The 57671-nt window shown below is 29.5% G+C and carries 57 protein-coding genes and 1 pseudogene (2 of these 58 only partly in view); 10 read left to right on the forward strand and 48 right to left on the reverse strand.

What is annotated here, in order from left to right:
• From H0I29_RS14620 to H0I29_RS14690, 15 genes are all read right to left on the reverse strand, one after another.
• Positions 1–200, reverse strand: partial view of a DUF1572 family protein gene (locus H0I29_RS14620; protein WP_218733598.1) — the start only. The gene continues 361 nt to the left of window position 1, outside the view; only the first 200 of its 561 coding nucleotides appear in the window; it begins with the start codon at positions 198–200; the stop codon falls past the left edge of the window.
• A gap of 93 nt (positions 201–293) precedes the next feature.
• Positions 294–1469, reverse strand: coding sequence for a hypothetical protein (locus tag H0I29_RS14625; RefSeq protein ID WP_218752991.1), 1176 nt, complete (start codon positions 1467–1469; stop codon positions 294–296).
• A 150-nt stretch (positions 1470–1619) separates the two neighbouring features.
• Positions 1620–2807 (reverse strand): WG repeat-containing protein, encoded by a 1188-nt coding sequence (locus tag H0I29_RS14630; RefSeq protein ID WP_218752992.1) that lies wholly within the window; start codon positions 2805–2807, stop codon positions 1620–1622.
• Between the two features lie 153 nt (positions 2808–2960).
• Entirely contained in the window at positions 2961–3575 is a 615-nt protein-coding gene (locus tag H0I29_RS14635) for a hypothetical protein (RefSeq protein ID WP_218752994.1), read from the reverse strand.
• Positions 3576–3737: 162 nt separating this feature from the next.
• Positions 3738–4283 carry a hypothetical protein gene (locus H0I29_RS14640; RefSeq protein WP_218752996.1) on the reverse strand — a complete coding sequence of 182 codons (546 nt, stop codon included), beginning with the start codon at positions 4281–4283 and terminating at the stop codon, positions 3738–3740.
• A gap of 95 nt (positions 4284–4378) precedes the next feature.
• Complete coding sequence (locus H0I29_RS14645) at positions 4379–4909, reverse strand: hypothetical protein (protein WP_218752997.1); 531 nt, start codon at positions 4907–4909, stop codon at positions 4379–4381.
• 169 nt (positions 4910–5078) lie between these two features.
• Positions 5079–5603, reverse strand: a complete 525-nt coding sequence (locus H0I29_RS14650) for a hypothetical protein (RefSeq protein ID WP_218752998.1) — start codon at positions 5601–5603, stop codon at positions 5079–5081.
• Between the two features lie 22 nt (positions 5604–5625).
• Positions 5626–6033 carry a hypothetical protein gene (locus H0I29_RS14655; RefSeq protein WP_218752999.1) on the reverse strand — a complete coding sequence of 136 codons (408 nt, stop codon included), beginning with the start codon at positions 6031–6033 and terminating at the stop codon, positions 5626–5628.
• Between the two features lie 136 nt (positions 6034–6169).
• The gene (locus H0I29_RS14660) at positions 6170–7018 is read right to left on the reverse strand and encodes an IS3 family transposase (RefSeq protein ID WP_254712738.1); all 849 of its coding nucleotides are present in this window, start codon (positions 7016–7018) and stop codon (positions 6170–6172) included.
• Complete coding sequence (locus H0I29_RS14665; protein WP_025566198.1) at positions 6964–7422, reverse strand: helix-turn-helix domain-containing protein; 459 nt, start codon at positions 7420–7422, stop codon at positions 6964–6966. The genes H0I29_RS14660 and H0I29_RS14665 overlap by 55 nt, the downstream gene beginning before the upstream one ends.
• A 209-nt stretch (positions 7423–7631) precedes the next feature.
• Positions 7632–7934, reverse strand: a complete 303-nt coding sequence (locus H0I29_RS14670) for a hypothetical protein (protein ID WP_218753000.1) — start codon at positions 7932–7934, stop codon at positions 7632–7634.
• 36 nt (positions 7935–7970) lie between these two features.
• Positions 7971–8360 (reverse strand): hypothetical protein, encoded by a 390-nt coding sequence (locus tag H0I29_RS14675; RefSeq protein ID WP_218753001.1) that lies wholly within the window; start codon positions 8358–8360, stop codon positions 7971–7973.
• A 668-nt stretch (positions 8361–9028) separates the two neighbouring features.
• Positions 9029–9550 (reverse strand): OmpH family outer membrane protein, encoded by a 522-nt coding sequence (locus H0I29_RS14680; RefSeq protein WP_218753002.1) that lies wholly within the window; start codon positions 9548–9550, stop codon positions 9029–9031.
• A gap of 56 nt (positions 9551–9606) precedes the next feature.
• Complete coding sequence (miaA, locus tag H0I29_RS14685) at positions 9607–10530, reverse strand: tRNA (adenosine(37)-N6)-dimethylallyltransferase MiaA (protein WP_218753003.1); 924 nt, start codon at positions 10528–10530, stop codon at positions 9607–9609.
• Positions 10531–11358 (reverse strand): ion transporter, encoded by an 828-nt coding sequence (locus tag H0I29_RS14690; RefSeq protein WP_218753004.1) that lies wholly within the window; start codon positions 11356–11358, stop codon positions 10531–10533.
• A 421-nt stretch (positions 11359–11779) separates the two neighbouring features.
• Between H0I29_RS14690 and H0I29_RS14695 the strand changes: the two genes are divergently transcribed.
• A complete protein-coding gene (locus H0I29_RS14695; protein ID WP_218753005.1) occupies positions 11780–14011 on the forward strand; it encodes a TonB-dependent receptor in 2232 nt (743 codons plus the stop codon).
• A gap of 164 nt (positions 14012–14175) precedes the next feature.
• Here H0I29_RS14695 and H0I29_RS14700 read toward each other — a convergent pair whose 3' ends face one another.
• Positions 14176–14982 (reverse strand): alpha/beta hydrolase, encoded by an 807-nt coding sequence (locus H0I29_RS14700; RefSeq protein WP_218753007.1) that lies wholly within the window; start codon positions 14980–14982, stop codon positions 14176–14178.
• A gap of 333 nt (positions 14983–15315) precedes the next feature.
• On the opposite strand from H0I29_RS14700, the gene H0I29_RS14705 reads away from it, so the two are divergent.
• Positions 15316–15675, forward strand: a complete 360-nt coding sequence (locus H0I29_RS14705; protein WP_218753008.1) for a dihydroorotase — start codon at positions 15316–15318, stop codon at positions 15673–15675.
• 307 nt (positions 15676–15982) lie between these two features.
• On the opposite strand, the gene H0I29_RS14710 is transcribed toward H0I29_RS14705, so the two are convergent.
• From H0I29_RS14710 to H0I29_RS14750, 9 genes are all read right to left on the reverse strand, one after another.
• Complete coding sequence (locus tag H0I29_RS14710) at positions 15983–16723, reverse strand: YoaK family protein (protein WP_218753009.1); 741 nt, start codon at positions 16721–16723, stop codon at positions 15983–15985.
• A 308-nt stretch (positions 16724–17031) separates the two neighbouring features.
• On the reverse strand, positions 17032–17814 hold the full coding sequence (locus tag H0I29_RS14715) for an anti-sigma factor (protein WP_218753010.1): 783 nt from the start codon (positions 17812–17814) through the stop codon (positions 17032–17034).
• 3 nt (positions 17815–17817) lie between these two features.
• Entirely contained in the window at positions 17818–18348 is a 531-nt protein-coding gene (locus tag H0I29_RS14720) for an RNA polymerase sigma factor (RefSeq protein WP_218733627.1), read from the reverse strand.
• 140 nt (positions 18349–18488) lie between these two features.
• Entirely contained in the window at positions 18489–20363 is a 1875-nt protein-coding gene (locus H0I29_RS14725) for a transglutaminase domain-containing protein (protein WP_254712637.1), read from the reverse strand.
• A 72-nt stretch (positions 20364–20435) separates the two neighbouring features.
• Complete coding sequence (locus tag H0I29_RS14730) at positions 20436–21515, reverse strand: exonuclease domain-containing protein (protein ID WP_218753012.1); 1080 nt, start codon at positions 21513–21515, stop codon at positions 20436–20438.
• 23 nt (positions 21516–21538) lie between these two features.
• Positions 21539–22198: a YggS family pyridoxal phosphate-dependent enzyme gene (locus H0I29_RS14735; protein ID WP_218753013.1), complete on the reverse strand. Its 660-nt coding sequence runs from the start codon at positions 22196–22198 to the stop codon at positions 21539–21541.
• A 161-nt stretch (positions 22199–22359) separates the two neighbouring features.
• Positions 22360–23313: a D-2-hydroxyacid dehydrogenase gene (locus tag H0I29_RS14740; protein ID WP_218755245.1), complete on the reverse strand. Its 954-nt coding sequence runs from the start codon at positions 23311–23313 to the stop codon at positions 22360–22362.
• Positions 23314–23400: 87 nt separating this feature from the next.
• Complete coding sequence (serC, locus tag H0I29_RS14745; protein WP_218733637.1) at positions 23401–24468, reverse strand: 3-phosphoserine/phosphohydroxythreonine transaminase; 1068 nt, start codon at positions 24466–24468, stop codon at positions 23401–23403.
• 108 nt (positions 24469–24576) lie between these two features.
• The gene (locus H0I29_RS14750; protein ID WP_218753014.1) at positions 24577–25638 is read right to left on the reverse strand and encodes an acyl-CoA reductase; all 1062 of its coding nucleotides are present in this window, start codon (positions 25636–25638) and stop codon (positions 24577–24579) included.
• A 70-nt stretch (positions 25639–25708) separates the two neighbouring features.
• Here H0I29_RS14750 and H0I29_RS14755 point away from each other — a divergent pair, with 70 nt between their 5' ends.
• The gene (locus tag H0I29_RS14755) at positions 25709–26059 is read left to right on the forward strand and encodes a 4Fe-4S dicluster domain-containing protein (protein WP_068448123.1); all 351 of its coding nucleotides are present in this window, start codon (positions 25709–25711) and stop codon (positions 26057–26059) included.
• A gap of 96 nt (positions 26060–26155) precedes the next feature.
• Here the strand turns inward: H0I29_RS14755 and H0I29_RS14760 are convergent, their stop codons facing one another.
• From H0I29_RS14760 to H0I29_RS14770, 3 genes are all read right to left on the reverse strand, one after another.
• Entirely contained in the window at positions 26156–27250 is a 1095-nt protein-coding gene (locus tag H0I29_RS14760) for a hypothetical protein (RefSeq protein ID WP_218753015.1), read from the reverse strand.
• A 139-nt stretch (positions 27251–27389) separates the two neighbouring features.
• The gene (locus H0I29_RS14765) at positions 27390–28286 is read right to left on the reverse strand and encodes a glycerophosphodiester phosphodiesterase family protein (protein WP_218753016.1); all 897 of its coding nucleotides are present in this window, start codon (positions 28284–28286) and stop codon (positions 27390–27392) included.
• A gap of 35 nt (positions 28287–28321) precedes the next feature.
• Entirely contained in the window at positions 28322–29713 is a 1392-nt protein-coding gene (locus H0I29_RS14770) for a metallophosphoesterase family protein (protein WP_218753017.1), read from the reverse strand.
• A gap of 166 nt (positions 29714–29879) precedes the next feature.
• On the opposite strand from H0I29_RS14770, the gene H0I29_RS14775 reads away from it, so the two are divergent.
• A complete protein-coding gene (locus H0I29_RS14775) occupies positions 29880–30767 on the forward strand; it encodes an AraC family transcriptional regulator (protein WP_218733647.1) in 888 nt (295 codons plus the stop codon).
• A gap of 94 nt (positions 30768–30861) precedes the next feature.
• Here H0I29_RS14775 and H0I29_RS14780 read toward each other — a convergent pair whose 3' ends face one another.
• Both H0I29_RS14780 and H0I29_RS14785 read right to left on the reverse strand, forming a co-directional pair.
• On the reverse strand, positions 30862–32550 hold the full coding sequence (locus tag H0I29_RS14780) for a SusD/RagB family nutrient-binding outer membrane lipoprotein (RefSeq protein WP_218753018.1): 1689 nt from the start codon (positions 32548–32550) through the stop codon (positions 30862–30864).
• A gap of 22 nt (positions 32551–32572) precedes the next feature.
• Positions 32573–35932, reverse strand: a complete 3360-nt coding sequence (locus H0I29_RS14785) for a SusC/RagA family TonB-linked outer membrane protein (RefSeq protein WP_218753019.1) — start codon at positions 35930–35932, stop codon at positions 32573–32575.
• A gap of 343 nt (positions 35933–36275) precedes the next feature.
• Between H0I29_RS14785 and H0I29_RS14790 the strand changes: the two genes are divergently transcribed.
• Positions 36276–37091: a glycerophosphodiester phosphodiesterase family protein gene (locus H0I29_RS14790; RefSeq protein WP_218753020.1), complete on the forward strand. Its 816-nt coding sequence runs from the start codon at positions 36276–36278 to the stop codon at positions 37089–37091.
• 279 nt (positions 37092–37370) lie between these two features.
• On the opposite strand, the gene H0I29_RS14795 is transcribed toward H0I29_RS14790, so the two are convergent.
• The gene (locus tag H0I29_RS14795; RefSeq protein ID WP_218753021.1) at positions 37371–38834 is read right to left on the reverse strand and encodes a carboxypeptidase-like regulatory domain-containing protein; all 1464 of its coding nucleotides are present in this window, start codon (positions 38832–38834) and stop codon (positions 37371–37373) included.
• A 207-nt stretch (positions 38835–39041) separates the two neighbouring features.
• On the opposite strand from H0I29_RS14795, the gene ychF reads away from it, so the two are divergent.
• Entirely contained in the window at positions 39042–40133 is a 1092-nt protein-coding gene (ychF, locus tag H0I29_RS14800) for a redox-regulated ATPase YchF (protein ID WP_218733657.1), read from the forward strand.
• A gap of 399 nt (positions 40134–40532) precedes the next feature.
• Positions 40533–41321 (forward strand): transglutaminase family protein, encoded by a 789-nt coding sequence (locus H0I29_RS14805; RefSeq protein WP_218753022.1) that lies wholly within the window; start codon positions 40533–40535, stop codon positions 41319–41321.
• 55 nt (positions 41322–41376) lie between these two features.
• Here the strand turns inward: H0I29_RS14805 and H0I29_RS14810 are convergent, their stop codons facing one another.
• From H0I29_RS14810 to H0I29_RS14835, 6 genes are all read right to left on the reverse strand, one after another.
• Positions 41377–42087: an aromatic aminobenezylarsenical efflux permease ArsG family transporter gene (locus H0I29_RS14810; protein ID WP_218753023.1), complete on the reverse strand. Its 711-nt coding sequence runs from the start codon at positions 42085–42087 to the stop codon at positions 41377–41379.
• Positions 42088–42525, reverse strand: coding sequence for a nitrophenyl compound nitroreductase subunit ArsF family protein (locus H0I29_RS14815; RefSeq protein ID WP_218753024.1), 438 nt, complete (start codon positions 42523–42525; stop codon positions 42088–42090).
• Between the two features lie 236 nt (positions 42526–42761).
• Positions 42762–43739 carry a permease gene (locus H0I29_RS14820; protein WP_218753025.1) on the reverse strand — a complete coding sequence of 326 codons (978 nt, stop codon included), beginning with the start codon at positions 43737–43739 and terminating at the stop codon, positions 42762–42764.
• Positions 43732–44139: an OsmC family protein gene (locus H0I29_RS14825; protein WP_218753026.1), complete on the reverse strand. Its 408-nt coding sequence runs from the start codon at positions 44137–44139 to the stop codon at positions 43732–43734. Before H0I29_RS14825 ends, H0I29_RS14820 begins: the two co-directional genes overlap by 8 nt.
• Before the next feature lie 179 nt (positions 44140–44318).
• Positions 44319–44555 carry a thioredoxin family protein gene (locus tag H0I29_RS14830; protein WP_218753027.1) on the reverse strand — a complete coding sequence of 79 codons (237 nt, stop codon included), beginning with the start codon at positions 44553–44555 and terminating at the stop codon, positions 44319–44321.
• Positions 44556–44606: 51 nt separating this feature from the next.
• Positions 44607–44912, reverse strand: a complete 306-nt coding sequence (locus H0I29_RS14835) for a helix-turn-helix transcriptional regulator (protein ID WP_218733669.1) — start codon at positions 44910–44912, stop codon at positions 44607–44609.
• 195 nt (positions 44913–45107) lie between these two features.
• On the opposite strand from H0I29_RS14835, the gene H0I29_RS14840 reads away from it, so the two are divergent.
• Positions 45108–46295 carry a hypothetical protein gene (locus H0I29_RS14840; RefSeq protein ID WP_218753028.1) on the forward strand — a complete coding sequence of 396 codons (1188 nt, stop codon included), beginning with the start codon at positions 45108–45110 and terminating at the stop codon, positions 46293–46295.
• A 48-nt stretch (positions 46296–46343) separates the two neighbouring features.
• Here H0I29_RS14840 and H0I29_RS14845 read toward each other — a convergent pair whose 3' ends face one another.
• From H0I29_RS14845 to gcvT, 10 genes and pseudogenes are all read right to left on the reverse strand, one after another.
• A complete protein-coding gene (locus tag H0I29_RS14845; RefSeq protein ID WP_218753030.1) occupies positions 46344–47138 on the reverse strand; it encodes a hypothetical protein in 795 nt (264 codons plus the stop codon).
• A gap of 132 nt (positions 47139–47270) precedes the next feature.
• On the reverse strand, positions 47271–48053 hold the full coding sequence (locus tag H0I29_RS14850) for a YkgJ family cysteine cluster protein (RefSeq protein WP_254712638.1): 783 nt from the start codon (positions 48051–48053) through the stop codon (positions 47271–47273).
• Positions 48054–48255: 202 nt separating this feature from the next.
• On the reverse strand, positions 48256–49272 hold the full coding sequence (locus H0I29_RS14855) for a Gfo/Idh/MocA family oxidoreductase (RefSeq protein WP_218753034.1): 1017 nt from the start codon (positions 49270–49272) through the stop codon (positions 48256–48258).
• 27 nt (positions 49273–49299) lie between these two features.
• Positions 49300–50493 carry a hypothetical protein gene (locus tag H0I29_RS14860; RefSeq protein ID WP_218733679.1) on the reverse strand — a complete coding sequence of 398 codons (1194 nt, stop codon included), beginning with the start codon at positions 50491–50493 and terminating at the stop codon, positions 49300–49302.
• A gap of 131 nt (positions 50494–50624) precedes the next feature.
• Positions 50625–51023 (reverse strand): YoaP domain-containing protein, encoded by a 399-nt coding sequence (locus H0I29_RS18385; RefSeq protein ID WP_254712639.1) that lies wholly within the window; start codon positions 51021–51023, stop codon positions 50625–50627.
• Positions 51024–51116: 93 nt separating this feature from the next.
• Positions 51117–51185, reverse strand: a pseudogene (locus H0I29_RS18505) (hypothetical protein); the annotation flags it as partial.
• Positions 51186–51216: 31 nt separating this feature from the next.
• Positions 51217–51393, reverse strand: a complete 177-nt coding sequence (locus tag H0I29_RS18390) for a hypothetical protein (protein ID WP_254712640.1) — start codon at positions 51391–51393, stop codon at positions 51217–51219.
• 225 nt (positions 51394–51618) lie between these two features.
• Complete coding sequence (locus H0I29_RS14870; protein WP_218753036.1) at positions 51619–52617, reverse strand: metal-dependent hydrolase; 999 nt, start codon at positions 52615–52617, stop codon at positions 51619–51621.
• Positions 52618–52639: 22 nt separating this feature from the next.
• Complete coding sequence (locus H0I29_RS14875; protein ID WP_218753037.1) at positions 52640–53755, reverse strand: SDR family oxidoreductase; 1116 nt, start codon at positions 53753–53755, stop codon at positions 52640–52642.
• A gap of 137 nt (positions 53756–53892) precedes the next feature.
• The gene (gene gcvT, locus H0I29_RS14880) at positions 53893–54978 is read right to left on the reverse strand and encodes a glycine cleavage system aminomethyltransferase GcvT (protein WP_218753038.1); all 1086 of its coding nucleotides are present in this window, start codon (positions 54976–54978) and stop codon (positions 53893–53895) included.
• A gap of 131 nt (positions 54979–55109) precedes the next feature.
• On the opposite strand from gcvT, the gene H0I29_RS14885 reads away from it, so the two are divergent.
• Together H0I29_RS14885 and H0I29_RS14890 are read left to right on the forward strand one after the other, a co-directional pair.
• Complete coding sequence (locus tag H0I29_RS14885) at positions 55110–56741, forward strand: aminopeptidase P family protein (protein WP_218753039.1); 1632 nt, start codon at positions 55110–55112, stop codon at positions 56739–56741.
• Positions 56742–56746: 5 nt separating this feature from the next.
• The gene (locus H0I29_RS14890; RefSeq protein ID WP_218733689.1) at positions 56747–56968 is read left to right on the forward strand and encodes a VF530 family DNA-binding protein; all 222 of its coding nucleotides are present in this window, start codon (positions 56747–56749) and stop codon (positions 56966–56968) included.
• Positions 56969–57307: 339 nt separating this feature from the next.
• Here the strand turns inward: H0I29_RS14890 and H0I29_RS14895 are convergent, their stop codons facing one another.
• A protein-coding gene (locus H0I29_RS14895) for an NAD-dependent deacylase (protein WP_218753040.1) crosses the window boundary here: on the reverse strand, positions 57308–57671 show its 3' portion. The gene runs 320 nt beyond the window's last position; only the last 364 of its 684 coding nucleotides appear in the window; its start codon lies off the right edge, out of view; its stop codon occupies positions 57308–57310.

Below are 57671 nucleotides of genomic sequence, written 5' to 3' on the forward strand. Positions count from 1 at the left end.
TCTCCGTCAGAGGTCAAAAAATCGTTCCAGCGAGATTTCATATTTCCCCAAAGGTGGTTTACGATTATTGCAATTGAGTTTGAGTCTTCGTTAAACTGCCAAAAAAGGTATTTTTCCTCTAATTGGTCAAATGTTTTTTCTCCGACAGATTTGTAATATTCAAATTGCTTTTTTACACTATTTATATATTCGGTTTTCATTCAGCGTTTCGTTTTTTCAAATTGGCTACGTTGATGTATAAGAATAGTAGCGGATTTTCATTCACTAACTTTCCGGATTAACAAATACCTTTTTTATATTTTCAATACTTTGGTTTTAGCGACTAAATCGCTATTATTTTTATCCATTGTTGGCAATAGTATTTTATAATCAAATGTCAAAGACAATAACAAGAAGGGCAATACCATATTAAAATAACTAATATCAAAACTTGAATCAAATAGAGTTGCCTTAAATCCACTATAATAAATTGATGTAAAGAATGCTATTGATACAGGTAGTAATAGAAAAATAACGATCAAATATATTATTGATTTTATGTTTTTTGCTCGAAAAGAATATATCATTGGCGCTATAATTAAAATAAGACTTAATATGCTAGGTAATTGTCTGTTTTGAAGTTCAAAAGGATTATGTTTATAAAAGTGTTCCAAACTGCTAACTTTGTTAAAACAGATATATGAAAATAATATAATGGTAGCTAAAGATACTGCTATAAAAGTTATCTTTTTTTGTACGGAAAATCTGTAAAAGTGCTTGAAAAATAATATTGAAATTGGGATAATAGCAGTAATTCTGGTCATTACCAAGGATGTCAATAAAAATGATTCTAATAGTGTGTTGTTTTTTATGTTTCTAAAAATTCTATCTTGCATAACAACAACAACAGCTAAAATTATAATAAAATTAGACATCAAATCACTTTTAACATATATTTCCCAAAGGTATGAAGGTGAACCTATTAAAAGTAATAAACATAATAGCCTTTCCTTATAAGTGTTAAATACTTTCGATATAATATAAATAAATAATAAAAATGCAAAGGATTGTAAAAATCCAATATTACCTAAAAAATAGAATGGAATTCCAATGAAAAGAAGGGTAGGTAAATTTGAAGTTCTTCCATTCAAATGGTCTACTGCAGAATAAGGATACTCTCCATTTAAAAGAGCTTTTACACCAACTTCCATTGCTGACCATCTGTCCACCATAAGCGAATTACCATCTACATTAATGTTTATATAAATTGTAAAAACAAAGAAGAGTATAGAAGTAATATAAAACAAAGGTTTATAATAATTCTTTAAATTTAATCGAATGTATACAATACTAATTATTGATATCAATAATGTATAAATAAAGGCTACTACGTAGCCATTTAAAACATCTATTCTGCTAACATATTTAACTACAAAAAGAGTATTTATAAAAATAAAAATTAAATATGTAAATGATAATCTTTGTTTCATATTATTGACAACGTTGTTGTGTATGATTTCGTTGCGTTGGTTTAGCAGTAAAGTTACTAAATAATTACAGACCAAGAAAGTCTGCGAGGAATTTCGCAAGTAAGCAAATAGCCAGCAATAAAGTTTATACGGTGTTTGGTAAAGTAATTTTTAGAATTCAGATTTTATTATTTTAACTATAAATTCTCCTTTTGTGTTTATTAACCCTTTTTCACTAATTCCTTTAGAATCATAGTTTATTGCAAAAGCTTTTCCATTTATTAAGTTTATTATTTTGGCAAACTGTTTACTTACAATTTCCTTTTTAGAATTTATAATTACTGTTTTTCTATTAGACCTTAATACTGCAATCGTTTTTTGTTCATTAACTAAAGAAATTAAATTTGATTTAGTAGCTTTTACTTCAATTTCTTTATCAAATGAATTGATAATTTTACCATTTATGTCAATTAATTTGACATCTGAAGAATAATAACTGTCTTTCACTAAAGCAAAGCCTTTATAAAAATCAGTTACATCATCATATTTTGCAGGAATAATTAATTCTCCATTACTATCAATATAACCTTTTTTCCTTTCTTTATTTGTAACAATAGCTCTGTTAGAATGAAAATCACCAGGTTTTTGGGTATATTTAAAAGAGATTTTTTCATTATTTTTTGAGTCAATAAATCCCCATAAATAATAGTTTCCTGATAATTTACAAACTGCAACTAATCCATTAGAAAAATTTGAAGATTTGTCATATTCTGGTGTAATTACAATTTTATTAGATTTATTCAAAAAGCCTATTTTTTTAGTTTTTCGATTCTTAATTTGTTTTAATCCATCATAAAACATTTCAACTTTCTTACTGCTCATTGCTTCAAAGACTTTCATACTTGAAGACAATTCATTTAAACCTAATTGTTTATTTATTTCCTTTTGGTTGTAATCACATATTATGTTTCCTTTTAAGTCAATAAATACTTCTTTATCGTCATTCGTAATTGCCCAAGTATTATCAGTAATGAAAGGTTTTATTTCTTTAAATTTATACTCGGTAATTGGATTTTTGTTAAAATCAATTAATCTATATAGTTTCGTATTATTGTCAAAATCATAAGTAACACCTTCATAAAAACTGAAGGTTGTTAAATTCTTATCGTATTTTTTAAATGTGATCTTTTCAGCTGTAACGTTTCCAAGAGTATCAACTAATGCAACCCCATTATTTTTTAATATTCCAAAAGATACTCCATTATAGTTTTTCCCAAAATCATTTGCTACAACTTCTTTTTGAGAATAAACAGAATTGACTAATAATAAAAAAGTAATTGTAATAGTTCCTATTTTCATTTTTTTTATTTTACCTAACGTTGTTGTTTAAGAAAAGTTGCGTGGTTTAAGCACTAAAGTTAGTAAATAAAACACGAACCAAGAAAATCCGCGAGGACTTTCCCAAGTGAGCTATAACTAGCAATAAAGTTTATACGGTGTTAGGCAAAGTATTTATATGTTTTCTAATATATCTCCTATGAATATTCTAATTCCTTTTGAACTCTGAATCATATAATAGGTTCCTGCAATTTTTTCATCTATTGATACAAATTCATCTGTTTTTCGTATTCCTCCTTCAATTTGTTCAGAGTCTTTTATTCTTACTGAGGAATAAAAATGTTGATTACTTAGGTGTACATATCCACTTCCCGCATCATAGATTTTTTTCACCCATTTGAAACCTTTAATTTCTTTAATTAACTTCACTAATTTTGTGTCAGTTAAATTTTGTTTTTGATTTTTGTGATAAGTCATATCACGAATTTTAACGCCTTGACGAACTTTCTTTGCAAAAACTTCAACATTAAATTCTGATTGAATCGACGCAAATATTCGTAATAAACTATCTAAGTTAAGTCTAACTAGAGGTGCAGCAGCAATATAATTGCTGTCTTCTACTAGTGTAATGTAGCCTCTATTTAAGTTAACTGTTCTATTCAAAACAGAAACACAGAATAAAGTAAATTCAGTATGTCCTATTTTTTTAATTAGAGTTTTTCCAATATTAATTAGTTTCTCATCTTCATTTTGTAATTCTTTTAATTTATTGGAAAGTTCTTTATTCATCTTGTATATTTTGCCTAACGTTGTTGTATAAGCTTTGTTGCGTTGTTTAAGCAGTGAATTTAGTAAATAAAACACGAACGGCGAAATTCCGAAGGAATTTCCCAAGTGAGCTATAAACAGCAATAAAGTTTATACGGTGTTGTAAATAGTGTTTTTTTAGTTTCAATATGTTTCATTTATTTTTCTAATTCTAACCCACTTAAAAATTACCCAAATATAATTCACTTTATAATTCAACATTTGTTCGTTATAAAACATAGCGTGAAAATCTTTATGTGTTGAAAAACTCTCAACTAACTCAACTTTTGTATAAAAAAATGGAATTTCATTGATTTTACAAGCTCCAAAACGTATGATATTATAAACATTTTCTTCTTTAATTTTTTCGTAATAAAACTCAAGATGATTTCTGTAAAATTCCGATTTTTGAACTGAAGCTGAATTTCCTTTTTTATATCTTTTAGGGTTAGTTTCGTTTACAATTTTTTCAACTTTTTCAATATCTCTAAAGAATTCATCTCCACAAGAAGCAAAGTAAAACCTTTCCCAAATAGAATCATTTTCAACATTATACTTATTTGAAAGTCTTCTTTCACTAAATTCCTTAAATTCATTAAACATCTGCTTTTCCAACATAAAATCTCCAATAAGTAAATTCAAACCTATTTGTAGAGTCAAAATGGCAAAGATTAATCTCTTAATAGTCAATTTTTTCAATTTCAGATTTTTACAGTTTGAGTGGTTTCACGCATTATTTACAACGGTGTTAGGCGTAGTGTTTTTACTTTTCAATACTTCTTTTTTCAACTTGGTTTTTTAAATGTTCTGTCGTGTTTCCCGCTCCACGAAGTTATATAATATGTAATACAATCATAATTAAAATGTTCAAGATTTTTCCCACTTTCAAGAATTTCTATTTCTTTATTTGTCAAAAGTGTTGATGCTCCACCACCAGCAGAAACAACAAACAATTCGTCTTTTAATAATTTATAAAAATTTTCAAATGCTTTTTTCAGTTCCTTTTTGAAGTTCAGTTCTGCAAAATTATCATAATGGCTATGAAAATTACCAAACCCAACAGTTAATTCGTTATTTTCAGTTTCAAAGTATAAATTAGCAACAGTATTTTCATTTTTTGGTTTTAGTTCAATTGAAATATACTTTTTTCCAAAATTCGATTTTTCTAATGATATATTTTTTAAGAACTCTTTGTTATGTCTTTTTAAATATTTATAAACTTTAAAAGAATAATCATTTAACTCTTCACGTTTAAGTTCGTCTTTCTGTAATTTTAAAAAACTATAAAAATTATCTTTTATATTACTTAATATCATTTTATTACGTTCGTTTTTTTTGACATTACGCCTAACGTTGTTGTATAAGCTTTGTTGGGTGGTTTAAGCAATGAAATTACTAAATAAAACACGAACGGCGAAATTCCGAAGGAATTTCCCAAGTGAGCTAAAAACAGCAATAAAGTTTATACGGTGTTGTAAAACGTTTTTATTTCAGTTTTGCTTTTATTTTGTCCCAAAAAGTGACTTTTTCGTTTGATTCACCATCTTTCGTAAATTTTATTTTATTCCAATGTTTGTCTAAATCCTTAATTGTTTTTATTTTCAGACTTCTGATATTGATTTCGGTTAATCCCGTTTCTAAATCAGCTTTCATACTTTCATACCAAGTTTGATTCGCTTCTTCATTATTTGTTATTTCAACATCCTTAATTTGCGAACTAAATTCAGCTGTCAGTTTCTTCCACAATTCCGAATCTTTTTCGTCAGTATTGTAAGAGATTATTGGTTTGTCATTTTCTCTTTCATTTACGAATTGAATAATTTTCATAAAGATTTTAGTCTTTTGGTTTTCGCCCAAATTCGTATCGCTTAAATCTCTCAAACAGATATTTATTCCACCAAAACAAGTTGAATCGAAACCATATTCTTTTCCATTCAGATTATAATAAATTCCTTCTCCACGAGAACCAAATTTTATATGAGGAAATTCGTTTGATTTATCTGTGTTCATTGCTGTTGTAAAACGTTTTTTTTCATAATGTTTTCATACCGATAAATAAAGTTCCAATAATAATTATTAAAAGCCCAAATGAAAATAATTTATCGGAGGTTTTAACGTGTGGATTTTCAGCTGAAAATCCATAATCAATTTCACTCGAATTTCTTAAGAAGAGAATAAAATCTCTATTGTGAATTTTTTCACTCAGTTTTTTAAATAATCTGTCAAAAATCCAATATACTAAAGGAACACAGAATCCAAAATACATTAATCTTTCATTTCTTAACTCATTTTTTAATAATAAGCCAAAAATTCCGACAATCAAAAATCCTAAACAGAAAAACCAAACCTTCTTGGGTGTCATCCATTTTGCTTTTCTCGAATAAAGAATAAAGAAACTTATTCCAAGCGCAAAAAAAATTCCGATTATACTTTTATCCATTAAATTTTAATTTCACTTATTGAGGTCAATTGTATTATACTGATATAGGTTGACCTTTTTTTAGGTTAATTTATACCGTTCAAAAAATTTTTTTAGCCGTTTAGAAGGCAAAAAATATTTTGAACTAGTTTTGTTTTCAAATTGTTAGTTCAGTCAAATTTACATTATTTCTTCGATATGATTTGTATTTGATGTTTGGATTTAAATGTACTTCAGCTGGTTTTCTTAATTCTAAGCTAAAATGGGTTCTTAAATTGTTGTAAATATATACTGCTTGTTTTGTTACTTCTTGAGCAATGGCAGTGTTTTTAATGCAATTTCTAAGTCCATATTCATATTTTAAAGTTCTATTAATTCGCTCTGCAATTGCGTTTTCATAAGGATCATATTGTTCTGTCATGCTCATCATTATGCCATTTTCTTCTGCAAATGCTGTGTATTTGGGGTTACAGTATTGAAAACCTCTGTCAGAATGATGTATTAATTTTTTATCAGGGTATTTTCTATTTTTAATAGCCATTTCTAGCGCTTCTGAACAAAGTGATGTCTTCATGTTGTTATCTAATTTATAGCCCATAATTTGCTTAGAATATGCATCTGTAACGATTGCTAGGTAATTGTGTCCATTGTCTGTTTTAATGTATGTTATATCGCTTACCCATAGTTGTTCTGGTCGAGTAGGAACTTGGTCTTTAATTAGGTTTTTATATTTTCTAAATTGATGATTAGAGTTTGTTGTTGTTACATAGTTTTTAAGCCTAGGAACAAGTAAATTGTGAAGCCTTAACACATCGTACAACTTGTCTCTACCTATTTTAATACCTTGTTTTATAAAGTCTTGTTTAAGTTCATCATATAACTTAATTCCGCCAGTTCTCATACCAACTAATTTTCGATATTCCTGTATCATTTCGATGACTTTTTCATCGTTTAGTCGTTTGTTTTCTTGGGTTTTGAGTCTTTTGTAGAAAGCTTGTTTACTAATCCCAAAACACTCATAGAACCATTTTCTTTTAAACGGTTTTTCTTTTTTAGTTCTATCTCTTTCGCTAATGTTTTGGGCAACGACTTTTTTGACAAATCGACTCCAGTAATGATTTCCATGTCAGCAATAATATCTTGTTGAAATTCCTTTACAAACTCCAATTCTTCAATACGTTCCTTTAGTTTTTTAATCTCATCTAATTTACTCATACCTGTATTTTGTTGGACTAAAGTACTATATTTTTTGATCCAATACCCAATTGTAGTTCTAGGAACATCATATTTTTTGGAAGCAAAGTTTGTGGAAATCTGTCCATTCTGAATTTGGTCAACGACGAATAATTTGAGTTCTAAAGTTGCTTTTTCGTACGTTTTTTTTCGCCAAGGTTGTTTTTGTGTTTTCATAAGTGACTATAATTAAGTGTTTAATTTTTAGTCAACCTATTTCAGGAAAGTACATTGTTCAAATGTTGGGTAACGTGTTTGTATATGGTTTGTTGCGTGGTTTAAGCAACTAATTTAGTAAATAATTACGGACAAAGAAAGTCCGCGAGGACTTTCGTAAGTAGGCAAGAAGCCAGCAATAAATTATATACGGTGTTGGCAAATCGTTTTTATTCTTCTTCATCGACTAATGGATAACTGAAAATAGCAATTACTTCATTATCTATTTCGGCTTGGTCAAAATATTTCGAGTGAGAATCGTCCGTATCATTTGCATAAAACTCACGAGTAATAAATTCCACATTATCCAATGAAGTTACTATCCAGCCAGATTCGTCAATCATTTCCTCCGCAATCATTTTCGCTTTTTCAATGTCCGAATAATTTATCCAGCAATTTATATAGGCTCCAGCATCGTCGGATGGATTTATTGGTTCGGTTTTAGGTTTAGCTGTGTATTGAATATAAATCATCTGTTTCAAAAATTCACTTTATTGGTAAATCGTTTTTTATTCAAATTTTCGATAATCGTTTTTTATTTTATTATTCAGTTTAATCCATCCAGGATTATTCTTAATTTCTATTATTTCCACTTTAATTTCAGATTCAAATTTCGGGGGGATTTTTGGTTTTTGCGTTGAGTAGATTTTCAGCGTATCATTTTCCGTTTTGTATATTATTCCACCAAATCCGTGAAAAATATATTCAGATATTGAGTCAGGTTGAAATTCCATTTCTCTTTTTGTTGAAATCACAGAAACTTTATGGTCAGAGGTTAATCCCCAATTTTTACTTTTCAGATACAGAGAGCTTTTTTTATTCGGAAAGTAAATTTGTTCCCTTTCAAATACTGGTTTTCCAATTTCGTCCCAACTTGCAAATTCACGTTCTACTTTCATTCCGAACCAAAAGGAAAGTATAATTAGTAAAATCGAAATTATTATTAAATGTCTTTTTTTCAATTCGGATTTCGGTTTTTCTTAAATGTTTGCCAACTTGTTTATATACTTACTTTAACTCATCATATCTTCCTTTATTAGGGAAATATGCTCAATTATTTAAGTTTTTTGTTTGAAATTCTTTCATAGCAAATAAGGGAAGAATTTTTCATGATAAAAGTACAATTTATATGGTGTTTATATAGATTAACTTATTAACAGTAATTTGTTAATTATCAACCTTAAAAAGACTTTATTTTTGTCATTTCGGTTTTAAGAGAAGTCGCATAACAGTATTACCAAAAACCAGAGTAACTCTATGGGACTCCTCTCGAAAAGTGCTCTAATTGTGAGGGTTTGTATCATTAAAACCAAAAAAGATACATGAGAGTATAAACGGTGTAGTGCCCCTTTGTATTTAATCAAAATAGTCCACGAATTAGATGACTTCTATAATTTCGACCTTTTAGAGAAATCACTTATAGGAACATCATTTATAAAATTTAACTAATGAGATTTCACGTAAAGCTATCTTAAGTTTAATAGAGTCATAGAAATATTTATTTCTTTTAACAAAAAAAGCCTCACATTTCTGTGAGGCTTTATAGTAAATATTTTGAGAGAAAAATTTATTTCCCTTCTGCAACAGGAATTGCAATTCCTAAGTTTTTTAAGACTAATTCTGTAATATCAAATTTAGTATCAATGTAAGCAAATTCGTTACCAGTCATGGTTAAAATTTGAGTGTACCCTTCAGCTTTAGCTACAGTAGCAATAGCATTACTTAATTTTTTATATAAAGGTCTCATTAATTCGTCTTGCTTTAATTGCATTAATTGGTTTCCGTTTTGCTGGTATTTTTTAATATCAGCTTCCATTTCTGCTAATTCTTTGTATTCAGCTTGTTTTGCTAATTCTCCAAGCGTTTTTTCATTCTTTCTAAAAGCTTCTATTTTAGCTTTATAAGTTTCTACTTTTATGGTAAAAGAAGAATCTAATTTTGCTCCGTAATTTTGAGATCTTTCTGATACAATTTTTGTTTCAGGCATTAGGTTAATAATATATTCACTATCTACTGTACCGACTTTAGATTGTGCAATAGAAATAGAACTAATTAAAGCAAAGGCAATACATATAATTTTTGATTTCATGTTATTTTGATTTTTTGTGCAACAAAGATATAAAAGCGAATGAATTACAAAAGTTTTTACGGTTTTGATATGTTAATTTTATCAGAAATTTTAGTAATAATAGTGTTTATGTCAGTTTGATAATCAAACCACAAGGTTGTTTCATCTCTTTTAAACCAAGTGCCTTGTCTTTTTGCAAACCTACGGGTATTTTTCTTAACTTCTGAAATGGCAAATTCTTTGGTAAAATTACCATCAAAATAAGAGAACAATTCTCTATAGCCAACCGTTTGTAATGCGTTTAGACTTTTATGCGGATATAAGTTTTTAGCTTCTTCTAACAAGCCGTTTTCTATCATGATATCTACGCGCATATTAATACGATTATAAATAATTTCTCTGTCTGCGTCTAAACCTATTTTAATGGAAGTAAAATTTCTAGGTGCTTTGGGCTTGTTTTTAAAAGTGGAGTAGGGAATGCCAGAACCAATACAAACCTCTAAGGCTCTCATCACCCGTTTAGGGTTTTGTAATTCAATTACATTGTAAGTTTCTGGGTCTAATTCTTTTAATTGTTCTTGCAATACTGCTACACCTTCTTTTTCTAATTTAAGGGTTAAGGCTTCTCTTATTTTAGGATCTACTTCAGGGAAATAATCCAATCCTTTTAAAACGGCATCTACATACAAACCAGAACCACCAACCATAATCTGAATTGAATTTTCTTTAAAAAGGTCGTTTAATTTTGCAAGGGCATCTCTTTCAAAAGAGCCTACATTATAATCTTCAAAAATACTTCTGTTTTGTATAAAATGATGTTCTGCAGCTGCCAATTCATCTGCATCTGGTACTGCTGTACCAATGGTCATTTCTTTATAAAACTGTCTAGAATCGCAAGAAATTATAGCGCTTTTAAAATGATTTGCTAATTGAATGCTTAAGGCTGTTTTACCAATTGCAGTAGGACCAACAATGGTAATTAAATAATTATTAGAAGTCATTTAGTTTAATTTACTACCACAGTTATAACAAAATTGAGCACCATCTTTATGGTTTTCTTTTGAGCAATTTGGGCAAGCTTGTGTATTTGTATCTACGCTATTATTTGCGCTTTTTGTCATTTCTGCTGTAACAATTCCTGTAGGAATGGCTATAATACCGTATCCTAATATCATAATAATACTTGCAAGAAACTGACCAAAAGGTGTGTGTGGAGCAATGTCTCCATAACCTACAGTTGTTAAGGTAACTATTGCCCAATAAACACTTGTGGGTATGCTTGTAAATCCGTTTTCGGGACCTTCTATCATGTACATAATTGTACCTAAAATAACACATAGTATCACTACAAAATATAAGAAGACCGAAATTTTGGTTCTACTCATTTTTAAAGCGATTAATAATCTATTAGAAGCACCAACATATCTCGCTAGTTTTAATATTCTAAATACTCTTAACAGTCGTAAAGCTCTTAAAGCCGCTAAATGATGAGAGCCCACTAAAAATAATGAAAGGTATTTTGGAATGGTAGAAAGTAGGTCTATAATACCATAGAAACTAAAGATATACTTAAAAGGTTTATTTATGGAGATAATTCTTAATATATATTCAATTGAAAAAAGGATGGTAATAACCCACTCAGCTATGTTTAAAAAAGTGTGATACCTTGTGTCGAAGCTTTCAATACTTTCTAGCATCACTAATAAAATACTAGCAAGAATGGCTATTAATAAGACAACATCAAATAATTTACCAGCTTTTGTGTCGGCTTCATAAATAATTTCATGAATACGGTGTTTCCAAGAAGTGTTTTTATCGTTATTCTTCAAATTTTATATAAATTTCTTTTACAATACTACTCTTATTTTAATAATGTAGTATTTTTTCAACTGTTTTCTCTCTGTTTACAAAGGATTTCAAAAATAATTAAAATAAAACATCTTTTGTTAAAAGCATGACAATCTTTTCGTCTTATATATTTAGAAACTTCTTTGGAGATTTCAAAATTTACAAGCAACATCTATCTAAGGGAGTGGAATTATACCAATTTGGCTGATTATAATGGACATGCAAGTAGCATTAAAGATTCTTAGAATGTCTATTTATGTGCACTTGCCTTAAATGAAAATGAATGGATTTTTTTAAGAAGTCAAAAAATTAAAAACTGAATTAATAAGTGCTATATAAGAGTTAGGTCCTTTAACAGAAATTAACATAAAAAATATATAAATTCGCGAAAATTTTAAAAATATGAAGAACAAATTACTACTATTTTTTGTGATAACAGGCTGTTTACATTCTTACGGTCAGCAGTTAAAAGGGATTGTTTTAAATCCGCTAAATGAACCTTTAGAAAACGTTTATATTATCAACCAAGATTCTAATTTACATACACATACAAATGAATCTGGAAGTTTTATTCTTGAAAAAACAACTGTAAATAATATATTACAGATAAGTATTTTAGGTTTTGGTACAAAGACATTAAAAGTAACTGAACAAGATTTAAAAAACGGAATTACCATAAACCTAGAAACAAAAATTTTTCAATTAGAAGAATTGGTATTGCGTAAAGAAATAAATGCGTTACAAACCTTAACAAATATAGATGTACAAGTAAATCCAGTAAATAATTCTCAAGAAATTTTAAGAAAAGTTCCTGGTTTATTTATAGGTCAGCATGCTGGAGGAGGAAAAGCAGAACAAATATTTTTAAGAGGTTTTGATATAGATCACGGAACAGATATTGCGCTTTCTATAGACGGCATGCCAATAAACATGGTTTCTCATGCACACGGACAAGGATATTCTGATTTACATTTTGTAATACCAGAAACCATACAAAAAATAGATTTTGGAAAAGGACCTTATTATGCAAATCAAGGAGATTTTAATACTGCTGGTTATGTAAATTTTGATACAAAAACAGCTATTGATAAAAGTATGATATCTGTTGGTTATGGAGATTTTAACTCTTTAAGAACCGTTGGTATGTTTAATTTATTAGAAAACTCTAAAAACAACGATGCGTATGTTGCTGTAGAATATATAGAGTTTGATGGTGCTTATGAATCTCCGCAAAACTTTAATAGATTGAATCTTTTTGCAAAATACAATACGTTTTTAAACGGAAGAGATAAGTTAACACTAACAGCTTCTCACTTTACAAGTTCTTGGGATGCTTCTGGTCAAGTACCCGTTAGAGCTGTAGAAAGCGGCTTGATTAATCGTTTTGGTTCTATTGATGATACAGAAGGTGGTTCTACTTCTAGATCTAATTTAAATGCGCAATTACAAAAGACATTAGATAATGGTGCTATTTTAGAAGCAAACACATTTTATTCTAAATACGATTTTGAACTGTATTCTAACTTTACTTTCTTTTTAGAGGATGCTGTAAACGGAGATCAAATTAAACAATTTGAGGATAGAAGTATCTACGGAATGAATGCCAAGATCATTAGTACTAAAGAGTATGGAAATGTAGAGGTTAAGTTTACAAAAGGGATTGGTTTGCGTTACGATTTAATTTCTGATAACGAATTATCACACACAAAAAACAGAAGCGAATTGTTAAATAACATTCAATTAGGAGATGTAAAACAAAGCAATTTATATGCGTTTTTTAACTCAGAATTTGAGATTGGAAAATTTAAAATAGCACCTTCTGTTCGTTTAGATTATTTTAAGTTTTTATACAATGATGCTTTAAGTACAACGTATGAAACATTGAGTAAAACAAAAGCAATTGTAAATCCTAAATTGAACTTTTTATACACGCAGAATGATAATTTACAATGGTTTTTAAAATCAGGAATTGGTTTTCATTCTAACGATGCAAGAGTTGTTTTACAAGAAAATGCAGATAAAGTTTTGCCAAGAGCATACGGAGCAGACCTAGGAAATATCTGGAAACCTACTAAAAATTTAGTGGTAAATACGGCTGCTTGGTATTTGTTTTCTGAAGAAGAATTTGTGTATGTTGGTGATGCTGGTATTGTTGAACCATCTGGAGAATCTGAGCGTTTTGGATTGGATGTAGGAATCCGTTACCAATTAACAGATTATATTTATTTTGATACAGATGCAACAGTTACACATGCAAGAAGTTTAGAAGCAGAAGACGGAGAAGATTACATTCCGTTAGCACCAAGTTTTACAATGGCAGGTGGTTTGTCTTTTACTAATTTAGGGAAGTTTTCTGGTGGATTGCGTTACCGTTATTTAGCCGATAGAGCAGCAAATGAGGATAACACTATTACTGCAGAAGGATATGTAGTAAGTGATTTTAACATTAATTATAAAGTGAATCAAGATGTTACTTTTGGTGTTGCTTTAGAAAATATTTTTGATGTTGAGTGGAATGAAACTCAGTTTGCAACAGAAAGCAGGTTAAAAAATGAAACAGATGCTGTAGAAGAAATTCATTTTACACCAGGAACACCGTTTTTTGCCAAAGCAACCATAACGTACACGTTTTAATTGAAAGAAATTTATAAAGGTTTTTTCTTGTATTTATAAGAGAAACTAGTATTTCCGCGAAAGCGAAAATTAATAAGTTAATTTTTAGTTTGATGAAATGTCTATTACAGCAATGTAATAGACATTTTTTGTTGTTTGTAATAAATACTAATTACGTTGTTTAATTAGTTATTTAACGCCCAGATTAATGCTTTTTCTTTGGTAGCTCTAAAAATGGTGTTGTGTTGCTCGTTTGGTTCGTCTGAATATTTCCAAATTAAGTTCTTATCAGATTGTTCTAATTTGTTGTTTAATGTTTTGGTGTGTTTAGAAATATCAACAGCATCAGAACCAGCAAACCATAGTTTTTTTTGGTTATTATAATTGTCTTTAGATAAGTTCTCAAAATTATTCACCAAGTAGCTTTCATTAAACCATAAAGAAGGATCTATTGCTATATAGGCATCAAACATGTTGTTGTCTAAAAGGAAGGTTTCTACCACAAATAATCCTGCTAAAGATTCACCAATAATAGCCTTTTTAGTAGCTGTTCTATATTTTTTATCAATTGCTGTAAATAATTCATTTTTAATAAAATTTCTAAAGTTGTTTGCACCACCAGCATTTGGTATATAACTTAAATCATATTCAATATTTGTGGGGCCACATAAATCTCTTCCACGTTTGGTGTTTTCTATTCCTACTAAAATATAAGGAGGTATTTTGTTTGCTTTAATTAATTTAGCTAATGTATTTGCTACATGCGGAAAATCTTCTTTAATTCCGCCGTCAGGCATATACAAAACAGGTAAGCTATCTAATGTTTGGTTGTAATTTGGTGGCGTCCAAATATTAATGATTCGGTCTTCATTTACAAATTTAGAAGCAATCGTTAAACTATCATGTTTAGGAACTGTATCATTGTAAACAATACCTTTTTTACATCCGATTGTAATCGTTACAAGTAAAAAGTAGAAGATTATATTTCTCATTTATAGGATTTTTTTATGGGGTGAAGGTGTTTTTAGGTGTAAAACGATTCTTTAGCTAATATAGTTTTTTTTATAACAAATATTGTAACAGCTATTTATCAGTGTGTTATACTATTAAAAAGTGTCATCATTTCAATAGCACTTACTTCTTAAAAATAAATTGAGAATTATGCAAATTTAATTGTTTAAAAAAAACTTAAATATTGCTAAAATCGTTTATTTTATAGGATAATTTTTAATTATTCAATAATAAAGATTTCTTATTTTATTGATATTGTAATTTTATAGATTTTCGTTATTTTTGATTTATTACTAATATTAATTTTTTTTCTTATGAAGTATAACCTATTATTCAGTTTTTTATTCGTTTTTTTATCAAGTATTATGTATTCTCAAAATTCTAATTCAGACATTAAAGTAGGAGATGTTTTTGTTGTTGGAGAGGTGAGTAATAATAATTATGAGCATATAGATTTTCCTAGAGCAAACTTTATTATAAAAAAAGGTGGGCTTGCAAATTACAAAAATGTAAAAGGAGAAAAAGTTCAAATTAAATCAATCAAAGAGAAAAAAAATGGAAATCTAGTAGCAACAATTGAGTTAGCTTCTAAAAAGAAATTTTTTAATAGTCATAAATACGTTAAAGTAAATATTAATGAAGCAATTTTACAAAAAGAGCTATTAAGAAATTAATAGTATTCTTTTTTCTTTAGTTTGGGCTTTCTATTTAGGAAGCCTTTTTTTTTGTTTAAGATTTAAAAAAAGAAGTCTAGAAGTAGGTAAATACATGCTCTTTATTTAATTCAACTTATTATATTTTTTTAGTGATTAAATTTATTATTGTCAGTTCGAGCTTAGTGGAGAACTATTAGACTATTAAATAGGTATCGACTGAGTTCAACCAGACATATCAGTTATTTTTAAACTAAATTCTATGCAGTTAATTATATTCCTTCTAAAGAATTCATTTAATAGGAGGGATGCTTTAGTTTATACGATATTAGGCTTTCTTTTTTTGATAATATTTTCGCCTCGTTTTTATAACTTTATACCTAAAATCATCAAAGAATAAGCTTGCTAATAAAAACAGTGCAGCTAGAATTAAAGTGTTTAATTTTAAATCTAATTTAGAATAGAAAAACCCACCTATTAATCCGCCTGCAAAAAAGAATAGAATAATGTAAACACGAAGTTTAATATTAGATTTCAGTAATTTTTTTTGTGGTGCCAATTTAGGAAAACATAATAAAGAAAGATCAATTCCTAAGTCTGTAAATAAACCCGTTAAATGTGTCGTTCTTACTACTGCATTAGAAATTTTTGTTACAAACGAGTTTTGTAACCCCATAGCAAAAAGTAACAAACAGGTAATAAGGTTTGCGTATTCTAATTCCATAAAATTACTAACAAGCCCTATAGAAATTAAAACAAGGCATTCAATAACTGTTGGCAATACAAATACATTTAGTTTTTTGTTCTCACTGTATCTTTCTATTAGAAAGCTAGATAAAAAAGAACCAAATAAAAACGAAAAAATATAGAGGAAGTAAATCGTTCCTTTCCAAAAATCAAAATTAGCTACGTCATATATAAACAGTGCAAAATGACCTGTAACATTTGTAGTTAATTGTTTGAAAGCTAAAAAACCACTCACATTTACAATACCTGCTACAAAAGAAAGTATGGTTGCAATTCTTAAATTATGTTTTAAAGTTCTGCTTTTACCTTGATGTCTAAACATTTGTTTTCGTTTATTCTGTACTTATAAAAGACCTGTAATATTAATACGTATTCGGATGTATTAAAAATCTATAAAGTTCAGAATTATAAAGTAGTGGGCAAAGTTAGTTTTTTTAGATGATTATACTTTTAAATGCCCTTTAATTTATTGAATAAGGTTATTTAAAAGTAGTAAAATTTATCAAGCTGTATTTCTTTTAGTTTGATAATATTATTGACTTTTAGTAGATTAGATACGGAGTAAAGTTCAGTATGAAAAAAATATTTTTAATCAATAAAATTGTAAAAAAAATGATGATTATAATAAACCTAAGAAGCTACTGCTCCTAAAGTATACAGTTGCTCTAAATTAGGAGATGCACTACCACCTGCAGGTTCTAAAGTAATACCAAATGCTTCAGATTCGTTGGCATTTTCTATGGTAAATATTTTATTTGTATCTGCCATAAAAGTGTCTATTGTACCTAAACTTGTAGGCGTTAAAGGACTTAATTTTAAAGACCAAACTTGGTATACCTTTCCTTTTGGAGGTGCTGGTAATCCTTTAGCATCTAAGTAAATACTCTTTGTTTTTTTATCCCAATATACCTTTGCATAAGATGTTGGAGATACTTTTTGACCCGCTAGAGGCACAGAAACAATGTCTTTATCTCTAAAGATATCAATTAATTTTTCTGCTTCTGCTAAGCTGTTAGAAGCTTTGTCTATTTGTTCTTCTAATTGTTGTTTTTCTGTAGCAACCTGATCTTTAAGTTGCTTGTTTTGTGTAAGTGTCCAGATAAGTACACTTCCTATTAATAAAGAAGCAGCCCAACCACTATATTGTAACCAATTTGTTTTCGGTTTTGTAATAGAGATTACTTTTGTTTCTTCAACTTTTAATTGATTTTTTATTTCTGAAAATGAATATGGAGTATCTTTTTTAGCAGCGGCTGTTAATTTTGCAATTGCTTTTTCTATGGATACAACTTCGGCCAATACTTCTGGATATTCTTTAATTTTAGCATGCACTTCCTCGTTTTCCTTTTCAGAAAGCGAGCCTGCAACATACAGTTCTAAAATTCCAGATGTTATGTATTCTTTTATATTCATTATTTAAACTCCAAGCATGGTGCGTAATTCGCCTATGCAATTTCTATTTCTTGTTTTTATGGTGCCAATTGGCATTTCTAATTCTTCAGAGGCTTCTTTTTGTGTAAACCCTTTAAAATATAATAATTCAATTACTGCTTTACATTTGTCTCCTAATTTGGTAACAAATTCTTTTAAGCCAATTGTATCAGTAGCAGTATCTAAACTATCACTGGTTTCTAATATATCTACGAAAAAATCTGAGTTATGGTTTTGTTTAGACTGTTTAAATTTTTTAGAACGTGTATAATCGATAGCTGCATTTCTTGCTATGTTTAGTATCCACGTAAAAAAACGGCCTTTTTTTGCAGAATAAGAATCTGCTTTATTCCAAGCTTTTATAAAGACATCTTGCGTTATTTCTTGTGCAACATCATCATTTTTAACAATGTTATTTACAACACCAGAAATACTATCACAATACATATTGTATAGTTTTTCATAGGCTTTAACGTCCTTTTTTTGAAATTGTAAAATTAATAGCTCTAAATCCATAAAATGTATCAGCCGCTAATCTATTAAATAAAATTGATATGCAGTCATTTTAAGATAGCAATCATAAAAATAATTTGATTGTCTCGATTACTACTCTTAATTAAAAGTTTTTTTGAATGTTTATGACAGATATAAAAAAATTAGTTCTTTTCTAAAATTATATAACCACTCTCAGAAATAATAATTTGTTTGTAAAACTCCTTTAAAGCATAATATTCTGCTACAGAAAATATTTTTTTTGAGATTTGCATTCTTGTTAAAACAGTAATTGTATTTCCTTTTTTTACTGTTTTAAGTATGAATCTACCACCTTTATTAGGTAGTGATATTGCTTTGTCTTTAGGTAAATTTACAATGGTGTAATTTTCTGGAATTGTTAAGCTTAAGTAAAAATTATTCAGTCTAGCATACCCAAAATCTACAGGGTAATTTCTTTCTTTTAATTTAAAAGGGTTTTGTTTTATTCTATTAAATAAAAACGGATTTATTCTTATTTTGTTACCTAAGACTTCATCCATTTCTAATCGGATCGTAAATTTTTCTTGTAATTTTTTATCTAAGTTTTCTAAATTGTCTCTTTCATATTCATCAACTTCTAGGTTTGGATATTTAACTTCAAAATTTTCTAAATAACCATCTTCATTGGTTAACGACATTTTTTTTCTTTGCTCTGTTGCTAAAAGACCGTTTCTTATCATCATTAAAGATCCAGTAAATATGCCTTCTTCATCTAACGTAAGACTAGAGTTTATGTTTAGGGATGATCTGTATTTTGGCTTTAAAGTAACCCAAGAGCTTTCTTCTTTAAAGTTGATTATTCTAGCTTCTCCATTTAATACTCTATACGGAACTTCGCCAAAAGGAATAAATTTGTCTGTTGCGTCTAAAAAATAAGATGTACCATCTATAACAGCTTGAACAATTACATAATTATAGTCATAAATAACTGGAAATATTTTTGTAGGAATTCCGTTTTCCCTTGTAGATAAAACGACTAAATTGGCATCTATATCCGCCGCTTTTAAACTGTTGTATAACGAAATGTTTATTTCACCAACATCACCAGATTTTTGCTGAAAAGCTTCTTTTACTTTTGCATCTTCATTGGTCCAATACTTTTCATTCCAAGTGTAATGATTCTGAATAAAAGTGTAAATTTTTTGCGCTCTATCTAAACTGTTTTCAGTTTCTAAAATAGCTTCAGAAATATTTTTTCTAAAAAAATTTTTTTTTGAGGTCTGATTATTAAAAAAACGATCTTTTAAGCTTTTATCGGCTTGTTTCCAAGTAGTCGTTAAGTTGTCTACAACACCTCTATAACTAGTAATCGATTTTATATCAAAAGAAATTTTAGAGATGTAATTTTTTTTGCTCAACATATAATCTTCTTCTTTAAAAGCAGGAATATCATTCATCCCATAAGAATATGTTGCACATCCTCCTTCACCTATACCATCAACATAGACACATTTTTTATCCATCGAAGGTTCGTCTTTATCTAATTGTAAATAGCCTGTTTTTTTTATATTATATTGATAATTCCCTAAGATAGATGCATCAAATTCACTTTTTATTTTTGGTATGTCAGATTGAAACTCCCAATCGTTAATGCTTAAGTATGGAGATAAGACACTGTAGGTATATTCTATAACAGAGCCTTCTTTTATATTAGGTAGCGTAAAGTTTTTAACCGTCCAGGTATCTCGTTCTTTAGAAGTAAAGATATCCTTATCATCAAGATATGTGCTGCTCATAGTACCGTTTTCGGTAATATTATAAGTAACTGCACTAATGTCTTTAACTTTCTGTTTTTCGTATAAGTTAATTGTAATATCGGCTAAATTAAAAGAAGCCTTATCTAAAATCTTAATTCGATAGTAGTAATCTGTTCTAGGAATTTCATCATTATCTCTATCTGGATATCTATTTGCGTGTTCGTATAAAACAACAGCGGTTGCCGTAGAGTCTTTATCGTAAATTGTCATTTGTAATTCTTCTAGAGTGGTTTTACCCATTTTAGTAGTTTTACTTTTTTGTGCAATAATTAAAGTGGATGAGAGTAGGAGTAATAGCGTTAAAAATTTCATTTACAGTCTAATAATTTTCTGTACTTTATTTTTGTTGATGTAATTTTTGATAATATTTTTTGCTTGAATCTTGTTTTCAATAGGAGTTAATATCTTTTTTAAAATATCTATCTTACTTTCTTGATTGCTTAAGTTTGTGTAACCACAACCATATACCTCGTTCTTTTCTATTAAAATTACGGCATTTTCTTCTACTTCTCTCCCTTTTTCAATGATAATAAAATCTTCATTATTAAAATCTTGAGTAATAAATTTCGGATTCTTTTTAAAATTAAATTTAGGAGTTAAAGCATCTAATTCGATAGCATATTTTAAACGGGTAAAAAGTTCATTTCCTGTTTTGTCAAAAGAAATAGATTGTGCTCTTTCCTGAATTTTAACTGCTCTTTTGGTTACTTTTAGAAATAGGTTATTTACTTCCGATTTAATATTCTTGCCTTTTCCAATAAATACAACTCTACCTTCTTTATCATGAATGTAAAAAACTCCTTGTACAGTTGGTATTTCCTCTATTAAACTTCTTAATTTTTGCTTTTGATGTCTTCTGTCAAAATACTTTATAGAACTTTGTATAATACTTTTATTCGTGTCTTTTTCTAATAGTAATTTAAACAATTGCACGGTTGCCAAAGCATCTCCAGAAGCTCTATGTCTGTCTGTAATTGGTATTCCTAAAGATTTGGTAAGTTTCCCTAAGCTGTAAGAAGGTTGGTCTAAAATTAATTTCTGACTTAATTCTACAGTACACAATGTATTTCTATTAAAGTCGTACCCTAATCGATCAAATTCGGTACTTAAAATTCTGTAATCGAAAGTGGTATTATGAGCAACTAAAATACAATCTGATGTAATTTCTATAATACGTTTGGCAACTTCATAGAATTTAGGCGCATTTTTAAGCATCTTATTATTAATGCCCGTAAGTTTTACCACAAATTCTTGAATGGGTTTTTCCGGATTTACTAAGCTAATGAATTGGTCTACTGTTGTGTGGCCGTCAAATTTATATATAGCAATTTCTGTGATGCCTTCTTCATTAAATTTTCCTCCTGTGGTTTCAATATCTAAAATTGCGTACAAAGTCTTTTTCTTTTACGATAAAATTAAGCATTATAATTTCTTTGACCAAATATAGAACTACCAACTCTTACCATATTACTTCCATTTTCTATAGCAAGCATATAATCTCCACTCATTCCCATTGATAAAGTTTTTAGTGATAGTTTTTGAGTTTTAAGTTCGTTAAAAAAGGTATTTAGTGATGAAAATTCTTCTTCTAACTGTTTCTTATTGTCTGTAAATGTGGCCATTCCCATAAAACCGGTAATTTTTATGTTCTTTAATTCTGCGAATGCTTCTGATGCTAAAATTTCATTTATTTCATCAAAAGACAAACCAAATTTGGTGTCTTCTTTGGCTATTTTTACTTGTAATAAACAGTTGATAACTTTATCATGTTTTTTTGCTTGCTTGTTGATTTCCTTTAAAGTAGAGAATTTATCAACTCCATGAATCAAATCTACAAAATGTGCCATGTACTTTACCTTATTACTTTGTAAATGACCAATCATATGCCATTGAATGTCTTTTGGTAAAGCATCATATTTATCCACCATTTCCTGAATTTTATTCTCACCAAAAATACGCTGACCAGCAGCATACGCTTCTTGCAAATCTTCTAAAGGTTTGGTTTTAGAAACAGCAACTAGGGTTACATTTTCTGGAAGTGATTGTTTTATTTCTAATAGATTTTCTTTAATCATGTTTTCTTTTTTTGTTATTTAGACGAAGATTCTAAATATTATGTATGGATGAAACTTCACAATCACATAAAAAATAATTTCGAAATGACAGTTGTTGTTATAAACTAACTGTCATTTCGAATGAAATTATTTTTTTAAGAATCTTGTATTAATAATTTTTTCTAATTCTTTAACAAAGCAATAATCTGATTTGCTAATTCAACTCCAATTCTATCTTGTGCTTCTTTGGTTGCAGCTCCAATATGCGGAGTTAAAGAAATTTCTGGATTCATTAATAATTGTACTGCTGGAGTAGGTTCTGTTTCAAAAACATCTAAACCTGCAAATTGTACTTTACCGCTTTCTATAGCTTTTACTAAATCTACTTCGTGTAAAATACCACCTCTAGAGGTATTTATTATACCTACACCGTCTTTCATTTTTTCAAATTCTGATGCCGTAATAATATAATCTTCTTGATCTGGCGTATGTAAAGTAATAAAATCCGATTCTTTTAAAAGTTCTTCTTTATCTACAGTTTCAATAATAAAGGTAGTTTTTTGTCCGTTAAAAAACTCTAAAGTAATTGGTGCACTTGTAACTTCATCATCAGTTGCTAAAACATTCATTCCAACACCAATAGCAATTTTTGCCACTTCTTGACCAATGCGTCCAAAACCGATAATACCAATTGTTTTTCCTCTTAATTCAATTCCCTCAGAGTAGGCTTTTTTCAATTCTTTAAAACGAGAATCTCCTTCTAAAGGCATTTCTCTATTTGAAGAATGTAAAAAACGAGCCATCCCAAAAAGGTGTGCAAAAACTAATTCTGCCACAGAGCCAGATGAAGCTTTTGGTGTGTTAATTACATGCAAACCGTTGTCTTCTGCATATTCTACATCTATATTATCTAAGCCAACACCACCACGTCCAATTAATTTTAAACTTGGGCAAGCTTCCATTAATTCTTGTCTTACTTGTGTTGCACTTCTTACTAAAATTACATCAACATTGTTTTCATTGATATAACTTTCTAACTGATTTTGTGCTACTTTTATGTCTAGTACTTCAAATCCTCCTTTTTCTAAAGCATCTATTCCGCTTTTAGAAATTCCATCGTTTGCTAATATTTTCATTCTAACTATTGGGGTCATTCTTAATGTTGAAATGTGGCTATCTTAACGTAAGATTCCTTCATTTCAATCGGAATGACGATTTTTATTTTATTTTTGAATTCTTTCTAACTCTTGCATCGCATCAACCAAAACTTGTACGCTATATAAAGGTAAGGCGTTGTACATACTTGCTCTATAACCACCAACACTTCTGTGTCCATTTATTCCGCTAATTCCTGCTTCTTTACACATGGTATCAAATTTCTCCTTTAAAGAATCATCTGTTAAAGTAAAAGTAGCATTCATTGTACTTCTGTCTTCTTTGGCTACAATTCCTTTAAACAACGGGTTTCTATCAATTTCAGAGTATAAAAGGGCTGCTTTTTTATTATTTACTTCTTCAATAAATTCAATTCCGCCTAAATCTTTTAACCATTGTAAGGTTAACATAGAAACATAGATTGCAAATACAGAAGGTGTATTAAACATACTATCTTTATCAATATGAATTTGATAGTTTAACATAGAAGGAATATGTCTTTCTACTTTACCTAAAATTTCTTCTTTAATAATGACTAAAGTTGCACCAGCTGGCCCCATATTTTTCTGAGCACCTGCATAAATAAGATCGAATTTTTCGAAATCTAACTGACGAGAAAAAATGTCTGAACTCATATCACAAACCAAAGGAATATTGGTTTCCGGAAAATCTTTCATCTGCGTACCAGCAACGGTATTGTTACTTGTACAGTGAAAATAATCTGCATCTTCTGGTATTGTATATCCTTTAGGAATATAGTTGTAACCTTTGTCTTTAGAAGAACCAACTTCTACAACTTCTCCAAAAGCTTTTGCTTCTTTAATTGCTTTATCTGCCCAAGTACCCGTATTTAAATACGCTGCTTTTTTATCTAACAAATTGTAAGCAACCATTAAAAACTCTAAACTTGCACCACCTTGTAAAAACAAAGCTTTGTAACCTTTATTTTCTAATCCTAACAATTCTAAAGCTAAAGAACGTGCTTTTTCTATTACTTCTACAAAAGGTTTACTTCTGTGAGAAATTTCTATTAATGATAAATTATCATCATTAAAATTTAAGATTGCTTCTGAAGCTTTTTGCAATACTTCTTGTGGTAAAATACAAGGACCTGCACTGAAATTATGTTTTTTCATACTCTTAAGTTCAATATTTAATGTTTTAGATTCAAAGTTGTAACACTTTGCGAACTTTGCGAAAAACTGAGCGTCTTCGCGGTTAATTTTAAAATCCCTCTGCTAGGGTTAAATAGTTGATAAAAAATCTAATGTATTTACACCATCTGCGTAATCTGTTAATTCAGGATGTTGTGTTTGCCCAAAAGCGATTTCATTTTCTATAAAGTCTTTGGCAACAATACATTGAATTTTATCTTTATCTTGATGTAATTTTATTTTTAAATCTGTTTCATTGTCGTAATATTCATAGAAAATAGTAGCAATAGGAGAGGCATAGCTTTCGTCTTCTTTAATCATTAGAAAACCGTTTTCTAATAAATCAAACAAGCTCATTAAATACACCGCTTTGTTATAATCATAATTATTCGCATATTTTGCGTTTTCAATCATGTCTTTTTTAGCATACATTCCTGTAAAAAAAGCATCAAAATTATAGCCTTTAGGTACATATAATTTAGAAACAGATCTGCAACCTAAACCAAAGTATTGAAAAACATCATCCGATAATTTAATAAAATCTTCTTCGGTTTCTTTTCCGGTGATAACTGCCACGGAATTTCTGCTTTTTCTAATAATATTTGGTTTATTCTTGAAATAATATTCAAAATAACGCGCAGTATTATCGCTTCCGGTAGCGATAACAGCATCAAAATCGGTTAGTTTTTCTTCCGTAAAAGTAATTTTTCCCTTAAAAGTAGGTTCTACATACTCTAAATACTTCGCTAAAAAAGGTAATAAGTGTTTATCACTAGAAGATTGCTTAACCAATACTGAATGCCCAGATATTAATACCGATAAAAAATCATGAAATCCTACCAAAGGTATGTTTCCAGCCATTACAATCGCCACTTTTTTTGATGGTTTAATAGTTGAATCTAAACTTTTGGTAAATGTATTTAAGTTATTTTCTGTTAGTGATTTATGTAGGCTATTTAAGGAGAATAAAACATTGTCTTTTGTAAACCAAGAGTTCTTTTCTTGTGCTAGTTTTATTTGATGTAAAAAGCCATCAAAAAAGATTTCATTATGTTCAATATTATCGATTTTTTTTATTTTATCAATAGAAAACTGACCTAAAAAGGCGCCTAATTTTGCGAAAGCAATAATTCTGTTTTGAATACTATCCATTTATTTTGGTTGTCTATTATTTTGGCTTTATTTTTGCAATTGCAAAGGTACAAAAACAGAACAGAAAATTATGGCAATTATAATAACAGATGAATGTATAAATTGTGGGGCATGTGAACCAGAATGTCCTAACACTGCAATTTACGAAGGAGCAGATGATTGGAAATATTCAGACGGAACAGATTTGAAAGGAAATGCAGTTTTACCAAATGGTAAATCGGTAAATGCCGATGATGTTCAAGAACCAGTTTCTGATGAAATCTATTATATCGTTCCAGATAAGTGTACAGAATGTAAAGGTTTTCATGATGAGCCACAATGTGCTGCAGTATGTCCTGTAGATTGTTGTGTACCAGATGACGACGTTGTAGAAACAGAAGAAGAGTTGTTAGCTAAGCAAAGCTTTATGCATAACGACTAATAAAATATTTTTATAATATTATAAAAGCCCCAAATCAATCAGATTTGGGGCTTTTACTTTATAAATACCTTTATAGTAGTTGTTTAGAATATATCTCTAGAATAGTAAATCTAGATCAAACGAATAAATATTACCTAAATCATCAGAGAAAAAGATAAATTTTGATTTTTTAGAAAAGAAAGGATCTTTACTAGAAGTAACATCACCATTTTTTCCTTTTATTTTTGTTTTTAATCGAATGAGTTCTTTAAAAATATATTTATTTTTCGTTTTTGTAATTTCATTTACAGAAATATAATATCTATTATTTTCTTTGTTTTTTACAGAATGCGCTTCAAATATTTTTCCGGATGTTACATGATTAATAATTGGTCTACTGGGACTTTTTCCTTTCTTAAGAGGCTCATACGGAATGTTTGTCCAATTTCCTTTTTTATCTCTTATTCTTAATACAAATTGAGGTTGATTAATTTTATCAACACTATTTTTAGAAGCCACCATCATTTCTCCACTTTCTAAAACTGTCGCATTTAAGTGATCATCTGCGTTATTGTTTCCTTGTTGAATAATGATTGGTTGAGACCATTTATCTAATTTATTTCCGTCATAATGAATTCGTTCGTAGATGGTTTGTGTATTTTGATTAGACCAAATTACAGATAGTTGGTTTTCTAATTTAGCAATTAAAGAAATGTCATCTTTATTTATATTATCAGCAATCGTAAATGGTGTAGACCAATTTTTTCCGTCTAAAGAATGCCAAACCATTATGGATTCATTCATATCTGCACAAACCCAAAATTCATTTTTAGAATCTTGGGTAATCGTTGCAGTTTCTATAGAATGACAGTTTTTAGGAATAGAAAGCGTCTGTTTCCATTGAATTTCGTATTCCTCTTTTGAATAAGTCATTTTAACAACACTCAAATTACATTCATCCACTAAGACAATATGTACATCATTCTCTTTCTTAAAAACATCAGCTTTACGGGGTAAGTTTGTCAACAGCTTATTAATTACCGTTTGAGGAGACCATCCTGAAACATCTTTTTTTAATAACTTAGGTCCATCTTTATCACCAACAATTAACCATTGTCCATGCTCTGTAGCCCATGATTTAGATTGAGGTTTATCCGCTGTAGCATCTCCATAATCAACTTTATAAATAGGTGTTACATAAATTTCGGGCACCTTCTTTTTTTGAGGAAAAGATTCTTGTCTGTAAATTATCAAACAAAAAAGAAGAGGTAATAGTGATAAAATGTTTTTTAATTTCAATTGATTGTTAATTAGATTCACTGTTTATTAATAAAAAAATAATAGCACCAAATTATTGATGTAAACCTTTGCTTCTTAATAATTCTAATAACATTTCGGGTTCATCAGTCTGAATGATATTAGCACCATTTTTAATCAATTCTTCAATTATTTTTTCTCCACTTCCATAACGAATTTCAGCATCTTTTTCTCCTAAGGTATTTATCCAAATTCTAGCATTGTTTTCTTTTAACAAATCACCAACTTCTTTGGTATTAAAGCCCGTGTCTATATGTATAACTTTTGGGTTAAACTTTACAACAGCCGAATCTGCCATTTTTAAAGAATATGCTCTAGGCATTAATTGAGCGGATTTATCTAAAATTTTAATGCGTTCTAACTGGTTGTAATCATTATCAAAATAAAATACCTCGTTTTTATTTCCAAATTCATTTACAGCTTTCACTAATCCTTCTACATTGTCCGTTTTCATATCTACATCTACCATTATTTTACCTTTAACTACTTTTAAAAATTCTTCAAAAGTTGGTACAGATTCTTTGCTTATTCTGCCATAAGGTGCTTTTAGTTTAAAAGCTTTAATCTCGGCTAATGTTAAGTCTTCAACTTCTCCTGTTCCTGTAGTTGTGCGATCTATAGAGCTATCATGCATTAAAATTAGTTGTCCGTCTTTTGTTGTTTTTACATCAACCTCTATTATATCTACTCCTAATTCAATAGATTTTAATGAAGATTCTATAGAATTTTCAAAATTCCCCATGTGTGCACCTCTATGAGCTGCAACCAAGATTGATTTTGATGTTGCATTTTTAAACTCTTTAAGTGTTGTAGCTATATTTGTAGCTTTTACAATTACTTCTGTTGTTTCTTTTTGAGGTATATTTTCTTTTGTACAAGACCACCCTATAAAAAAGACGAATAAAATAATTAGTTGTTTTGTGATTTTCATTTTTTGCAATTTTTATCGTTGTTTTAGTTGATGAGTTATTCTACTTTTTCTAGATCTTTTTTTAATCTAACAGGTGTTTCAGGAACTTTATTAATCAATGTTTTTTTGCCATCTTTTTTTATGATTTCAAAAGCGTCATATAGAATGCCAATAGGTGTGTATGCTCCATATTTAATGGTGTCTTTAGATACTGTTATGATTTGAAAGAGTTGCGTGTATTCACCTCGTCTCACCATCCATTCTTGATCTTTAGATTCGTACATTTTTGGTCCACTTACAGAAACAGCATAAACAGCACCCGCATCTTCTACTACAGTTAAACCTTTTCCTTCATTTTTAGGAAATCCCCTTGCATATGTATGATCATGACCTTGTAAAACTAAATCCACACCATATTTATCAATTAAAGGTTTTATAGCTTCTCTAAGTTCTTTATTATCACGTCCTTTTGCGGTAGAATAAATAGGGTAGTGGGTTGTGATAATTGTCCATTTTTTTGTGTTTGCTTGTAATACAGAATCTAACCATTGTATTTGAGCTTTTTTTGATTCTTCACTTTCATCAAAACCTTCGCTATCTAAAGAAATCATTTTCATGTCTTGGTAATCTATAGCAAAACAAGTTTCTTTTAAAGCTTCTGTTGGGCCATTTTCTGGCAAGGTAAACTGTGGTCTCCATAACGAAGATAAAACACCATTTCTGTATTCATGGTTACCAGGCGTCATCATACTTGGTACCGTTGCATGAATAAAATTACCTGCGTAAAACCATTCTCCCCATTCTAAATTTGCATCTCTATCATTAATTAAATCTCCAGCATGTAACATAAAATCGACCTGTGGAAATTGACGATAGGAATTACGAATGACTCTAGACCATAAAGATTTTACGTTGTTTTGAGCATCCCCAAAATAGATAAAACTAAAAAGCTTTTCATTTCCAACATTTGCTGTTTTATACTGAAACCATTCACTCCAATACCCATTATCTTTGCTTCCATTTCCAACACGATAAACATAAATGGTATTTGGTTTTAAATTATGAACTACTGCAGAATGATAGGTCGCTTTTACAAGAGGTTCATTTCTGTTTTGGTTTTCAAATTTTTGTGAGGTTGCATTTATTTTTTCAACATTTCGTAATAAAAATTCGGGTCCATCTGTTGCTAAAGCTATTTCTATAACTCCATTAGACACTTGTTGATCTGTTCTCCAATTTACTGCTAAACTATGCGCTGCATCTGCTGTAAGATTTGCTATAATACGATCTGGTGTACTAGACGGAAATATTAATTTATGTGCAACTATAGAGTCGAATGCAGAATAATGTGTATGTGTACTTTCATTATCATGCGTGTGTTGTGCTTGTAGTAGAGCGCTAAATAATATAGTGATTACTAAAACAATTAAACTTTTTTGTGTTTTCATTATTGAAATTTATATTGAAGTCAAAAATATTTTATCATGAACTAAAAAGCGATTTCCTTTCAATAAAGAATCGTTAAGGATTCATTATTTTTAGGTTTATTTGTTAAGATAAATTACATATAATTAAACAAGAAATTACATTATAGTAAACTAAAGATTAAAACAATTGCATAGTATTGGATTCTGGAATAATAGCCATACTATGCATTTTGTTTTTGAAAAAATATTTGTACCAAGCAACCATACTTTTATATCAAGAGAGTTGCCTTTATCGCCAAATAAGAAAATTCATTCTCATAAAAACTTTGAAATAAATTATGTTACTTCTGGCAAAGGAAGAAGAATAATTGGTGATCATATTTCTAATTTTGAAAAAGGAGACCTCGTACTTATAGGATCTGATTTACCTCATTGTTGGGATTTACAGAATAGTGATCATAACGAATCTCCAACTTGTATTGTGACGCATTTTTCTGAAAATGTTTTTAATTTTGATTTTTTTAAAATCCCAGAATTAAAGCAAGTGGAATTATTATTAAAAGAAGCAAGTAATGGAATTCGTTTTAAAGTTAAAGATGATGTAGAAATACATAAAACTTTAATAGAAATGGTAAAAACGGATGGTTTAGAATACTATATTAAACTATTGAAATTATTTGAATATCTTATTAAAATAGAAGATAGAGAGCAACTGTCTAATCCTACAAATAAAAAGACTGCTTTTTCTAAAAATGTAGATAAAATAGATAAGGTATACGAATATGTTTTTTTAAATATTAAAGAAGGAATTAATTTGGATGAAGCATCTGCAGTTTTAAATATGGCTCCAAGTTCTTTTTGTCGATTTTTTAAAAAGAAAACAGGACTTACTTTTATGGAATATGTAAAAAATGTAAAAGTTGGTATTGCTACAAAATTGTTGGCTGAAACGGATAAACAAATAGCTGAAATCTGTTATGAAAGTGGCTATAATAATTTAGCTAATTTTAACCTTTATTTTAAAGCAAAAATGGGGAAAACACCATCTAATTATCGTAAATATTTTAGACATTAGAGTTTTTGTTTTAGTATAAAAAAGACTTATTTTATTTACAATAAAAAATGCCTGAGGAAACTCAGGCATTTTAAAATTCTTCTTCTATTTAATATTACCAAGGTTTTGTAACATCTTGTACAATCCATGGTTTTGCATAAGGGCTATCATTAGAATCGGTATTGCTATACGGAGTTTCTTCTAAGGAAGCAACTCCAACAGCATTATTTGATGTGTTGTTATTTATTTCATCACTAGGATACACAAACCTTAATGGCATTACATCTTCTCTAGCTAAAGGACCAGCATTTAAAGATGGAAAACCTGTTCTTCTCCAATCTAAATATGCTTCATCACCATTAAACATATTTGCAATCCATTTTTGTTGCATAATTATTTCTAAACTACCATCAAAGGCAACTCCTGAATTGGTTATATATTCATTATAATTGTCAGTGAGTCCCCACACTTCTAAAGAAGCTTTTATTCCTTCTAAATAATTAGTTTCGGCATTCGATCCCCAACCTCTTACGGCTGCTTCTGCTTTTAAAAACGATATTTCTGCATACGAGAACAACCTTGCTTTTAATAAGTTTCCTCCATCTTCTTTTAGATTAAATACTTCATTCATTCTAGATACATAACTATTTGTACCTCCTCTAGAACCTTCGGTATTTAGATTGTATGTGTAAGGATCTGCATTACTTACAGCTACTGGTAAACCTACGTAAACGCTACTTGTATCAATAAGTGTTTTACCTGCTTCTATATCTGCTGCATAGGTGTTTGAGGAGTAGATTGCATAACCATTTTCTTCTAAGGTATCTTCGTTAATATAACGGATACCGTCTTGTTCTGCTATATCACCACCTCCAGGAATTTCATCTGCTGGTACAACTTTAGTAGGGGTTGCAACAGGAGCAAACCAAACTGTAATTCTAGGGTCGTTAAATTCTTTTAATTTGTCTGTAATCGTTGTGCAAGGCTTTACTCTATAAAATTCTGAAGCAGAACCAAATTGCCCACTTTCTGGCCAAGATTGACTCGAAATACCTCCAATATAGCTAAGAGATAATTCATTATCAATGCTACTTATTAATGGTTTTAAAAGTGTTTTTGTTACACCATCTTGAGAAAAACTTGGTAATTTTTCTGATAAACGCATATAATAACGTAGTGCTAAGGAGTTCGCTAATTTTTGCCATTTAGAAGCATCTCCAGCGTAAAAAACATCTTGAGATGCGTCAACATTTTCAAAATTACTTCCTTCTAAAAGTGTAGCCGCTGTTTCTAAATCTGCAATAATGCCTTTGTAAACAGCTTCTTGTGTATCATAAGCTGGTTTTTCTCCGTTTAAATTATTACCGTGTAAAGCATCTGAATATGGAATGTCTCCATAATAATCGGTAAGATTACCAAATAACATCGATTTTAGTATTAAAGTTACCCCTTCATGAAAATCTAAACCTAATGCTACAGCTTGCTCATTGGCTACTTTGTTAGTGCGTAGTAAGTTGTAATTAGTAGACCAAATAGATCCTGTAGCCCAATCATATCTGTTGTCGGACCAAGAATCTCTTTGTATAAACTGCGATGCAGTTCCGGTGTCTCCAGCATAACCTCTAGAAGTTGTACTTGTTGCAAGCCCTGTCATTACCGTACTCATTAATAAATTGGGGTCTGCCAAATTAGGCTCAATTCCATTTGGGTTCTCATTTATTTCTACCAAATTACTATCGCAAGAAACGATAAGCAAAGTTGTAATCAATAGAAATAAAAATACTATATTTTTTATAAATTTCATATTCTTGATTTTTTATTTTAATTTAAAAACTTGCGTTTAGTTTAAAACCAACAGGAATTGACCATGGTTGAATGTTGTATCGTTCTACACCTTGTGCCATTCCAGATCCTGAACTTTGAAAAGCACTTTCTGGATCTATATTGATGCCTGCTTTTGTCCATAAAATAATATTACGGCTAAATAATGAAAGCGATAAATTGTTCATACCCATTTTTTCTGACACTTCACGAGGAAAAGTATATCCAATAGAAATTTGTCTAAGTTTTAAGTAATCTGCATCAAAAGTTGCTGCTTTAGAATAGCTCCAAGGATAATTGTCTCCATAAGAATGGTATTGTGTACCTTCTCCACCTAGGTTTTCTTGAGTAGCTACAAAATTACCACTATCATCATAATACCCCATTACTCCAGGTAAAAATACACCATCATTTAAACCATCATAAGGGAAACCACCATACTCTGCAGTAGGTCCACCAACAAGTGGATAGAATTCTCCGTTTGGTGATAAAAACATATCAGAATTTTCTCTAATGTAAGCAGGTATATTATTGACGTTGCTTAAGTCATGAACTTTATCTAGCCATCTTGAAGTTTGTACATCAGATTCTGAATAACGATACGTTTGAGAAACAAATTGTCCACCTTTTCTCCAATCAAAATTCATTGATAAATTCCAGTTTTTATACGTAATAGAAGTTTGTAATCCCATTTTAAAATCAGGATTATAATTACCAGTAACAGGAGCCACTCTATTTCCGACTGCATCAGATAAAGTTCTATCGTCACTATCCCATCCTTCATCATCTAACAAAGGCCATCCGTAGTAAGGCGAATTTTCATCTTCTACACGAACAAATGCTCTATCTACTAGCTGACCAATTTCTTCACCAACCCAAGTATAGGCGCCATTTCTTGCTTCAGACCAAAAAGAAACATAATCTGTGCCTGGAGCTAATTCTGTAATAATGGTTTTGTTGGTCGTAAATGTTAAATTCATATTCCAACGTAGATCATCATTTTTAACTAAAACACTTCCTAAGCTTGCCTCAAACCCTTTACTGTTTAAATTACCAGCATTAAATAGTTTGCTTGTAGCACCAGAAGAAATTGGCAAAGATTTTTGAAAGATTTGGTTTTTGTTATCAGATTCATAATACGTGAAATCCAATGTTATTTTATTTCTAAAAAGTGATAGGTCAACACCGTATTCTGTAGATGTATTAATTTCTGGTTTAATTTCATCATTTTTTAAAGCAGAACTTACAGATAATTGTGAAGCAGCTCCCCAGTCTCCAGAATTGCTTAAAACAGAGTATAAATTATAAGCACTTGTATCATTACCTGCTTGCGCCCAACCTACACGCAGCTTAAATAAAGAAACATCGTTACCCATATCAAAAATCTTATCTAATAAAATACTTGATGAAACTGAAGGGTACAAAAAGCTATTATTATTTTCAGGTAAAGTACTAGACCAATCATTTCTAACACTCGCATCTACAAATACAGTATTTTTAAAACTAATATTACCTAAAGCATAAAAACTATTTACACGTTTTTTAGATGAAGAACTACCATAGCTAATATTATCTGAGGCTATATTAGATAATGTAAATAAGTTAGGAACCACTAAACCAGAACCTCCATTTTTAGTTTGTGCAGATGATGAATTATTATTTAAATCTCTTCTGTTACCACCAGCGGATAAGCTGTAATCAAAATTTTCGTTTAATTTATCTTGATAAGTAAGTAAAAAATCGACATTTGTTTCTACACCATTTATGTTAGATAATCCATAAGCACCATTAGGTTCATCATTAAAACCGCTAGATATTTTAGTTTCTCTTACTTCATGAGTATCATTATAAGCAAAACGAGTCATTAAAGAAAGTTTGTCTGTAAATTGATAATCAGCTTGAATATTACCCATCAATCTTTTTCTTTTAAAACCATTATTTATTTCATTTGCTAAAAAATAAGGGTTGTTAAATTCAAATTGAGAAGGATCATCCCCAAAATTATAGGGTGCATTTTGGCTAACGCCCTCTACCAACCAATAATCTTTCATGTCAAGAATATCTATATGGCTATTAATATCATATAATGCTTGTAAAGGGTTTGCGCCTCTGTCTGTTGTCGAAGGGCGATTATCTGCACCAGAAATAGTATATTTTATACTTGAGTTAATTTTTAATTTGTCATTAACATCAAAACTACTATTGATACCAAAATTATGTCTATACAAATCAGAATTTGGAATAAAACCTTCATGTTGCATATTGGTATAAGACATTCTATAATTCATTCTGTCTGTACTATTTTCTATAGAAACAGTATTTGTAGAGGTAAATGAATTTTCAAAGAAATTTTTAGCATTGTTTGCACCTCTAGAGGTTAATGGTTTTGCCACACCAATTCCCGTAGCTATTTCTTGATCTGAATATGGCCATTGAATAGCACTTAAACCTTTGTCTAATTCAGGACCAACCCAACCAGAAGAAGTTTCGTCTATTTGTGTTGTATTAGGGTTTGGTCTACTACCGTTGGCAAAAAGTGTAGATTTTTCGATAAATTTATAAGGGATTTCGTAGACATTACTAGAACTAAAAGAAATGCCTAAACCTTTATTTTTTTTACCTGATTTTGTAGTAATTAAAATAACACCATTACCACCTCTTGCTCCATATAGTGCAGCAGCACTAGGCCCTTTTAAAACAGATACGTTTGCAATATCATCTGGATTAATATCACTAATACCACCGCCATAATCTACTTCTACACCGCCACCAATACTTCCAATGTTGGTAAGTCCACTACTTAAAGGAACGCCATCTACAACATATAAAGGTTGGTTATCTGTTGTTAATGAAGAAGCTCCACGTAAAATAACACTTACAGTAGAACCAGCACCGCCGGTAGCGTTAATTTGCACACCTGCAACTCTACCATTTAATGCGTTTAATGCATTTTCTTGCGTTACAGTTGTCATATCATCTCCGGATACTTCAGCAACGGAATACCCTAATGATTTTTTCTCTCTAGAAATTCCAAGTGCGGTAACAACAATACCATCTAACGCTTCTGAAGATTCTTCTAAGGTAACGTTGATATTTGTTTTATTACCAACATTAACTTCTTGTGTTGCCATACCTAAATATGAAAATACAAGTATTGAATTGTTGTTAGGAACAGTAATATTATAATTACCATCAAAATCGGAAGTTACCCCGGTAGTTGTTCCTTTTAAAACAACAGATACTCCAGGTAAGAGTATTTGATTAGTGTCGCTTATAACTCCTTTAACTTGTTGTTGTGCATATATGTTTGCAGATAACAAGCATATTAAAAAGAAGGTAAAAAGCCTTAAGTTTCTTTTTTTCATACTGTGAATGAATTAATAAAATAGTTGATTTGTTGTGTTAATTTCGGACAAACCTATTCTAAAAATTTTGTTAAAACTTAATGTATATTGTTAGTTATAGATTATATTTTGCCTCTTTTTTTTTCTTTGTTATTTTAAGGTTCACACAAGGTTAATATAATGTTACATTGTAAAAAAGAGCATTAATTGAAGTTTCATTTTTGAATTAAAATGAGCTGTTTTTTTTGATAAAGCAGTTTAAATATCACACAAAACGAATAAGATTTAATCATTTTAATCTTCTTTATTCAACTTAATTTGTAATCAATAAAAAGAAGAATGTTTTCTTTTAAAAAAATAAAAGATGAAGAAGGTTATACTATTAAATAAGAATTTTTTATTCTTGATATTACTCTTGTTGAAACTATCTGTTTTTGCACAAGCAGATAGTTTACCTCTAAAAGGTATTTGTGCACATCGTGGAGCAAATAAGACACATCCAGAGAATACAATTGCCGCTTTTAAAGAAGCCATACGTTTAGGAGTTCAAATGATAGAGTTTGATGTGCAATTAACTCAAGATAATAAACTTGTGATCATGCATGATGCTACTGTAAATAGAACAACAAATGGTTTTGGAAAAGTATCTGAGTTAACTTTAACTGAAATTAGAGAATTAGATGCAGGTAGTTGGAAAGCTGAAAAGTTTAATGGGGAAAAAGTACCAACTCTACAAGAAGTTCTTAGAATAATGCCACAAAACATATGGTTAAATATTCATTTAAAAGGAGACAGAAGGGTAGGTGTAGAAACGACTAAAATGGTAATGGCAGAAAATAGAGTTCAACAATCTGTAATTGCATGTGGAAAAAAGGCGGCTAAAGGAGTAAAGCATATAAATAAAAATATCAAGATTTGTAATATGGAACGTTCAACTTCTCGTGTTTCTTATATCGACCAAACCATCAAAAAAAACTTTGCATTTCTTCAAATAAAAAATAGTAGAGATGATGTAAACATGTTACGCGACCTAAAAAAACTAAAGCAAAATGGTGTTCGTGTAAATTATTTTCATTCAGAAAAAAAAGAGCAAGTGAAAGAATTACTAGATGCTGGGGTAGATTTTATTTTGACTGATAATTTGGTAGAAATGTTAGAAGCTTTTTCCTTAATAAAATAAGTATTTAAATATATAGTAACCTTTATAAAAATCATTACAATTTATGAAAAAGTATGTAATCATTTTAGGACCTTTTTTGTTTTTTCTTGTTCTACTAATAAAAAAGAATTTGAGCCTAACAAGAATTCTGTAAAATTGTAGATGAATTTGTGATTAAAAAATAGTTAGATAAAATTATATTTTAAGGCATAAAAGCATACTGTTTTTGTTTAAGTAAATACCCAACGTTCGTTTACGTTGGGTATTTATTTAATTGAGCGTTTTAAAGTAGATTTATACTTAATTATATTGTTCTAAATATTGACGAATTAAAACTTTATTTTTCCAATTAGAAGCGTCATAAGCTTCTTTAGTCATATAAGCAGTTCTTTTTTTATAGGCTTCTTTAATTTCTTCTTTGGTCTTCTTTTTAAAGCTATCAGCATCAAAATCGGTGATATTATTTACAAAGGTTTCTCTGTCTTCACTGACGTTTATTTCTACTTTAACATTAAATTTTACCTTGTTTTTATCTTTGGCATTTTCTATAAATTTTATAGGTCTATCTATGTATGCGTAGTTCGTTTTGGTTTCTTTTACGTAGGAAGTATATATTTTATCATCTTTATTTTTTTCATAAAAAAAAGTTACATGATGTTGGTTTTCAGAAAATTTGATTCCAAATAAAAACTTTAAATTCAAATGTTGTCCACGTTTTCCATCAGCATATTGGTATTTTATTTTTTTAATGAAAAAATCAGTAGGATCAATATACATTTTACCCGAATATTTAGATTTTGATTTGTTAGGAGTAAATGAAACAACATAATACTTTTTAGTGCCTAGCATTTCATTTTCTTCTAATTGATGTTCATAATATTTCTGATCAAGAAAATTCTTTTGATTAGAAGCATTAAAAAATACAGTTCTATATTTTATATTTCTAAGTGGATAACTTTGGTTGTAATCACTAAAAGTATTGTCTTTTGATATTGAATCTGTAACTCTAGCTGTTTCCGCCATAGACAATGAGTCTTCTAGTTTAAAAAGTCCAGATTTTACTTTATATGTGTTTTTAGAATTCAAATGTTTTAAAACGACGTTTTGCAGCCTTTCCGTTATGTTTTCTAGGGTTACACCGTTTCCTATATCTATTTTTTTAAACCCCTGAATAGCGGTTACTTCGTAAGAATCTACTTCTTTTTTTCGTTCTTCAGAATAGAATTTTTTATTTAAAACAGTTGCTTTAAATTCTGTTCCAAAAGCAGGATTTTTTTCTTGAAGATTATCAGCAAATTGCATTAATTCTTTTTCTGCTAATTTTCTTTTTTTTCTACTTAAAAGTGAACTAGAATTTAACTCGAATTCTAGTTTTTTAAAATCTAAATTTTGATTTTCAATAGCATATACATCTTGTTTTACAGGTGATGAAAGATAGTTTTCTTTCATGTTTTTAGCTGTTTTTATCAATAAGCTATCTAAAGTAACTTTGGTTAAGTTTAGTTGAAATTCATCGAGTAGATTTACGTCTTCTTGTAAGTTTACTACGTAATGATTATTTATTAGTTGCCTTTTTGTAATGGTTTTTGGTTGATAGCCTAAGCAAGAAATAGTAATAATTTTTACGTTATCTAAGTTTAAAGTATAATTACCTAATTCATCTGAAGTCGAACCAGATTTTTTGTCTGTTAAAAGTGCTGCTTTCTCAATTGGATTTGAAGAATTTAGACTGATGATTTTACCTGAAATTGTTTGAGAGTTCATTACTATAATATTTAAAAATAGTAATGAAAAAGAGAGTAGTTTTTTCGTCATGAAATGTTGATTTTTTTATAAATGTATTGTTATTCTTTATTTATAAATAAAAATCATTTTAAGTTTAACAAAGTATTATATTTGCATTCTTAAAACTTTAAGAGAGTTTATTAATTTTAAGTTAAAAAACTTTCTTTTGAAGCAAAAATTATTTAGATGAAAGCCGGAATTGTAGGATTACCAAACGTAGGAAAATCAACTTTATTTAACTGTTTATCAAATGCAAAAGCGCAAAGTGCAAACTTTCCTTTTTGTACCATAGAACCAAATTTAGGAGTTGTAAACGTGCCAGATACACGTTTAGAGAAATTAGAAGAATTAGTTGTTCCAGAAAGAGTTCAGCCTGCTACTGTAGAGATTGTAGATATTGCTGGTTTGGTAAAAGGAGCAAGTAAAGGAGAAGGTTTAGGAAATCAGTTTTTAGCAAATATTCGTGAAACAGATGCGCTTTTACATGTAATTCGTTGTTTTGATAATGATAATATTATACATGTAGATAATTCTATAGATCCTGTTAGAGACAAAGAAACAATCGATATTGAATTGCAATTAAAAGATTTAGAAGCTGTAGAAAAACGTTTAGAGCGTGTAAAGAGAACAGCTAAAACGGGTAATAAAGAAGCGCAAGCAGAATTAGTAGTTTTACTTAAAATTGAAGAAACTTTATTAAAAGGTGTTTCTGTAAGAACTTTAGATTTTACAGAAAAAGAAATGGAATTTGTACAACCATTACAATTTATCACTTTAAAACCAGTGTTATATGTTTGTAATGTTGATGAAGGTTCTGCCGTTTCTGGAAATGCATATGTAGAAAAAATTAGAGAGGCTGTAAAAGATGAAAATGCAGAAGTTATTGTATTAGCAGTTGGTACAGAAGCAGATATTACAGAATTAGACGATTATGAAGAAAGACAAATGTTTTTAGCAGATATTGGCTTAGAAGAAGCGGGTGTTTCTAGATTGGTTCGTTCTGCATATAAATTATTAAACTTACAGACTTATTTTACTGCAGGTGTAAAGGAAGTTAGAGCTTGGACAATTCCTATTGGTTCTACAGCGCCTCAAGCTGCAGGAGTGATACATACAGATTTTGAAAAAGGGTTTATTAGAGCAGAAACAATTGCTTATGAAGACTTTGCTACTTATGGTTCTGAAGCGAAAGTAAAAGAAGCTGGTAAGATGAAAGTAGAAGGTAAAGAGTACGTTGTTAAAGACGGTGATATTATGCACTTTAGATTCAATGTGTAATAACAAAACGAAATACTGAACTTGGTTCAAAATTTTACATATATAGAAAATCCAATGAAATTTCATTGGATTTTTTTTGTGATAATTTTAAATAGAAACTTTACAATAACTTCTCCTTTTATAAAATCACTTTATTCTATTTCATATTTTTTATTATTGTTAGATGCGGATAGAATCCACTTGTTTTTTATATCCAGCAATTAGAATCTATAGCGCTATTTTGGGTTTTCAAAGCATAATTAAAGTTTTTAATTCACTAATTATAGGTCTAATTATTGTTGTTTACATATAATTATGATGTAATTAAAACATATAAAGCAACACTTCTTAACAATGAATCCACTACATTTAAGTATTGCCAATTTTGGTGATATCAACTGTTATTAATAAGATTTAATTATGTGGTTACGTGTTAGTTGTAATTTGGCTTTTGATATAGATATACCCACTCCTTTTATTTTAAGATTACGCCCTCGAAGTGGAGCAGAACAGTGGATTGAGCGTGACGAATTTAAAATAACACCCAATATAAAAATCCTTGAATTTACAGACGATTATGGTAATTTGTATCAGCGTTTTGTTGCTCCGGTAGGTAAACTATCTATTTATACGAGCTCAGATGTAAAGACTTCTGAATTTGTAGATGTCAATTTTGATGCACCTTTTATAGAAATAGAGCAATTACCTAATGATGTGCTTTGCTATTTATTACCAAGTAGGTACTGTGAGTCCGATCGTTTTAATGATTTAGCAAATTCCATTACTCTAGATAAACCCGCTGGTTATAAACAAGTATTTGCAATAGAAGAATGGCTGAGAACTAATATAAGTTATATTCCAGGAAGTAGCGATTACCCTATTTCTGCCACAGAAGTGTATCAGAAACGCTCTGGAGTTTGTAGAGATTTAGCCCATTTAGGCATAGCATTATGCAGAAGCTTAAGTATTCCTGCTCGTATGGTCGTTGGTTATTTACACCAATTACAACCTATGGATATGCATGCTTGGTTTGAAGCTTATGTTGGTGGACGATGGTATACTTTTGATGCTACTCAAATCGGACAAAAAGGAGGGTATGTAACTGTAGGTTATGGTCTTGATGCAGTAGATGTTGCTATTTTTAATCAATTTGGACCTGTTGCTCATTCTTTAGAACAACGTATTAATGTGGTACAAATTAAAAATTAATAAATTTTTATTGTAATATTATTAGGATGTTGTTTCAATTATGTACTCGTATTTACTACTTCAATATTCCTATAAAAATAGCAATATAATACAACCCCGTAAATATAAAAACCACACCAGCAACAGTACGCATTACTTTTTCTATTTTGGTGATTTTGTTGTAAAACATACCAACTTTACCTGCTGTAAAAGCTAATAAATATGTAAAAAGAATAACAGGTAAACCTGTGCCAAATGCAAATATTATGGGTAAATACAATCCATCTACAGATGCTATTGTCATTGGAATTAACATTCCAAAAAATAAAGCGCCACTATACGGGCAAAATGCCAATGCAAATACAACACCAATTAAAAAAGAACCTAACAGACCTTTATCTTTAAATTTATCAGATAATTTCTCTTGAAAATTAGATTTTCCTAAAAAATTTAGTTTGATAATATTCAGCATAATCAAACCGATAATGATTAATAAAGGACCTAAATATTTTTCTCCATTCTGATTAAAAAAACGTGCAATATGGAATTTACTTGCTCCAAAGTATAAAATCAATCCAATAACAGTATAACTAAAACTACGTCCTAAGGAATATAATAATCCGCTTAAAAAAACTTTTCGCTTACTTGCTATATTTTTAGAAATAAAAGCGGTTGCCGTAATATTGGTAGCCAAAGGACACGGACTAATAGCTGTCATTAATCCGAGTATTAAAGCAGATAAAATTGGGATGTTATAATTCTCTATAAGAGATTGTAAAAACTCCATTTATAACATTTTTAGTTGCTTGTCTAATTTTGATTTTAGTTCTTTAGAAAAAGCATCTTGGTCATTTCCGTTCATAAAAGCAAAATCAGTTAAGTTTATTTGTGTTTCTTTTCCGTTTTTTATCACATTTATAATTAATGCAGTTCCGGTAGCTTCAAATTTTTCGGCTACTTTTTCATTTTCTTTTTCATCAACATTAATCACTTGAAAGGTAATTTTATTTTCTTCTAATTCTTTCGAAAAATACGTATTTAAAGTATATTTAGTATTTTTTTCTATGGCATTACAAGTCATACAACGGTGAGTAGAGTGGAAATCTATAACCTCTATTTTAGAAGTTGATTGATCTAAAGATTGCTCTTTATTTTTCTTTTCTCCGCTGCAAGCGCTTAATATTAAGACGAATGTTAGTACTGATAAAATTTTAATTATTTTCATTTGATATATATTTATAATTTATTCTTTTCTCTAGACTTTTTCATCTGTTGTTTCAAACTCTAGTGTATTATTTTGTTCAATTAACTCCTCTTTTATGTCTCTATTTTATTTCTTTAAGTTTTCAGAACAATATGCATACACAAGATTTAACGCAATACCATTAAAAAAAGAGTGGTTAATATCTTTAACACTTAATGAAGCTGAGGTCTGATTATGTATGTGTGACATATAGAATTTTATAGTATTAAATTGAATAGAAATCCTGACAAAATGATTGCAATAGTAACTACACCAAAAAAGATAGCAATTAATTTTAATGACATTACTTTTTTAAGCATTGTAGCTTCAGGAATAGACAAGCCTACAGTTGCCATCATAAAAGCAATTGCTGTACCTAATGGAACACCTTTAGCAACAAAAACTTGAATTATTGGTACAATACCAGCAGCATTTGCATACATAGGTACTGCAACGATAACTGCAAGAGGAACTGTCCACCATTGCCCACCACCTAAATAAGTATGAAAAAAGTTTTCCGGTACAAAACCATGCATTGCTGCACCAATAGCAATTCCTATAATTATATAAAGTAGAACACCTTTTACAATATCCCAAGCGGCATTTGTTATTTCTGGTAATCGTTGGTAGAAAGTTTGTTTTTCTTCTTCTTCATATTCAGCATGACTTATTTTATTGTCAAGAATCTTTTTTACCCAATCAGAAAGCAATGGTTCTAGGTTAAATTTACCTAATAACCAGCCACCAATACTCCCTAATAAAATACCTGAAATAGCGTAAATTAAGGTAGCTTTTACTCCAAATAACCCTAAAAACATTGCTATAGCCACTTCATTTACCAAAGGTGAAGTAATTAGAAATGCAAAAGTAACTCCTAACGGAATTCCGCCTTGTACAAAACCAATAAACAGCGGAACTGAAGAGCAGGAGCAAAAGGGAGTTATTGCTCCAAAAATAGATGCAAAAAAGTATTCTAAACCATAAAGTTTTTTTCTATGTAGATACTCTTTTAATCGTTCAATAGGAAAATATGCATTTACAATTCCCATTATAAAAACGATAAAAAATAAAAGGATTAGAATTTTAATTGTGTCATACACAAAGAAATTTAAGGCAGTTCCTAAATGCGTATCTGTACCAATATTAAAAATGGAATAAATTAACCAATCTGCAAAATTTTGTATCCAATCAAACATTTTCTAAAGTTTTAATGGTTCCAGAAATAGCACAAGATAATTTTATGGTATTGTAAATAGTACCAAATTTTTCGATGTTCTTTTTTAGTAAATCTACATTTAGTTTTTTATCGTTGCTATAAATGTTTAAATTGTAGATGATATTATCCATCCTTGGCGGACTTTCTAAACGTGTTGCTTTTACTTCAAGGGTAGCTTTTAAATAGGTAAAATTCATCATACTAGAAAAACGTTCTACATTTTTTAGCATGCATGCAGCAAACGAGCCTAAAAATAATTCAGCCGGATTCGGTAAAGTATCAGCATTTTTTAAAGTTGTACCAAAATTAATATTCGATTTTTTTATATGAATAACAGCATCTTCCTTTGATTGGGAAGAGGCTTTAATTTGATAATTCATAGCTTGAGATTTAAAGATCAGTCAATAAATACTGACTTTTTGTTTAAATAATTTTTTGTTTTATAATGGTTAGTAATATTATTATTAACAGTTCTAGTGCAGTCGATAACTATTAAACCATATAAAGAGTTTTCGACTGCGAGCAACCAAACATATTACTTATTTAAATTACTACTATATTATTTTAATAGTGCCAATACTTCCTCTTTAGAGGGAATTCTTCCTTTAATGCTAATGACATCATTAATAACTAATGCAGGAGTCGTCATTACATTATATTTCATGATTTCCATAATATCTTCTACTTTTTCTACAGTAGCATTAATGTTGTTTTCTGCAATTACATCACTAACAACGGCTGTCATAGATTTACATTTTGGACAACCAGTTCCTAAAATTTTAATTACTTTATTCATAATAGTTTTATTTGTTTATCGCCTATAAGCGATTTGATTATTAAAAAAATATCACTCAAAAAATTGTTGAAATAACGATTTAGCGACAGTCCAATTTTCTTGATTGATACAATACTTTATTTTGGGTGGTTTTAATTCTCCCTGAATTAAACCTGCATTTTTTAACTCTTTTAAATGTTGAGAAATTGTTGATTGTGCCAAAGGAAAAACTTCTACCAAATCGCCTGTAAAACAACAGGATTGATTTTCTAAATGTTTTAAAATAGCAATACGAGTTGGATGTGCCAAAGCTTTTGCAAATCTTGCTAAGGCTTCCGTATTTTCTTTGTATTCTATGGGGTCTAAATTTCTTTTCATAATATCTATCGCAAATTTACGATTGGTTTTTAAGGTGAAATGTGACATTTGTCACATATAGCATTTTTTTTTAATAAAGTTTTAATTTTTTTGAATATCCTTTTACAATAAAGTACATGAGTCAAATTAGTTATTATAGTTTTAAAAATAATATTTTTGGCACAACTATTGAAAATAGGTTACAAACTACTTATTATGGAAAAACAATTACTATTTATTTTATCATTTTTAATTTTTACTTCTTGCAGTAGTGTTAAAAGTACACAGGAAGCTATTAATAATGGAAATTATGATGGAGCTATAAACATAGCTTTAGAAAACTTAAAGAAAAATAAGGCTAAAAAAGGAAATCAGCCGTATGTTATTATGTTAGAACAGGCTTTTGTAAAAGCAAATTCTAAAGATTTAGCACAAATTAATTTCTTAAAGAAAGACAATAACCCAGAAAGGATTGAAACTATTTACGGACTTTATGCAAATTTAAAAAATAGACAAGAAATTATAAAGCCCTTGTTACCTTTAGCTATTTTAGAAGAAAATAGAGCTGCTGATTTTAAGTTTGTTAATTATGATAATGAAATTATAGCAACAAAAAATCAATTATCAGATCATTTATATGAAAAAGCTAAAGAACTATTTAATAGTAATAATAAGTTAGATTATAGAACTGCTTATTCTGAATTAGAGTATTTAGAAAAAATAAATCCGAACTATAAAGATGTTAGAAGTTTAATGGAAATTGCGCATCAAAACGGATTAGATTTTGTGATTGTTTCTATGAAAAATGAATCAGAAAAAATAATTCCTAAAAAATTAGAAGAAGATTTATTAAACTTTGACACGTATGGTTTAAATGATTTTTGGACTGTTTACCACGGAAGAAAAAATAGAGAAATCACCTATGATTTTAGTTTAGAGTTAAACCTTAGAAATATATCAATTTCTCCAGAACAGGTTAAAGAAAAAGAAATTATTAAAGAAAGTCAGGTTAAAGATGGTTTAATATATCTTTTAGATGAAAACGGAAAAAATGTTTTAGATAATGAAGGCAATAAAATTCAGGTTGATAAAATGGTAAATATTCGTTGTTACTTATATCAATTTACGCAATTAAAAACAGCAAAAGTTGTTGGACGTGTAAAATATGTAGATTTAACTTCTCATCAATTAATAGAAACGTATCCTATAGAAAGCGAGTTTATTTTTGAACACATTTATGCAAACTATAAAGGTGATAAAAGAGCTTTAAGTAAATCTTATTTAGATTTGGTAGTTTTAAGAGTAGCTCCTTTTCCTAGCAATGAGCAAATGGTGTATGATACCGGAGAAGATTTAAAAGAAAAACTAAAATATATTATTACAAGTAATAAGTTTAGAAATTAAAAAAAGCCTCACAAATTATTGTGAGGCTTTTTTTATGAAAAAGAAAAATTATTTTTTAATATAGTTTTCTGGAATAGCAAAGTCATTTCTAAATCCTTCTACAAATTTAATATTTGTAATTTTTGCAAATCCAATTTTATCGGTTAAACCTTTATCAATACTCCAACCATAAAATTCCCAATTTGCAGCAAAAGGAACTCCATCAACTTCTGTATAATCGATATATTTAATAGCATGCGGATCTGCTTCTGCAGCTTCTGTACTTTTATTAACGGTAACAATATAAGCAACATCTTCTAAAAGATCTGTTTTTTTGTCTTTATACACAACGTACCAATCATCTGGTGCATCACCCGTATTTGCTTCGAAACTTAATTTTGCAGTATCATAGTTCAGAGTAGCTTCTTTAGTTTTAAAAGCATCATTCCAGATAGTTCCATTATCGCTTAATTTATAAGGAAATAAGAAAAAATAACTCCAAGTATAAGCATGAAAACGTACCCCTGGATTTGCTTCTAAACTAGGAGAAACAAAAATGTTTTCTTTATTTACATAAATTTCATCACCATTTTTATAAGTGATTTTTGCAATATCTGAAGTTGTTGAAACAGTTACGTTTGCATTAAAAACCTCGTTTCCTCCAAATTCTATAAAAGCATCAAATTGTATTGCTTCTTTTGCTAAAAAAGCATCTTTTTTATGAGCTACTTCTATTTTTTGAGCAAAAGTTTTTTCTACAACAGGTTGTGGTTTTTCTTCTATTTGTTTTGTTTTAGCTGGATCTTTTTTACAACTTACAACAAGTAGTAAACTAGCAAATAATGTAATAAATGTTTTTTTCATGTGGTTTGTTTTAAATGGATGTTAATTAGATGTAATCGGTTTAAAAATGTAAACCTTACATTTTATATTCAGAAATTTGATTCTTTTTTAAAATGTGAATTAAAACTAGGATAAAACAAGAAAGTAAAAGGATTATTCTTTTGCTCCGTGACTTTTTGCTGTTTCTATCCAGAGTTCTGCAATTCCTTTTGTGTCTGCTCCCAAGCCTCTAGATAAATGCAATGCAACGCCCATAATTAACACACAAGCTTCATGCACTTGATCTAGCGTTTGCAAACTATTAAATTGTTTTTGTGCTTTTAATAGTAATAAATCGTTGTGTTTCTGTGCAAATTCTATCGAATTATCTCCAACTTCTTTTATTTCAGGAATCATTAAGGCGTCTATCCAATCTTTTCCAATTCGTTCTGCCAAGATCTCAGGAAGTTCATTACCCATTTCTCTCCATAAAGTCAATGTTTTTGTATCGCCAGAGGCGGATAATCCACCGTCTAATAACAATTCAAAAGCAATATCAGCAATATTTTGCATTACGTTTAAATAGGCGTCTTGTGCTTTTTCAAAAGGAGCTGCACCTTGTCCTTTTAGATAATCGCCAACACTTAATTTTGGTAAGTTTAAAACTTCTGCACAATCTGTTAAACACGGAAATTGTGCTCCTTCAAAAATATAATCTGCTTTTTCAAATTGAATTTGACGACCTAGAGGATATAAACGACAGGCTAACGGACGACCTTGGTGCACGCTACAACCATGATTTTCGACATATTGACTGCAAGCATTCTGTCCTTTTTTATCTTGTTTTCCGTTAAAAGTTAATCGAATACCTCCAAAATCGGTATACAAATCTCGAAAATCTCTCGGACTTACTTTTTTCTCTTTACTAAAACTGAATAATTCCCAAGGATTTAGCATAACCGCTTTTCCAAAACAGCAGGTCCCAGCTCGCGAGCAGGTGAGTGGTAATATACTTTCGGTGCTCAGCTTAGTAGTTTGCATTCGTTTTGGTCGTTTTAATAATTAGTTTTTATACCGATTCAATTAAACTAAAAAAGAATCATTGAATTGAGCTGTAAAGATATTATTTTTCAACCTTAAATTTAGAAGAAATAGTTATTTAACTTTCTAAAATCTCTAGCTGTTGCATAATTTGAACTTCTGTTACTGGATATGGTTTTTCTTCCCTAATCGTATTATAAACATCATCAAATACTTGCATATAAGAAGATTTTTCAGAAGCTATATTTTCTTGTTTCTTGATGCCTTCATCATTAATTGTGGTTAATACACCTTTATTATTAATATCTTCTAAACCAAACAAAGAGTTAGAAGGTTTCATGCCTTTTTGTAATTGTTGTTCTTGTACATCAGCACGTTGTTTAATATAAGAGCCTTTAGTTCCGTGTAAAATAAATGCAGGTTGTGGATCGGTAACCAATAAACTTGTAGTTATAAAAACTTGCAGTTCATTTGGATATATTAAATGAAAATGAGCATAATCATCTACTTGAGTATTCGGACGAAATTTACCTAATTGTTTTTTCCATTCTTGCGGAATTCCAAAAATAGAGATTACAGCATCTAACAAATGCGGACCTAAATCATATGCTAAACCACTTCCAGGAACAGGTGTTTCTTTGGTTGCTTTTGGACCGATATCATATTTATAACGATCATAACGAAGGTGAAACTCTACCAATTGCCCTAGTTTACCTGAATCTAACACACTTTTTACTGATAAAAAATCACTATCATAACGCCTGTTTTGATATGCTAAAACAGCACGATTGTATTTTTTTGCCGCTGTAAATAATTTTTTTGCTTCGGATGATTTAACAGTAAAAGGTTTTTCTAGTAATACATGTTTGTTTGCTTGTAAAGCCTTTAAAGCAAACTCAAAATGAGTAGTATTTGGAGTATTGATAATAACCAATTCTATTTCTGAATCAGCTAAAAGTTCATCAATATTATCATAACTTTTTATTGTAGGGTAGGTAAGATGTGCTTTTTTAGAAGATCTTTCTACAACCGCACTTAATTCAAAATTAGGATGTTCATTAATAAATGGAGCATGAAATATTTGTCCTGACATTCCAAAAGAAAAAACACCTGTTTTTAATACATTTTTATTCATAAACTGATTTTAAAACTTTAGATATTTTTAATATTCCATTAATGCATTAAATTTACTATTTAAGTTATAAATATTTAAATTATCATCAAATGCAACCTGAACAGCCAAAAGTTTTATTTCTAATTCAGATATTTTATTGTCAATTTTATTTTTATCACCGATAGCTTTACTTTTTTCTAAAACTTGTTTTAAAGCAGATTGATAAGTGCTGAAAATTGAGATATACTCTTTACTTAAAGATTCTACCTCATCTCTTATAAACTTTGCCTGGTTTAATGCATACGTAGGATACATTAATTTTTTATTTGTTAAATGATTGTTGTAATCTAAGGGTTTAGCACTAATTATTTTATCTACGCTTTGCTGTACAATACCTTTTGTATAGTGCTTATTTATAACGTTTGTTAAGGTTAATTTTTTATCCTGCTCAGAAATGGCATTAGGGTTTAAAGTATTAGAGCGCTCTGTGGTGTATTGTGTTAAAAGTAGCACCAAACCTTCTTTTCTAATATCTAAATTGCCAAGGTTTTGTTCAAATTCTGTTTGTGCTTTTGCCAATCCCTCATAATGCACCAAATACACATTTAATGATTTTTTTAAATCTATAACATCATCTATGGAAACATCGTTTCCTTTAAGCGCATTGCCCATCACCAAATCTACAACAGACTTTATAGAACTCACCACAGGTATTGCACTGGTTAATTCTTCTGTTAAAGGAGATTTTATAATGTTATCAATAAAAAGTAGAAATTTAGATTTTTTTACGCCATTAATTTTTCGATTACCTTTTATGATTTCATTCTCTAAAATTTCTGCAATTTCTTCGGATAAAGAAAAACCTAAATCTGAATTTTCAGGATTGTTTAAGCTAGAGATTTGAGTAAGATAATCACTAGTTGCATCTAGTTGTTTTATAGCGTTTAAACTTGCGTTTGAAGCAAAAACAAATTCTGTTGTATTTATTATTTTTTTTCTTCGTTGTTCTAATTGGTTCTTTAAACCAAAAAGCTCTGCATCAGAAAATTCTTTAATTATTTTGTTGTTAGACTTCATTAATTCTTCAAAATTATTCACTTTTAAAACAATCGTGTCCAATTTTTCTTTTGTTTTCAAAAGCTCAAAATAGTTTTTATAAATTACATTTAAAGAGTCTTTATTGTTTTGTGCGCTTACTATTGATGCCGAAATAATGGTAATAATTGTCAGTAATTTTTTCATAAGATACGTTGTTCTTGGTTTCAAATTTCTTAAAATATTAATTCTGATACAAAGCAATATTCATGCCTTTAATCACAAGCGAACGAAATTAACTTTTTTGGGTTTAAATATCAAATTGAAAAATGACTATTTTAATTGTTGTTTACAATTTTATCAAATCTAGAATCCATGCACACACTAATATCTGTGGTTCTAAAATTTCCGTTAAAAAAAAGACTGAAAATGGTTGCAGGACTTGGTGCATTTTGAGCTTGTTTGTTGGTTTTTATTTTGATTATTTTTAGAGGTAGATTTCTCTTTTTCGCAGTTTCGGTAATTGAGTTTCTGGCATGGAATCCAGCAAAGGGACATCTATTAGAATAATAAACCACAATTCCGTTTTTCTCTGAACAAGTTCCGGATTTTACAGAATCATTAAATTTTGGATTTTCTGCTTCTAAATATATTTTCTTTGCTAAAAGACAGAATCCGCTTCCTATTTTTTCTACTTCTTCAAAACCTTGTTTTAGAAACCATTTTGTATCACTCATAAAATGGAATTTCTTTGCACCAACAACGGTTACCAAACCACTTTTATGTTGTTTTTTAGCATCAGCAATAGCAGTCTGTAAAAGCTTTTTAGCAAGACCTTGTTTTTTATATTTTCCGGAAACCCAAAAGCAATCGATATTTAAATAATTTGGAGCCGTAATAGGAACCCAAGATTATTCCGCATCAGCATATTCAATAAAAACTTTTTGCTCTCTCATTTATTCTTCTAAAAACATAGCCTTTTTCGAATTGATTTTTAAGCCAATCTTTTTTTGCATGATAACTTGATAAACATTTTTTATCAGAAATAGCACAACAAATATGCTCATTTTCTATGCTCTCTGAATCTAAAGTTATAAAATCACTCATTTTAAATAGGAATTAAAATGTGAGTAATTTATCAATAGAAAAGAAGAGAACCAATGATAATAATAAAAAAAAAATGGTCGTCTGAAAAGCTGAAATGACTGTCATTCTGAATTTATTTCAGAATATAAACAAGTTGATAAGCTATAAGAAACTGAAACGAGTTCAGTTTGACAAAAATATCTAATTTTTAGGCAAACTCTTTAAGTAAAATTATAAGTTAAAAGGTTAATTCCCTTTAATCCTTTCCCATAATTCCGATAACAGTTTTTTTGCATCTCTTTTGTCTTTAGCTTCTTCAATAAAAGACGGAACTCCATTAGCATCGATTTTAATTTTATATTTAAAAACAAAATTTGTAGCATTTGGTTTCATGCTTAATGCCCCAAAACGTAAATCATTAAAATACAGTACGCCATTTACTTTATTGATGGTGTACCAACCTTTAGAAATAGCAATCATACGTTGCATTTTTGGTTGACTTACTAAATTGCCTAATAACTCATGATTTTTAGAATAAGTAGAAAACTCAACAGGATTTTTATCAAAAAAAGAAGAATGACCAATTAAAAAAGCATTTTCTGTTTCTACATTAGCAGTCCATAAAAGGGTGTTTAAAGGTGTTGGTTTTGTTTGTATTTCTTTATACTGAATATTTTGTGCAACTAATTCTTTAGTAAACGTTTGATAAGAAACACCTTTTAGAACAAAGGTAAGTACTAAATAAGAACTACTAATAATAAGGGCTGAATTATTATAAAAACGTCTTTTTTTAGCTTCTTTTTTCTGACACATCGCCAAAATTAAAAGCACCAAAAAAGGTATTGTATATAACGGATCTATTACAAAAACATTTTTAAAAGCCAAACGAATGTCTAAAGGCCAAAAAAGTTGTGTTCCCCAAGTAGTTTGTGCATCTAAAATTGGATGTGTTATAAAAGCCCAAAAGAAAAGCCAAGACCAATCTTTTACATTTTTATATTTTTCATATCGAGTGACAATAAAAGCTAAAATAGGAGCAAAGAGCACCGAGAAAAAGATAGAATGTGTAAAACCTCTATGTATTTCTAAGGCAGTAACTTTATCTGCAAAAAAATTAGCGAAAATATCTAAATCCGGAATTGTACCTGCAATAGCTCCATACAACATGGCTTTATTACCAATTTTTCTACCAAGAACAGCTTCTCCAACTGCGGCACCTAAAACTATTTGTGTTAATGAATCCATTAGATTATTTTTTTACTAATAATTAATAACTCTTTCTAAATTTTTTTTCAACTGAATAATTAATCAAGTTCATAAAGTTTTCATGAACTCCTAAAGTATTTTCTAATTTTAACTGCTGAATAAGGTTTAAAATTTGTTCAGTATTAAACTGTAAATCTGGGATAGAAATATAATTTTGAAAAATATCGCCAATGGTTTTGTAATACAGCGTTTCAAAAGAATTTAAGTTCTTAGGTTTAGCTGTAACATATTCATAAGAATTTACATCAAAAGACTCTAAAACATCGCCTACATACTCTTTGTGTAAAATCTGTGTAGGGTTTACAATATTCAATTCTTTTATTTGTGGATTTAAAAAAGCGTGTAAAATAGCTTTGGATACAAAATCTACAGGCACAATATTTAAACCACTTTTTTTGTCAATCCAAATTCTGAAAGCTTCTTTAGATTTGGTAGCATACTTTGCTAAAAAGATGGCCCAAGAATAGAAAACATCATATTTTGGAGTTTCGTAAAAAGGTTTATCAATTAAACGACCGCAAATAATACTAGGTCTTAAAATTTGAGAAGTTATATTTTTAAGCTTGCACGTTTCTTTTACAAAACGTTCACTTTCATATTTAGATTGCTCATACGGATTTCTAAAATTGGTAACGGTATAGTTTTCAATAGCATCACATACTTTTTCATTTTGGATACCAAAAGAATACGCCGTACTAATGTATAAAAAACGTGTTACTCGCTCTGGTAATTGCTCCAAAAGCTGCTTGGTTACCAAATAGTTTTGTGAGTGTACAGTTTTCTTAGAATCACTTGTACTAGATAAATTAGTAGAACCAGCACAATGAATTACGGTATCAAAATTATAAGTTTCTAATACTTCTCTGCTAATTGTTGCTAAATCATTTGGAATTATTGTGATTTTTTCTAGACAATTTTCAAGTGTAAAATCATTTAAAAATTCAGGACGAGAAGCATCTTCTAAAACAGCTAGTAAGCGTTGTTCTGCTGTTTTTTCATTAGCTCTAATCACTACAAAAAGATGATTTACTGTTTTTTGAACAATGGCTTTGTGTAACCATTCAAAAATAATATGACTTCCAACAATTCCCGTTCCTCCAGTTAATAAGCAATTCATATTTTTTTGATGAAATCTCAATAGATGATTTAATAAAAAAATAGTTGTCTTATTACAGACAACTATTTTCTGCTTGAGTGCAGTCTAAACTTTATTGATTATAAAATTTTTGAATGAGCTCTAACGAACATATTATTTTATCCTTTGTAAAAAGGAAGTTTTACAATTGTTGCAGGAATTGCTTTTTTACGAACCTGAATATGTATTTGTGTACCTACTTTAGATAAAATTCTTGGTACATAACCCATTCCAATTCCTTTTTGTAAACTAGGGCTCATAGTACCAGAAGTAACTTCTCCAATAACGTTTCCGCTACCATCTACAATATCATAACCATGTCTTGGAATTCCTCTTTCATCAAGTTCAAAAGCAACCAATTTTCTTTCTGGTTTGTGTTCTTTTTCTTTTGCTAAAGCTTCTGCATTTACAAATTCTTTGGTAAATTTTGTAATCCAACCTAATCCTGCTTCAATAGGAGATGTTGTATCGTTAATATCATTTCCGTACAAGCAATATCCCATTTCTAAACGTAAAGTATCTCTTGCAGCTAAACCAATCGGCTTAATTCCAAAATCTGCTCCAGCTTCAAAAACTTTATTCCAAATTTGTTCAGCTTCTTCATTTTTACAGTAAATTTCAAATCCGCCAGAACCAGTATAACCCGTTGCAGAAATTATTACATTCTCAATTCCGGCAAAATCACTAATTTTAAATTTATAAAAAGGAATGCTTGCTAAATCTACAGAAGTTAAAGATTGCATTGCTTCTATAGCTTTAGGACCTTGAATAGCTAATAATGAATACCCCTCAGATAAGTCTCTTAAATCAGCATTAAACTCCTCATTGTATTTAGAAATCCAGTTCCAGTCTTTTTCAATATTAGATGCATTTACAACTAGTAAATACGTGTTTTTCTTAATTTTATAACAAATTAAATCATCTACTATTCCGTTATCTTCATTAGGGAAACAGCTATATTGTGCATCTCCAATTTCTAATTTAGATGCATCGTTTGAGGTAACTTTTTGTATTAAAGGCAATGCATTTTCACCTTCTACTAAAAACTCTCCCATGTGGCTTACATCAAAAACACCAACGGCATTTCTAACAGTTAAATGTTCTGCTGTAACTCCTTCGTATTGTACAGGCATGTTGTAACCAGCAAAAGGAACCATTTTAGCACCTAAAGCAACGTGAATATTATTTAATGCAATATTTTTCATGTATAGATTTCTTAAATTTCAGCTAAATTATTGAAAAAAATGGAATTATCTATCACGAATACTTTGTTAATATTTTTACCTAGAAAATAATAAATGTTACTTTTGAAATTCTCAATTATAAAACCACCCTTATGAAAGTTTTTAACTTTTTATTTGTCATTTTTTTGCTATTTACCTTAAATAGTATTGCGCAAACTCCTACAGATTATTTACCAAAAGAATTTCATAAAGAAAGACGTGCTATTTTACGATCTAAAATGCCAAACAACTCGGTTGCTGTTGTGTTTGCAAACCCTATTAGAAACAGAGCAAATGATGTAGATTATGTATTTCATCAAGATCCTAATTTTTATTATTTAACAGGTTACAGAGAACCAAATGCAGTTTTAGTATTGTTTTCTGAGTTTCAAATAGATGAAAAAGGAAATTCTTATAACGAGGTTTTATATGTACAAAAAAAGGATGCAAGAGCAGAAATGTGGTACGGAAAACGTTTGGGGGCAGAAAAAGCAGCAGAAGAGTTAGGTTTTAATACCACAATGAATGCAGAAGATTTTATAGCGTCACAAATTGATTTTAAGAAATTTAATAAGGTTTTTATTACAGAGTTTAAGGAAGATTACAGAAATTCATCTAGAAATAATGCTGAAATTTATGATTTAGTAGCAAGTTTTAAGGAAAAATCAGGTTTTAATGAAATTCAATTTTCATCTAAAAACATAGAGAAAGCATATAATCAGATTGCAAATGTTCCTGATAAAAATATGATTGAGCTTTCTAAAAAGATAAATGAAGATCTTACTCGTTTTCCAGAGTTACAAAACGATCAATTGATTACCAATTTTGCAAAAGCGAAAAGTGATAATGAATTAAAAGATTATCAGAAAAAAATCTTCATAAGATTAATCGCTAAAAAGAATAATAACTTCAATTTTTACTTTTTAACCAATACTTTAGCAACCATGAGGGAGGTTAAAACAGTAGAAGAAGTTAAGTTATTAACCAAAGCAGTGCGAATTTCTGCTGTTGGACAAATAGAGGTAATGAAGGCAATGAAACCACACATGTCGGAAACAGAGTTACAAGGAATCCATGAATTTGTGTACAAAAAATACGGTGCAGAATACGAAGGATATCCGTCTATTGTAGGTGCCGGAAACAACGGTTGCATTTTGCATTATATCGAAAATAATAAAACAAAAGTTGGCAACGATTTAGTTTTAATGGATTTAGGAGCGGAATATAGAGGGTACACGGCAGATGTAACGCGCACAATTCCTGCTAACGGAAAATTCACAAAAGCACAAGCAGAAATTTACAATATTGTCTATAAAGCACAAGAAGCAGGAATTGCCTTTTATAAAATAGGCGAACCAATGAGTGCGCCAAACATGGCAGCGATAAAAGTGATTAATGAAGGCTTGTTTCAACTCGGAATTATAAAATCTATTACGGAAAGACACAACTATTTACCACACGGAGTTTTGCATCATATTGGTTTAGACGTGCACGATCCAGGAAATTATAATAACTTTGAAGAAAATATGGTGGTTACTATGGAGCCCGGAATTTACATTCCTGAAGGTAGTGATTGTGATAAAAAATATTGGGGAATTGGTATTCGAATCGAAGACGATATTCTAGTTACCAAAAACGGACCTGTAAACCTTTCTGCAGAAGCACCTAGAACCCTAAAAGAAATAGAAAAAATGATGGCAAAAAAGTCTGTTTTAGACGATTTTGTATTGCCAAATTTAGATTAATAATTATGAGCACAGAACAACCAAATAATCCGTTACACGGTATAAAATTAGCCACCATGTTAGAAGAACTTTTCTTAGAATATGGTTGGGAAGAATTAGGATACAGTTTAAATATAAATGCCTTTAAAAACAATCCTACGTACAAATCTTCTTTAAAGTTTTTAAGAACAACACCTTGGGCAAGAGAAAAAGTAGAGCAGTTTTACTTAAAAAATATGATTGATTAATTTTTATTTGAAGCTATTTCCTGCTTTTCGTTATATCTTTTTATAGCTGTCATTGCGAATCGTACTTTTACTGTGTGAAACGGCAATCTTTTGTTAGAAATTTATTAGCTAATTTTAAGTGCTATAAAAAGGATACCACTTCAATCAGGGCTAGAGTTGTTTGCTGACTATTTTTAATTAACATGTTCTATGTCATTCTGAATGAGGTATAAAGAGGAGTCTAGAAGCACTATGAGATCTCTCATTAGTTTATCTTGAGCGAAGTCGAAAGGCCAAAAAGCTCACTTCTAAATGAGATGTGATGAAAAAATTATAGATAAAACAGAATAAATGGGTAATTTAACCTTTCAATAATTCCAACAATTTTTCCGTTCCAACACTTGCAACTTCCTCAATAATCGTTAAATTATTAAAACGCCCCTTAGAAACGGCAGGTTTAGGATCTATAAAGTAAATAGGTGTATTAGGTTTTATAAAATCTACCAAACCAGCTGCAGGATATACTTGCATAGAGGTACCAATAATTACTAAAATATCTGCTTTTTTAGTAATTTCGATCGCTTTATTTAACATGGGTACCATTTCTCCGAACCAAACAATGTGAGGTCTTAATTGACTTTTATTAGGACATAAATCTCCTAAAACTAAGTCTTTTTTCCAGTCTATAACCATATTTTCATCAACAGAACTTCTCACTTTTAAA

Source organism: Polaribacter sp. R2A056_3_33, assembly GCF_019278485.1.
In the GTDB taxonomy this organism is placed as follows: domain Bacteria; phylum Bacteroidota; class Bacteroidia; order Flavobacteriales; family Flavobacteriaceae; genus Polaribacter.

Coding starts and splice junctions, on each gene's coding strand:
- H0I29_RS14700 (WP_218753007.1), bottom strand. CDS start 14,982: ATGAGAAATATAATCTTCTACTTTTTACTTGTAACGATTACAATCGGA.
- H0I29_RS14740 (WP_218755245.1), bottom strand. CDS start 23,313: ATGAAAATATTAGCAAACGATGGAATTTCTAAAAGCGGAATAGATGCT.
- H0I29_RS14710 (WP_218753009.1), bottom strand. CDS start 16,723: ATGTTTAGACATCAAGGTAAAAGCAGAACTTTAAAACATAATTTAAGA.
- H0I29_RS14695 (WP_218753005.1), top strand. CDS start 11,780: ATGAAGAACAAATTACTACTATTTTTTGTGATAACAGGCTGTTTACAT.
- H0I29_RS14850 (WP_254712638.1), bottom strand. CDS start 48,053: ATGCTAAATCCTTGGGAATTATTCAGTTTTAGTAAAGAGAAAAAAGTA.
- H0I29_RS14875 (WP_218753037.1), bottom strand. CDS start 53,755: ATGAATTGCTTATTAACTGGAGGAACGGGAATTGTTGGAAGTCATATT.
- H0I29_RS18390 (WP_254712640.1), bottom strand. CDS start 51,393: ATGAGTGATTTTATAACTTTAGATTCAGAGAGCATAGAAAATGAGCAT.
- H0I29_RS14765 (WP_218753016.1), bottom strand. CDS start 28,286: ATGAAAATCACAAAACAACTAATTATTTTATTCGTCTTTTTTATAGGG.
- H0I29_RS14645 (WP_218752997.1), bottom strand. CDS start 4,909: ATGATATTAAGTAATATAAAAGATAATTTTTATAGTTTTTTAAAATTA.
- H0I29_RS14665 (WP_025566198.1), bottom strand. CDS start 7,422: ATGAAAACACAAAAACAACCTTGGCGAAAAAAAACGTACGAAAAAGCA.
- H0I29_RS14705 (WP_218753008.1), top strand. CDS start 15,316: ATGAAGTATAACCTATTATTCAGTTTTTTATTCGTTTTTTTATCAAGT.
- ychF (WP_218733657.1), top strand. CDS start 39,042: ATGAAAGCCGGAATTGTAGGATTACCAAACGTAGGAAAATCAACTTTA.
- H0I29_RS14890 (WP_218733689.1), top strand. CDS start 56,747: ATGAGCACAGAACAACCAAATAATCCGTTACACGGTATAAAATTAGCC.
- H0I29_RS14795 (WP_218753021.1), bottom strand. CDS start 38,834: ATGAACTCTCAAACAATTTCAGGTAAAATCATCAGTCTAAATTCTTCA.
- H0I29_RS14785 (WP_218753019.1), bottom strand. CDS start 35,932: ATGAAAAAAAGAAACTTAAGGCTTTTTACCTTCTTTTTAATATGCTTG.
- H0I29_RS14670 (WP_218753000.1), bottom strand. CDS start 7,934: ATGATTTATATTCAATACACAGCTAAACCTAAAACCGAACCAATAAAT.
- H0I29_RS14755 (WP_068448123.1), top strand. CDS start 25,709: ATGGCAATTATAATAACAGATGAATGTATAAATTGTGGGGCATGTGAA.
- H0I29_RS14655 (WP_218752999.1), bottom strand. CDS start 6,033: ATGGATAAAAGTATAATCGGAATTTTTTTTGCGCTTGGAATAAGTTTC.
- H0I29_RS14650 (WP_218752998.1), bottom strand. CDS start 5,603: ATGAACACAGATAAATCAAACGAATTTCCTCATATAAAATTTGGTTCT.
- H0I29_RS14770 (WP_218753017.1), bottom strand. CDS start 29,713: ATGAAAACACAAAAAAGTTTAATTGTTTTAGTAATCACTATATTATTT.
- H0I29_RS14725 (WP_254712637.1), bottom strand. CDS start 20,363: ATGGGTAAAACCACTCTAGAAGAATTACAAATGACAATTTACGATAAA.
- H0I29_RS14635 (WP_218752994.1), bottom strand. CDS start 3,575: ATGAATAAAGAACTTTCCAATAAATTAAAAGAATTACAAAATGAAGAT.
- H0I29_RS14680 (WP_218753002.1), bottom strand. CDS start 9,550: ATGAAATCAAAAATTATATGTATTGCCTTTGCTTTAATTAGTTCTATT.
- H0I29_RS14830 (WP_218753027.1), bottom strand. CDS start 44,555: ATGAATAAAGTAATTAAAATTTTAGGAACTGGTTGTCCAAAATGTAAA.
- H0I29_RS14870 (WP_218753036.1), bottom strand. CDS start 52,617: ATGGATTCATTAACACAAATAGTTTTAGGTGCCGCAGTTGGAGAAGCT.
- serC (WP_218733637.1), bottom strand. CDS start 24,468: ATGAAAAAACATAATTTCAGTGCAGGTCCTTGTATTTTACCACAAGAA.
- H0I29_RS14630 (WP_218752992.1), bottom strand. CDS start 2,807: ATGAAAATAGGAACTATTACAATTACTTTTTTATTATTAGTCAATTCT.
- H0I29_RS14825 (WP_218753026.1), bottom strand. CDS start 44,139: ATGAATTATCAAATTAAAGCCTCTTCCCAATCAAAGGAAGATGCTGTT.
- H0I29_RS14855 (WP_218753034.1), bottom strand. CDS start 49,272: ATGAATAAAAATGTATTAAAAACAGGTGTTTTTTCTTTTGGAATGTCA.
- H0I29_RS14810 (WP_218753023.1), bottom strand. CDS start 42,087: ATGGAGTTTTTACAATCTCTTATAGAGAATTATAACATCCCAATTTTA.
- H0I29_RS14735 (WP_218753013.1), bottom strand. CDS start 22,198: ATGATTAAAGAAAATCTATTAGAAATAAAACAATCACTTCCAGAAAAT.
- H0I29_RS14720 (WP_218733627.1), bottom strand. CDS start 18,348: ATGGATTTAGAGCTATTAATTTTACAATTTCAAAAAAAGGACGTTAAA.
- H0I29_RS14815 (WP_218753024.1), bottom strand. CDS start 42,525: ATGAAAATAATTAAAATTTTATCAGTACTAACATTCGTCTTAATATTA.
- H0I29_RS18385 (WP_254712639.1), bottom strand. CDS start 51,023: ATGAGTGATACAAAATGGTTTCTAAAACAAGGTTTTGAAGAAGTAGAA.
- H0I29_RS14820 (WP_218753025.1), bottom strand. CDS start 43,739: ATGTTTGATTGGATACAAAATTTTGCAGATTGGTTAATTTATTCCATT.
- H0I29_RS14625 (WP_218752991.1), bottom strand. CDS start 1,469: ATGAAACAAAGATTATCATTTACATATTTAATTTTTATTTTTATAAAT.
- H0I29_RS14750 (WP_218753014.1), bottom strand. CDS start 25,638: ATGGATAGTATTCAAAACAGAATTATTGCTTTCGCAAAATTAGGCGCC.
- H0I29_RS14675 (WP_218753001.1), bottom strand. CDS start 8,360: ATGAAAGTAGAACGTGAATTTGCAAGTTGGGACGAAATTGGAAAACCA.
- H0I29_RS14845 (WP_218753030.1), bottom strand. CDS start 47,138: ATGAAAAAAACATTTATTACATTATTTGCTAGTTTACTACTTGTTGTA.
- gcvT (WP_218753038.1), bottom strand. CDS start 54,978: ATGAAAAATATTGCATTAAATAATATTCACGTTGCTTTAGGTGCTAAA.
- H0I29_RS14805 (WP_218753022.1), top strand. CDS start 40,533: ATGTGGTTACGTGTTAGTTGTAATTTGGCTTTTGATATAGATATACCC.
- H0I29_RS14885 (WP_218753039.1), top strand. CDS start 55,110: ATGAAAGTTTTTAACTTTTTATTTGTCATTTTTTTGCTATTTACCTTA.
- H0I29_RS14860 (WP_218733679.1), bottom strand. CDS start 50,493: ATGAAAAAATTACTGACAATTATTACCATTATTTCGGCATCAATAGTA.
- H0I29_RS14790 (WP_218753020.1), top strand. CDS start 36,276: ATGAAGAAGGTTATACTATTAAATAAGAATTTTTTATTCTTGATATTA.
- H0I29_RS14835 (WP_218733669.1), bottom strand. CDS start 44,912: ATGAAAAGAAATTTAGACCCCATAGAATACAAAGAAAATACGGAAGCC.
- H0I29_RS14715 (WP_218753010.1), bottom strand. CDS start 17,814: ATGAATATAAAAGAATACATAACATCTGGAATTTTAGAACTGTATGTT.
- H0I29_RS14840 (WP_218753028.1), top strand. CDS start 45,108: ATGGAAAAACAATTACTATTTATTTTATCATTTTTAATTTTTACTTCT.
- miaA (WP_218753003.1), bottom strand. CDS start 10,530: ATGACTTCTAATAATTATTTAATTACCATTGTTGGTCCTACTGCAATT.
- H0I29_RS14780 (WP_218753018.1), bottom strand. CDS start 32,550: ATGAAATTTATAAAAAATATAGTATTTTTATTTCTATTGATTACAACT.